This window comes from Williamsia sp. z34 (assembly GCF_059553395.1).
Genome location: NZ_JCANWW010000005.1, coordinates 403,169 through 459,813 on the forward strand (window position 1 = coordinate 403,169; position 56,645 = coordinate 459,813).

General features: G+C 65.6%; 56 protein-coding genes (2 of these 56 running past the window's edge). 37 read left to right on the top strand and 19 right to left on the bottom strand.

Translation table 11 applies throughout. The annotated features are described in order from the left end of the window. The 16 genes from hpt to AC51GT_RS15415 form a co-directional block, all read left to right on the top strand. Window positions 1-374, top strand: the 3' portion of a protein-coding gene (gene hpt, locus AC51GT_RS15340) for a hypoxanthine phosphoribosyltransferase (protein ID WP_496322872.1). Its footprint begins 205 nt before the window's first position; the window shows 374 of its 579 coding nt (coding positions 206-579); the start codon falls outside the window, past its left edge; its stop codon occupies window positions 372-374. A 10-nt stretch (window positions 375-384) separates the two neighbouring features. Further along, window positions 385-1,746 carry an amidase gene (locus tag AC51GT_RS15345; protein WP_496329317.1) on the top strand — a complete coding sequence of 454 codons (1,362 nt, stop codon included), beginning with the start codon at window positions 385-387 and terminating at the stop codon, window positions 1,744-1,746. 199 nt (window positions 1,747-1,945) lie between these two features. Continuing rightward, a complete protein-coding gene (gene ftsH / locus AC51GT_RS15350) occupies window positions 1,946-4,294 on the top strand; it encodes an ATP-dependent zinc metalloprotease FtsH (RefSeq protein WP_496329318.1) in 2,349 nt (782 codons plus the stop codon). After that, entirely contained in the window at window positions 4,291-4,893 is a 603-nt protein-coding gene (gene folE, locus AC51GT_RS15355; RefSeq protein ID WP_495514517.1) for a GTP cyclohydrolase I FolE, read from the top strand. The genes ftsH and folE overlap by 4 nt, the downstream gene beginning before the upstream one ends. 20 nt (window positions 4,894-4,913) lie before the next feature. Continuing rightward, window positions 4,914-5,798: a dihydropteroate synthase gene (gene folP, locus AC51GT_RS15360; RefSeq protein ID WP_496329319.1), complete on the top strand. Its 885-nt coding sequence runs from the start codon at window positions 4,914-4,916 to the stop codon at window positions 5,796-5,798. Beyond that, a complete protein-coding gene (gene folB / locus AC51GT_RS15365; protein ID WP_482135886.1) occupies window positions 5,791-6,165 on the top strand; it encodes a dihydroneopterin aldolase in 375 nt (124 codons plus the stop codon). The genes folP and folB overlap by 8 nt, the downstream gene beginning before the upstream one ends. Window positions 6,166-6,178: 13 nt before the next feature. Then, window positions 6,179-6,724: a 2-amino-4-hydroxy-6-hydroxymethyldihydropteridine diphosphokinase gene (folK, locus tag AC51GT_RS15370; RefSeq protein ID WP_496329320.1), complete on the top strand. Its 546-nt coding sequence runs from the start codon at window positions 6,179-6,181 to the stop codon at window positions 6,722-6,724. Continuing rightward, on the top strand, window positions 6,721-7,233 hold the full coding sequence (locus AC51GT_RS15375; RefSeq protein ID WP_496322878.1) for a DUF3180 domain-containing protein: 513 nt from the start codon (window positions 6,721-6,723) through the stop codon (window positions 7,231-7,233). The genes folK and AC51GT_RS15375 overlap by 4 nt, the downstream gene beginning before the upstream one ends. A gap of 89 nt (window positions 7,234-7,322) precedes the next feature. Continuing rightward, window positions 7,323-8,408, top strand: a complete 1,086-nt coding sequence (locus AC51GT_RS15380) for a DUF6779 domain-containing protein (RefSeq protein ID WP_496329321.1) — start codon at window positions 7,323-7,325, stop codon at window positions 8,406-8,408. A gap of 217 nt (window positions 8,409-8,625) precedes the next feature. Further along, entirely contained in the window at window positions 8,626-9,516 is an 891-nt protein-coding gene (locus AC51GT_RS15385) for a Rossmann-like and DUF2520 domain-containing protein (RefSeq protein WP_496329322.1), read from the top strand. Beyond that, on the top strand, window positions 9,516-10,433 hold the full coding sequence (gene panC / locus AC51GT_RS15390; protein ID WP_496322881.1) for a pantoate--beta-alanine ligase: 918 nt from the start codon (window positions 9,516-9,518) through the stop codon (window positions 10,431-10,433). Before AC51GT_RS15385 ends, panC begins: the two co-directional genes overlap by 1 nt. Next, a complete protein-coding gene (panD, locus tag AC51GT_RS15395; protein ID WP_496322882.1) occupies window positions 10,430-10,870 on the top strand; it encodes an aspartate 1-decarboxylase in 441 nt (146 codons plus the stop codon). Before panC ends, panD begins: the two co-directional genes overlap by 4 nt. 2 nt (window positions 10,871-10,872) lie before the next feature. Continuing rightward, on the top strand, window positions 10,873-11,688 hold the full coding sequence (locus tag AC51GT_RS15400; protein ID WP_496322883.1) for a type III pantothenate kinase: 816 nt from the start codon (window positions 10,873-10,875) through the stop codon (window positions 11,686-11,688). A gap of 174 nt (window positions 11,689-11,862) precedes the next feature. Beyond that, window positions 11,863-12,300, top strand: coding sequence for a hypothetical protein (locus AC51GT_RS15405; protein WP_496322884.1), 438 nt, complete (start codon window positions 11,863-11,865; stop codon window positions 12,298-12,300). Between the two features lie 134 nt (window positions 12,301-12,434). Further along, entirely contained in the window at window positions 12,435-13,970 is a 1,536-nt protein-coding gene (lysS, locus tag AC51GT_RS15410; RefSeq protein ID WP_496322885.1) for a lysine--tRNA ligase, read from the top strand. A gap of 152 nt (window positions 13,971-14,122) precedes the next feature. Then, on the top strand, window positions 14,123-14,461 hold the full coding sequence (locus tag AC51GT_RS15415; RefSeq protein WP_496322886.1) for a histone-like nucleoid-structuring protein Lsr2: 339 nt from the start codon (window positions 14,123-14,125) through the stop codon (window positions 14,459-14,461). Between the two features lie 267 nt (window positions 14,462-14,728). Here the strand turns inward: AC51GT_RS15415 and AC51GT_RS15420 are convergent, their stop codons facing one another. Then, window positions 14,729-16,324 (bottom strand): FadD3 family acyl-CoA ligase, encoded by a 1,596-nt coding sequence (locus AC51GT_RS15420; protein WP_496329323.1) that lies wholly within the window; start codon window positions 16,322-16,324, stop codon window positions 14,729-14,731. A gap of 137 nt (window positions 16,325-16,461) precedes the next feature. On the opposite strand from AC51GT_RS15420, the gene AC51GT_RS15425 reads away from it, so the two are divergent. From AC51GT_RS15425 to AC51GT_RS15450, 6 genes are all read left to right on the top strand, one after another. Next, window positions 16,462-17,715 carry an acyl-CoA dehydrogenase family protein gene (locus AC51GT_RS15425; protein ID WP_496322888.1) on the top strand — a complete coding sequence of 418 codons (1,254 nt, stop codon included), beginning with the start codon at window positions 16,462-16,464 and terminating at the stop codon, window positions 17,713-17,715. Further along, window positions 17,712-18,524 carry an SDR family oxidoreductase gene (locus AC51GT_RS15430; RefSeq protein WP_496322889.1) on the top strand — a complete coding sequence of 271 codons (813 nt, stop codon included), beginning with the start codon at window positions 17,712-17,714 and terminating at the stop codon, window positions 18,522-18,524. Before AC51GT_RS15425 ends, AC51GT_RS15430 begins: the two co-directional genes overlap by 4 nt. After that, window positions 18,466-19,716 (top strand): acetyl-CoA C-acetyltransferase, encoded by a 1,251-nt coding sequence (locus tag AC51GT_RS15435; RefSeq protein WP_496322890.1) that lies wholly within the window; start codon window positions 18,466-18,468, stop codon window positions 19,714-19,716. Before AC51GT_RS15430 ends, AC51GT_RS15435 begins: the two co-directional genes overlap by 59 nt. A 257-nt stretch (window positions 19,717-19,973) precedes the next feature. Beyond that, on the top strand, window positions 19,974-21,479 hold the full coding sequence (locus AC51GT_RS15440) for an aldehyde dehydrogenase family protein (protein WP_496329324.1): 1,506 nt from the start codon (window positions 19,974-19,976) through the stop codon (window positions 21,477-21,479). 96 nt (window positions 21,480-21,575) lie between these two features. Continuing rightward, window positions 21,576-22,235, top strand: coding sequence for a TetR/AcrR family transcriptional regulator (locus tag AC51GT_RS15445; protein ID WP_496329325.1), 660 nt, complete (start codon window positions 21,576-21,578; stop codon window positions 22,233-22,235). A 43-nt stretch (window positions 22,236-22,278) separates the two neighbouring features. Beyond that, window positions 22,279-23,259 carry a DUF389 domain-containing protein gene (locus tag AC51GT_RS15450; RefSeq protein ID WP_496322893.1) on the top strand — a complete coding sequence of 327 codons (981 nt, stop codon included), beginning with the start codon at window positions 22,279-22,281 and terminating at the stop codon, window positions 23,257-23,259. 15 nt (window positions 23,260-23,274) lie between these two features. Here the strand turns inward: AC51GT_RS15450 and AC51GT_RS15455 are convergent, their stop codons facing one another. The 5 genes from AC51GT_RS15455 to echA20 all read right to left on the bottom strand — a co-directional run bounded on the left by AC51GT_RS15455 (window position 23,275) and on the right by echA20 (window position 28,310). Further along, a complete protein-coding gene (locus tag AC51GT_RS15455) occupies window positions 23,275-24,591 on the bottom strand; it encodes a class I SAM-dependent methyltransferase (protein ID WP_496329326.1) in 1,317 nt (438 codons plus the stop codon). A 184-nt stretch (window positions 24,592-24,775) separates the two neighbouring features. After that, the gene (locus AC51GT_RS15460) at window positions 24,776-25,846 is read right to left on the bottom strand and encodes an NAD(P)H-dependent flavin oxidoreductase (protein WP_496322895.1); all 1,071 of its coding nucleotides are present in this window, start codon (window positions 25,844-25,846) and stop codon (window positions 24,776-24,778) included. After that, on the bottom strand, window positions 25,843-26,643 hold the full coding sequence (locus AC51GT_RS15465; RefSeq protein WP_496322896.1) for a CoA-transferase: 801 nt from the start codon (window positions 26,641-26,643) through the stop codon (window positions 25,843-25,845). The genes AC51GT_RS15460 and AC51GT_RS15465 overlap by 4 nt, the downstream gene beginning before the upstream one ends. Beyond that, window positions 26,640-27,530, bottom strand: coding sequence for a CoA transferase subunit A (locus AC51GT_RS15470; RefSeq protein WP_496322897.1), 891 nt, complete (start codon window positions 27,528-27,530; stop codon window positions 26,640-26,642). The genes AC51GT_RS15465 and AC51GT_RS15470 overlap by 4 nt, the downstream gene beginning before the upstream one ends. Before the next feature lie 6 nt (window positions 27,531-27,536). Next, window positions 27,537-28,310, bottom strand: a complete 774-nt coding sequence (echA20, locus tag AC51GT_RS15475; RefSeq protein ID WP_496322898.1) for a (7aS)-7a-methyl-1,5-dioxo-2,3,5,6,7,7a-hexahydro-1H-indene-carboxyl-CoA hydrolase — start codon at window positions 28,308-28,310, stop codon at window positions 27,537-27,539. A gap of 91 nt (window positions 28,311-28,401) precedes the next feature. On the opposite strand from echA20, the gene AC51GT_RS15480 reads away from it, so the two are divergent. The 3 genes from AC51GT_RS15480 to AC51GT_RS15490 are packed head-to-tail and all read left to right on the top strand — an operon-like array spanning window position 28,402 to window position 30,490. After that, a complete protein-coding gene (locus tag AC51GT_RS15480) occupies window positions 28,402-29,181 on the top strand; it encodes an SDR family oxidoreductase (protein WP_496322899.1) in 780 nt (259 codons plus the stop codon). Window positions 29,182-29,198: 17 nt separating this feature from the next. After that, complete coding sequence (locus AC51GT_RS15485) at window positions 29,199-30,119, top strand: SDR family oxidoreductase (protein ID WP_496322900.1); 921 nt, start codon at window positions 29,199-29,201, stop codon at window positions 30,117-30,119. Further along, the gene (locus AC51GT_RS15490) at window positions 30,116-30,490 is read left to right on the top strand and encodes a DUF8021 domain-containing protein (protein WP_496329327.1); all 375 of its coding nucleotides are present in this window, start codon (window positions 30,116-30,118) and stop codon (window positions 30,488-30,490) included. Before AC51GT_RS15485 ends, AC51GT_RS15490 begins: the two co-directional genes overlap by 4 nt. A gap of 208 nt (window positions 30,491-30,698) precedes the next feature. Here the strand turns inward: AC51GT_RS15490 and AC51GT_RS15495 are convergent, their stop codons facing one another. The 5 genes from AC51GT_RS15495 to AC51GT_RS15515 form a co-directional block, all read right to left on the bottom strand. Then, the gene (locus AC51GT_RS15495; protein WP_496322902.1) at window positions 30,699-31,352 is read right to left on the bottom strand and encodes a GNAT family N-acetyltransferase; all 654 of its coding nucleotides are present in this window, start codon (window positions 31,350-31,352) and stop codon (window positions 30,699-30,701) included. A gap of 47 nt (window positions 31,353-31,399) precedes the next feature. Next, window positions 31,400-32,479, bottom strand: coding sequence for a metallophosphoesterase (locus AC51GT_RS15500; protein ID WP_496322903.1), 1,080 nt, complete (start codon window positions 32,477-32,479; stop codon window positions 31,400-31,402). Between the two features lie 21 nt (window positions 32,480-32,500). Then, entirely contained in the window at window positions 32,501-34,201 is a 1,701-nt protein-coding gene (locus tag AC51GT_RS15505; protein WP_496329328.1) for an alkaline phosphatase D family protein, read from the bottom strand. A 125-nt stretch (window positions 34,202-34,326) separates the two neighbouring features. Then, window positions 34,327-34,806 (bottom strand): nitroreductase family deazaflavin-dependent oxidoreductase, encoded by a 480-nt coding sequence (locus AC51GT_RS15510; protein WP_496322905.1) that lies wholly within the window; start codon window positions 34,804-34,806, stop codon window positions 34,327-34,329. A gap of 6 nt (window positions 34,807-34,812) precedes the next feature. Further along, window positions 34,813-35,979: a steroid 3-ketoacyl-CoA thiolase gene (locus AC51GT_RS15515; protein ID WP_496322906.1), complete on the bottom strand. Its 1,167-nt coding sequence runs from the start codon at window positions 35,977-35,979 to the stop codon at window positions 34,813-34,815. A 160-nt stretch (window positions 35,980-36,139) separates the two neighbouring features. Between AC51GT_RS15515 and AC51GT_RS15520 the strand changes: the two genes are divergently transcribed. Further along, window positions 36,140-37,426, top strand: coding sequence for a cytochrome P450 (locus tag AC51GT_RS15520; protein ID WP_496322907.1), 1,287 nt, complete (start codon window positions 36,140-36,142; stop codon window positions 37,424-37,426). Between the two features lie 210 nt (window positions 37,427-37,636). On the opposite strand, the gene AC51GT_RS15525 is transcribed toward AC51GT_RS15520, so the two are convergent. The 4 genes from AC51GT_RS15525 to AC51GT_RS15540 are packed head-to-tail and all read right to left on the bottom strand — an operon-like array spanning window position 37,637 to window position 41,364. After that, on the bottom strand, window positions 37,637-38,080 hold the full coding sequence (locus tag AC51GT_RS15525) for a nuclear transport factor 2 family protein (RefSeq protein ID WP_496329329.1): 444 nt from the start codon (window positions 38,078-38,080) through the stop codon (window positions 37,637-37,639). A gap of 34 nt (window positions 38,081-38,114) precedes the next feature. Next, on the bottom strand, window positions 38,115-39,290 hold the full coding sequence (locus tag AC51GT_RS15530; protein WP_496329330.1) for a thiolase family protein: 1,176 nt from the start codon (window positions 39,288-39,290) through the stop codon (window positions 38,115-38,117). Beyond that, on the bottom strand, window positions 39,290-40,348 hold the full coding sequence (locus tag AC51GT_RS15535; RefSeq protein ID WP_496329331.1) for a thiolase family protein: 1,059 nt from the start codon (window positions 40,346-40,348) through the stop codon (window positions 39,290-39,292). Before AC51GT_RS15535 ends, AC51GT_RS15530 begins: the two co-directional genes overlap by 1 nt. After that, window positions 40,345-41,364, bottom strand: a complete 1,020-nt coding sequence (locus AC51GT_RS15540; RefSeq protein WP_496329332.1) for a Zn-ribbon domain-containing OB-fold protein — start codon at window positions 41,362-41,364, stop codon at window positions 40,345-40,347. Before AC51GT_RS15540 ends, AC51GT_RS15535 begins: the two co-directional genes overlap by 4 nt. A gap of 65 nt (window positions 41,365-41,429) precedes the next feature. On the opposite strand from AC51GT_RS15540, the gene AC51GT_RS15545 reads away from it, so the two are divergent. From AC51GT_RS15545 to AC51GT_RS15565, 5 genes are all read left to right on the top strand, one after another. After that, complete coding sequence (locus AC51GT_RS15545; RefSeq protein ID WP_496322912.1) at window positions 41,430-42,467, top strand: LLM class F420-dependent oxidoreductase; 1,038 nt, start codon at window positions 41,430-41,432, stop codon at window positions 42,465-42,467. A gap of 144 nt (window positions 42,468-42,611) precedes the next feature. Continuing rightward, on the top strand, window positions 42,612-43,985 hold the full coding sequence (locus AC51GT_RS15550; RefSeq protein ID WP_496329360.1) for an ABC1 kinase family protein: 1,374 nt from the start codon (window positions 42,612-42,614) through the stop codon (window positions 43,983-43,985). A gap of 72 nt (window positions 43,986-44,057) precedes the next feature. Beyond that, window positions 44,058-44,414 (top strand): DoxX-related protein, encoded by a 357-nt coding sequence (locus tag AC51GT_RS15555; protein WP_496329333.1) that lies wholly within the window; start codon window positions 44,058-44,060, stop codon window positions 44,412-44,414. Between the two features lie 10 nt (window positions 44,415-44,424). Then, window positions 44,425-45,102: a TetR/AcrR family transcriptional regulator gene (locus AC51GT_RS15560; RefSeq protein ID WP_496322914.1), complete on the top strand. Its 678-nt coding sequence runs from the start codon at window positions 44,425-44,427 to the stop codon at window positions 45,100-45,102. Beyond that, window positions 45,102-45,725, top strand: a complete 624-nt coding sequence (locus AC51GT_RS15565) for a TetR/AcrR family transcriptional regulator (protein WP_496322915.1) — start codon at window positions 45,102-45,104, stop codon at window positions 45,723-45,725. The genes AC51GT_RS15560 and AC51GT_RS15565 overlap by 1 nt, the downstream gene beginning before the upstream one ends. Window positions 45,726-45,759: 34 nt before the next feature. Here AC51GT_RS15565 and AC51GT_RS15570 read toward each other — a convergent pair whose 3' ends face one another. After that, window positions 45,760-46,554 carry a crotonase/enoyl-CoA hydratase family protein gene (locus AC51GT_RS15570; protein WP_496322916.1) on the bottom strand — a complete coding sequence of 265 codons (795 nt, stop codon included), beginning with the start codon at window positions 46,552-46,554 and terminating at the stop codon, window positions 45,760-45,762. Window positions 46,555-46,659: 105 nt separating this feature from the next. Between AC51GT_RS15570 and AC51GT_RS15575 the strand changes: the two genes are divergently transcribed. The 4 genes from AC51GT_RS15575 to AC51GT_RS15590 all read left to right on the top strand — a co-directional run bounded on the left by AC51GT_RS15575 (window position 46,660) and on the right by AC51GT_RS15590 (window position 51,193). After that, on the top strand, window positions 46,660-48,297 hold the full coding sequence (locus AC51GT_RS15575; RefSeq protein ID WP_496329334.1) for an acyl-CoA synthetase: 1,638 nt from the start codon (window positions 46,660-46,662) through the stop codon (window positions 48,295-48,297). Between the two features lie 5 nt (window positions 48,298-48,302). Next, on the top strand, window positions 48,303-49,430 hold the full coding sequence (locus AC51GT_RS15580; RefSeq protein ID WP_496322918.1) for an NAD(P)H-dependent flavin oxidoreductase: 1,128 nt from the start codon (window positions 48,303-48,305) through the stop codon (window positions 49,428-49,430). An 87-nt stretch (window positions 49,431-49,517) separates the two neighbouring features. After that, window positions 49,518-50,318, top strand: a complete 801-nt coding sequence (locus AC51GT_RS15585; RefSeq protein ID WP_496329335.1) for an enoyl-CoA hydratase — start codon at window positions 49,518-49,520, stop codon at window positions 50,316-50,318. Window positions 50,319-50,326: 8 nt separating this feature from the next. After that, window positions 50,327-51,193: an SDR family oxidoreductase gene (locus AC51GT_RS15590; protein WP_496329336.1), complete on the top strand. Its 867-nt coding sequence runs from the start codon at window positions 50,327-50,329 to the stop codon at window positions 51,191-51,193. A 68-nt stretch (window positions 51,194-51,261) separates the two neighbouring features. Here the strand turns inward: AC51GT_RS15590 and AC51GT_RS15595 are convergent, their stop codons facing one another. The 3 genes from AC51GT_RS15595 to AC51GT_RS15605 are packed head-to-tail and all read right to left on the bottom strand — an operon-like array spanning window position 51,262 to window position 55,203. Beyond that, a complete protein-coding gene (locus AC51GT_RS15595; protein ID WP_496329337.1) occupies window positions 51,262-52,851 on the bottom strand; it encodes a long-chain-fatty-acid--CoA ligase in 1,590 nt (529 codons plus the stop codon). Between the two features lie 4 nt (window positions 52,852-52,855). Further along, window positions 52,856-53,977 carry an acyl-CoA dehydrogenase family protein gene (locus AC51GT_RS15600; RefSeq protein WP_496329338.1) on the bottom strand — a complete coding sequence of 374 codons (1,122 nt, stop codon included), beginning with the start codon at window positions 53,975-53,977 and terminating at the stop codon, window positions 52,856-52,858. A 38-nt stretch (window positions 53,978-54,015) separates the two neighbouring features. Beyond that, the gene (locus AC51GT_RS15605) at window positions 54,016-55,203 is read right to left on the bottom strand and encodes an acyl-CoA dehydrogenase family protein (protein WP_496329339.1); all 1,188 of its coding nucleotides are present in this window, start codon (window positions 55,201-55,203) and stop codon (window positions 54,016-54,018) included. A gap of 146 nt (window positions 55,204-55,349) precedes the next feature. Here AC51GT_RS15605 and AC51GT_RS15610 point away from each other — a divergent pair, with 146 nt between their 5' ends. Then, window positions 55,350-55,541, top strand: coding sequence for a ferredoxin (locus AC51GT_RS15610; protein ID WP_496323338.1), 192 nt, complete (start codon window positions 55,350-55,352; stop codon window positions 55,539-55,541). 165 nt (window positions 55,542-55,706) lie between these two features. Next, window positions 55,707-56,645 carry the 5' portion of a 3-oxoacyl-ACP reductase gene (locus AC51GT_RS15615; protein WP_496329340.1) on the top strand. 33 nt of this gene lie beyond the right edge of the window, so the window shows 939 of its 972 coding nt (coding positions 1-939); its start codon is at window positions 55,707-55,709; its stop codon lies beyond the right edge, outside the window.

Below are 56,645 nucleotides of genomic sequence, written 5' to 3' on the forward strand. Positions count from 1 at the left end.
CGATCCCTTCGCAGCTCGAGTTCATGGCGGTGAGTTCGTACGGCTCGTCGACGTCCTCATCCGGCGTGGTGCGGATCCTCAAGGACCTGGACCGCGACATCAACGACCGCGACGTCGTGATCGTCGAGGACATCATCGACTCGGGTCTGACCCTGTCCTGGCTGATCAAGAACCTCCGCACCCGCCGTCCGCGGTCGCTGGAGGTGTGCACGCTTCTCCGCAAGCCGGACGCGGTCCGAGCTGATGTCCACGTTGCCGATGTGGGATTCGAGATCCCCAACGAGTTCGTCGTCGGATACGGTCTCGACTATGCCGAGCGTTACCGCGACCTGCCGTACGTCGGCCGCTTGCATCCGTCCGTCTACACAGACTAAAAGGTGATCGATGACTGCAGTCCAGACCGCCGCCGGAGTACGCGCGGGACGGCTTGACCCAGTCGAGATCACCCGCGAGGCGCTGGCCCGGATTGCGCAACGCGACCGGGAACTCGGTGCTTTTGTGGCGGTCCGCGCCGAGCGGGCTGTTTCCGAAGCCGAGGTTTTGACCGCCCATCCAAAACTCGCTGAATTACCGCTGGCCGGTGTGCCGGTGGCGATCAAGGACAATATTCCGATCGCCGGCGAAATCATGACGGTCGGATCTGCGGCCACCAGCCGCGCACCGCAGCTGAGCAATCACACCGTTGTCCGCAGATTGCGGGCGGCCGGGGCCATTGTCATCGGAACCACCGCAGTTCCGGAATTGTGTCTGTGGGGGACCACGGACAATCAGGCCACCATTACGCGTAATCCATGGAATACCGACCGGACCCCTGGCGGTTCGTCGGGTGGAGCGGCGGCTGCGGTCGCGAGCGGGCAGGTCGACATCGCACACGGCAACGACGGTCTGGGCTCGATCCGGATCCCGGCTGCTGACTGCGGGCTGTTCGGCATCAAACCGGGTCGGGGTGTGGTGCCGTCGGAGTTGGGTGGCAACGACTGGTTCGGTATGAGCGAGAACGGGCCACTGGCCACCACGGTCGCTGATGCTGCACTCATGCTCTCGGTGATGGCCGACCGGCCGGAGCTGGCGAACGCCGGCCTGTCGACGGAGCCGCGGTCGCTGGGGATCGCGGTGGCAGAGAACTTCCCGCTTGCCGTCGGCAAGACCGACAAGCATTGGGCGCAGGCGCAGGAGAGCTGTAGTGCGCTGCTGGCCGACCTCGGTCACCGGGTTCCGCATGCCGACCTGCCGTACCCCGTGAATCCCGCGCCCCTGCTGATGCGCTGGCTCGCCGGGGCGGCCGCCGACGCCGATGACATCGAGGCGGCCGGTGGGGATCTGGCAAGGCTGCAGCGGCGGAGCAAGGTCCACACCTCACTCGGTCGGACCGTGACCCGCTTCGATCTGGTGGACGACAAGCCGGTTGCCAAGCTGGAGAAGAAGGTCCTGGCGTACCTCGACCGCAACAAGGCCGACGTGCTCCTGACCCCGGCATTGGCGACCTCACCGCCGGCGGCGAAGCAATGGAGTTCGAGGAGTTGGGCCGCCAACATGTGGGCCAACGTCGGTTATGCGCCGTTCAACGGGCTCTTCAATCTCCTCGGCTGGCCGGCGATGTCGGTACCGTTCGGCGTTCATCCGGTGAGCCGGACCCCGTTGGCCGTCCATTTCGCCGGCCGACCCGGATCCGAAGCGCTCCTGCTGAGCCTGGCTGCCCAGATCGAGGCCACCCGTCCCTGGCAGAGGGTCGCACCCGGATTCTGATCGGCAAACCGGCGGAACCATGACGGCTCCGGCGTTGGCACGGTCGGGGACCTGTCTGGTTTTCAGCTCCTAGGGAACGGCTGACCATGGTGAATCGTTGACGGGTAGCCTGATGACTCAGAGATCCCGACTGGAAGGACGCGCCGAAATCACAGCGAAAGCCATGGACTTGGCTCTCGGTCTCGGCTGACACACCTCAATGAACCGTAAGACTGTCTTTCGCAATCTGGCGATCGTGGCCGTTATCGTGCTCGCGATCTGGGGTTGGACCCTGCTACGGGACAACAATCGTGACTACAAGTCTGTCGACACCTCGGTGGCGATGACGCAGCTCAACACCAAGAACGTGACCGAGGTACAGATCGACGACCGCGAGCAGACGCTGCGGATGACGATCAAGGATCCCAGTCAGACCGACGGTGAAAAGAAGATCTCGGCCAAGTACCCGGCGCAGGCGACCGAAGAGATCTTCAACCGCGTCAACGACACCGGTGCGACGTATCAGACGAACGTGAACAAAGACTCGTTCCTGATGCAGATGCTGATCTTCATCCTGCCGCTGATCCTGCTGTTCGGACTCTTCTTCTTCGTGATGAGCCGGATGCAGGGTGGCGGCAAGGGCGGGGTCATGGGCTTCGGGAAGTCGAAGGCCAAGCAGCTCAGCAAAGACATGCCGACCACCACGTTCGCGGATGTCGCCGGCGCCGATGAGGCCGTCGAAGAGCTGTTCGAGATCAAGGACTTCCTGCAGAACCCGGCCCGTTACCAGGCCCTGGGCGCAAAGATCCCCAGGGGCGTGTTGCTCTACGGCCCACCCGGAACCGGTAAGACGCTGCTCGCCCGTGCGGTTGCCGGCGAGGCCGGTGTCCCGTTCTTCACCATCTCCGGTTCCGACTTCGTCGAGATGTTCGTCGGTGTCGGTGCCTCTCGCGTGCGTGACATGTTCGAGCAGGCCAAGAACAACAGTCCCTGCATCATCTTCGTCGACGAGATCGACGCGGTCGGCCGCCAGCGTGGTGCCGGCCTCGGCGGTGGACACGACGAGCGGGAGCAGACCCTCAACCAGTTGCTGGTGGAGATGGACGGATTCGGCGAGCGTTCGGGCGTCATCCTGATCGCGGCGACCAACCGTCCCGACATCCTCGACCCGGCGCTGCTGCGTCCGGGCCGCTTCGACCGCCAGATCCCGGTCGGCAACCCGGACATGGCCGGTCGCCGGGCGATCCTGAACGTCCACGCCCAGGGCAAGCCGATCGACGCCGACGCCGACCTCGACGGTCTGGCCAAGCGCACGCCCGGTATGTCCGGCGCCGACCTGGCGAACGTCATCAACGAGGCCGCGTTGCTGGCCGCCCGGGAGAACCGCACCACGATCACTGCCGAACTCCTCGAAGAGTCCGTGGATCGGGTCATCGGCGGACCTCGCCGCAAGAGCCGGATCATCAGCGAACACGAGAAGAAGATCGTGGCGTACCACGAGGGCGGGCACACGCTCGCGGCGTGGGCGATGCCCGATCTCGACCCGATCTACAAGGTGACGATCCTGGCCCGCGGTCGTACCGGCGGACACGCGTTGGCCGTGCCAGAGCAGGACAAAGACCTGATGACGCGGTCGGAGATGATCGCACGTCTGGTGATGGCGATGGGTGGGCGCGCTGCCGAGGAATTGGTGTTCCACGAGCCGACCACCGGAGCGTCGTCCGACATCGATCAGGCGACGAAGATCGCCCGCGCGATGGTGACCGAGTACGGCATGAGTGCCCGTCTGGGAGCTGTTCGTTATGGCCAGGAACAGGGCGACCCGTTCCTGGGCCGGTCGATGGGCTCACACGCGGACTACTCGCCTGAGGTTGCCAGCGAGATCGACGATGAGGTTCGTCGCCTGATCGAGGCTGCGCACACCGAGGCCTGGGCCATTCTCACCGAGTACCGCGACACTCTCGACGAACTCGCGACACAGCTGCTCGAACGCGAGACGCTGACCCGCAAGGACCTCGAGAAGATCTTCGGCAAGGTCGTCAAGCGTCCCCGCATCACCCTGTTCAACGATTTCGGTGAGCGCACGCCCAGCGACAAGCCCCCGGTGAAGACCCCGGGTGAGCTGGCCAAGGAACGCGGTGAGCCGTGGCCGCCCGAGGCGCCGAAAACGCCGGAGCTGACCAAGACCGGTTCGCATGCGCAGCCCGCATCGGGTCAGCAGTATCCGCAGCAGCAGGCTCCGCAGCCGGGTGCAACCGCTGGGGGAACCCGTCCTGATTACGGCGCTCCGGCCGGCTGGTCGGCGCCCGGATGGCCCCCCTCGAATGCCGCCGGTGGTGGCGCCCCGTACGGCGGTCAACCGAACGGTCAACCCGGTGGCGGGTACCCCAACGGTGGTTACCCGCAGGCTCCAGGGAATCCTTATGCGCAACCGCAGAACCCGTATGGACAGCCCCCGGCAAACGGACATCAGAATGGTGACGGACATGGCGGCAGGCACAACGGTGGCGGCCAGGGCGATGATGGCCAGAACGGCCAACCGCCCTCAACCGGACAGAATGGACAATGACGTACCGCGAAGACTGCACCGCGATTGCCCCTTTTGATGCTGAGCGTGCCGAGCGCGCTGTTCGAGAACTCCTCATCGCCGTCGGCGAAGACCCGGAACGCGACGGGCTGAAGGAGACTCCGGCCCGGGTGGCCCGCGCCTACCAGGAGATGTTCGGCGGCCTGCACACCGATCCCGACGAGGTCCTCGCGACCACATTCGATGTCGGTCATGACGAACTGGTCCTGGTCAAGGACATCCCGATGTACTCGACCTGTGAACACCACCTGGTCTCGTTCCACGGTGTCGCGCATGTCGGCTACATTCCCGGTGCCAGCGGTCAGGTCACCGGCCTGTCGAAGCTCGCCCGGGTCGTCGACCTGTACGCCCGGCGGCCGCAGGTCCAGGAGCGGCTCACCACGCAGATCGCCGACGCGATCGTCCGGAAGCTCGATCCGCGCGGAGTGATCGTCGTGATCGAGGCCGAGCACCTGTGCATGGCGATGCGCGGTATTCGTAAGCCGGGTGCCACCACGACCACCTCGGCGGTCCGCGGGCAGTTCAAGACCAGTGCGATCTCGCGTGGAGAAGCACTGGATCTGATTTCCCGAAAGAGCTAGTGCTGCAAGACAGTGCCGTCATGAAGGGTTCGGGCGTCGTGAACACGGTCATCATGGGCGTGGTCAATGTGACCGCCGATTCGTTCTCGGATGGTGGCCGCTATCTCGACGTGGACGCGGCCATCGAGCACGGTGTCGCTCTGGTGGCCGACGGCGCGGACATCATCGATGTCGGTGGTGAATCCACCCGTCCGGGCGCCCAGCGAGTCGATCCAGAGGTGGAGATCGCGCGTATCCGGCCGGTCATCGAAGGCCTGTCGGCGCGTGGAATCGTCACGTCGGTCGACACGATGCGGGCCCGGGTCGCAGAAGCCGCGTTGGCGGCCGGTGTTGGCATCATCAACGATGTCTCCGGTGGGCGCGCCGATCCCGAGATGGCGAAGATCGTCGCGGAATCGGGGTCGCCCTGGATCCTGATGCACTGGCGGCCGACGGACGCCGACTGGGCGCATTCGGGTAGAGCAGCCGGATACGGCGATGTGGTGGCCGAGGTCAGGGATGAACTCCTCGAGCAGGTCGACGCCGCGGTCAAGGCCGGTGTGGATCCCGGTGCACTGATCCTGGACCCCGGACTCGGCTTTGCGAAGACCGGCGAACACAACTGGGCGCTGTTGCAGCGGTTACCCGAGCTGACGCAGTTGGGGTTCCCGGTGCTCATCGGGGCTTCCCGCAAGCGATTCCTCGGGACGCTCCTGGCCGACGCCGACGGCAACCCGAGGCCCCCGGCCGGCCGGGAGGTCGCCACTGCCGCACTCAGTGCGCTGGCCGCGGCCCACGGCGCGTGGGGCGTTCGGGTACACGACGTGGCCTCGAGCCGTGATGCAATCGCCGTTGCGAAGGCATGGAACGCCGGCGGTCATCCGTCTGTGAACAACGAAGTCGATACGAAGGAGCGCAATGGCTGACCGAATCGAGTTGCGCGGGTTGAAGGTTCGGGGCAACCATGGCGTGTTCGACCACGAGCGCACCGACGGACAAGACTTCATCGTCGACGTGATCCTGTGGGTCGACTCACGGGTCGCCGCGGCCACCGATGATCTCGCCGACACGGTCGACTACGGCGCACTGGCCCAGACCGCCCACGACATCATCGCCGGAACCCCGCGCAATCTGATCGAGACGGTGGCCGCCGAGATCGCCGACACGGTGATGCTCGAAACCGAGCAGGTCGCGGCGTGTGAGGTCACACTCCACAAACCGTCGGCGCCGATCCCGCTGACGTTCGACGATGTCGCGGTGGTGGCCAGGCGGTCTCGCAAGGGCATGCAATGAGCGGGGGAACGCGGTGAGTCGTGCGGTGCTCTCGATCGGATCCAACATCGGTGATCGGATGGCGCATCTGCAGTCCGTCTGCGATGGACTCGGCGATGCGGTGGTGGCGAGGTCGGCGGTCTACTCGACTGCCCCCTGGGGTGGTGTGGAACAACAGGACTTCCTCAATGCCGTTGTCGTGGTCGACGATCCGAACCGGGAGGCCGCCGATTGGCTGGCGATCGGGCAGGAACTCGAGCAGCAGGCCCAGCGTGTCCGGGAACAGCATTGGGGTCCACGAACTCTCGATGTCGACGTCGTCTCGGTGACCAGCGACGGCCACGATGTCATCTCCGATGATCCGGTCCTGACGCTGCCGCATCCGCGGGCGTCGCAGCGCGCATTCGTACTGATCCCGTGGCTGGACGTCGACCCGTCGGCCACCCTGTGGGAGGCCGGCCGGTCGACGCCGGTGACCGAATTGCTTGCGGCACTACCGGACGACGAGCGGTCCGGGGTGCACCGCACCGACCGGCACCTTGTCGTCGCCGGTCGCGACGGGGCGGATACGGGCAGATGAACAGGCAGAATCCGCGGCGGCAACAGCCCGATGACGGCAAGATGGGCCCGACCCAGGTCCGCGATCTGTCGGGGGTGGCCGCCGTGGTCGCCGTGGTGGTGTTCCTACTGGTCCGCGTCAGTTACGGGTCGATGCCTCCGCTGCCGCTGCTTGCCGGGGTGGTGCTGTATCTGCTTGCCGCACTTGAGGTGGTGATCGCGTTCGTGGTCCGTTCGCGCGTCCGGGACCACGAGGTCGGGGCGCACCACGGCCAGTTGCATCCGATCACCGCGGCGCGGGTCCTGGCACTGGCCAAGGCGTCGGCGATCCTCGGTGCGATCGCGACGGGGGTGTGGGCCGGGACGCTCGTCTATCTCCTGACGCGGCTCGGTGAGCTGACCGCTGCTCGCGAGGATCTTCCGAGTGCGATCGTCGGGTTGATCGGTGGCATCCTGCTGGCGGTCGCGGCGCTGTGGCTCGAATACTGCTGTCGGGCGCCTGATGATCCGTCCGAGGACCTCCCGGCCTGATCCGCGGTGACGTTCATCATGATCGTCTATAACAGGACTTGCCGGGTGAGATGGCGAATTCGACCGCCGCTGCCCGGTATGTTTGCCCCATGACCACCTCCGCTGGCCGCTCGGCTGACGCCAGAAGGACTCGTCGTGGTCCGGGCCAATGGCTGCTCGGCGCCTTGCTGCTACTCGCGCTCGGTTCGAGCGTGTTCATGATCGTCACCTCGGAGATGAGTGTGGCCGGTTCGCTGGCCGTCATCACCGCGCTGTGGGCCGCGGTCATCGGCGCCATCCTGGTGACCAAGTATCGTCGCGCCGCTGATTCGGCAGACGCCAAGGCCCGGGATCTGCGGCTGGTCTACGAGTTGCAGCTCGAGCGCGAGATCACCGCCCGCCGTCAGTACGAACTCGGTGTCGAGACCCAGGTGCGTCGCGAGGTCAGCGCCGAAGCGGGTACCGAACTCGCCGCGCTCAAGACCGAGCTGCAGGGGCTTCGGGAGAGTTTGGAGCAGCTCCTCGGGGAACTGCCGGAAGATCGCATTGCGCTGTTCCGGGAGAAACTGCCCGAGCTGGAGAACGGATCCGGCTGGCTCAATCGCCCCGACGCCGCGTACGCGGCCGGATTCGCCGAGTACCCGAGCGGCCTCGTCGATGACGGCGCGGTCGCCGAACAGGACTTCGCTTCCACGGCACCACCGGCCGATGAGTCACCGCGGGACGACATGACCGAGGTCTTTCCGGTGATCGCCGCCGAGGAGCCACTGCCCACCGATCCCGAGCCCACCGATCCCGAGCCGGCCGCGCCTGAACCGGCCGAGGTCGAGGTGGAGGTCGAAGAATCCGAACTCGTCGCCGAGGTCGTCGAAGAACCGGTCGAGGACAGCACTGCTGCACCTGCCTCCGAGTCCGATCCCCGCGGCGCCGGCCGACACAAAGGTGGTTCCCGCCGTCGTGCCGACGAGCCCACCGAGGACGCTGCGGAACCCAAAGGCTTCGTCGACGACAACCCGACCGACGAATGGGAGGTCGCCGAATCTCCCGAGGGCGGTATCCCCGATGCGCTGCTGGCCGAGCGCGAAGAGGCATCCGATCACTCGGGGGCTCATGAATCCGGCCGTTCGGTGTCGGAACTGCTGCAAGGCTTTGCGGGTTCTTCTCCCAGCGCGGGGCGCCGTCGCCGCCGTGACTGAGTCCGATCGATCGATGATCTGACGCGCTGTGCGCCGGCCGCATCCCGGTCTGCCCACCACCTGATTCGGTGAGGCCGATCACAGCGGTTGGCGGTTTGGACGCTGCGGGATCTATCCTCGCTGCGAGACGTCTGGTACCCGGATCCGACTCGTCCGACCGTGATTCACACAGGTCGAGCGGGATCGGTGGGACTGGAACGAATGATGGAGGACATCGGTGACCTCGACCGGGATTACCAACTGGCCCGCGCCTGCCCGCCTGACGGTGGGCATCGTGTCGGCGGGCCGTGTGGGCACAGCCATCGGTGAGGCGCTCGAACGCGCCGAGCACGTGGTCGGCGCGGTCGCAGCGTCGTCGCCGCAATCGCGACGTCGAGCCGCCGAGCGCCTCCCCGAATCCGAGATCCTGGCCCCGCGAGAAGTTGCCGCGCGGTGTGAACTGCTGATCCTGGCGGTACCCGACGATCAACTTCCGCTGGTGATCGCAGACCTGGCCGCCTCGGGTGCGGTTCGGCCGGGCACGATCGTCGCCCACACCGCCGGGGCGCAGGGCGTCCGCATCCTCGACCCCCTCACCGACGCCGGCGCTCTGCCGCTGGCCCTGCATCCTGCGATGACGTTCATCGGCACCGGAGAAGACACCGACCGCCTCAGTGACTGCTGCTTCGGGGTCACCGCCGCCGACGAGATCGGCCTGGCCATCGGACAGTCCCTGGTGCTCGAGATGGGCGGGGAGCCGGTCCACGTCAGCGAGGCCGACCGCACGCTCTATCACGCGGCCCTGGCGCACGGGGCCAATCATCTGGTGGCGCTGGTCTGCGACGCGGCGGCGGCACTCCGCAAGGTCCTCGACGGGCAGGATGTGCGGCCCGAAAGACTCCTCGGCCCGTTGTTGACCGCCGCCCTCGACAATGCCCTGCACATCGGACCGGCGGCACTGACCGGCCCGGTGATGCGCGGCGACACCGCGGCGGTGGCCCGGCATCTCGACGCACTGACCGCAGCGGACCCGGCCATCGCCCACGGCTATCGGGCACTGGCCCGCCGCGCCGCCGCGTACACCGATCCGCCCCCTGATCTGATCGAGCTCCTCGGAGGTGAGCGCTGATGCCGAGTACTGACTTGACGTCTGAAAAGCCCTATACGGCAGGTAAATTGACGGTCCATCGTGATCCGGCGATGCTGAACAAGATCAGCCGGGCGTTGCGCTCGACCGGAAAACGCGTGGTGCTGGTCCCGACGATGGGTGCGCTGCACGCCGGACATCTGGAACTCATCCGGGCCGCGAAGGCCAAGGGTGATGCCGTGGTGATCACGTCGATCTTCGTCAATCCGTTGCAATTCTCGGCCGACGAGGACCTCGATGCCTACCCGCGGACCTTCGAGGCGGACTGCGATCTGTTGCGTGCTGCCGGGGTCGAGCTGGTCTTCGCGCCCCGGGTGTCGGACATGTACCCGAACGGGCCCCGGACGACAGTGCACCCGGGCCCGCTCGGTGCCGAACTCGAAGGCGCGTCGCGGCCGACGCACTTCGCCGGGATGCTGACGGTGGTGCTCAAGTTGCTCAACATCGCAGCGCCGATGGAGGCGTATTTCGGTGAGAAGGACTACCAGCAGCTGACGTTGATCCGGCAGATGGTCCGCGACCTCGATCTCGACATCCGGATCGTCGGGGTACCGACGGTGCGGGAATCCGACGGGCTGGCGATGTCGTCGCGGAACCGGTACCTCGATCCGGCACAGCGGGAGCTGGCAACGACCCTGTCGGCGGCGCTGGTCGCCGGTGCCTATGCGGCCGCGGGTGGTGTGCCGGCGATCCTGGACACCGCTCGGCAGGTGCTGGCACTGCACCCGGAGATCGAGGTCGACTACCTCGAGGTGCGCGGTCCGGGTTTGGAAGCACCCCCGGACAAGGGTGACGGCAGGCTTTTGATCGCGGCCCGGATCGGCAGCACTCGGCTGATCGACAACGTGGGTGTCGCGATAGGTACGGGATTCGTCGAAAGAGGAGAGAACACACCATGATTCGTACGATGATGACGTCGAAGATCCACCGCGCCACCGTGACGCAGGCGGATCTCCATTACGTCGGTTCGGTGACTGTGGACCAGGATCTCCTCGACGCTGCGGGGTTGCTCGAAGGCGAAAAGGTCTCGATCGTCGACATCACCAACGGCGCACGCCTGGAGACCTACACGATTGCCGGTGAGCGGGGTTCGGGTGTGCTCGGTATCAACGGTGCCGCAGCCCATCTCGTGCATCCGGGCGATCTGGTCATCCTGATCGCCTACGGCGGCCTCGACGAGCGTGAACTGCTCGAGTACAGCCCGCGGGTGGTTTTCGTGGACGAGCAGAACAAGATCCTCGAGCTCGGTGCCGACCCGGCACATGCCCCGGAGGGTAGTGGCCTCCTGGATCCGCGCGAATTGTCTTCCACCCCGTTGTCTTCCGCTACAGCCTGATCATGCTGCTCGCCCTGGACGTCGGTAACACCAACATCCACCTGGGTGTCTACTCCGGGCGGGGCGACCACGCCCGGCTGATCCGGGACTGGCGGATGCGGACCGAGCCGCGGATGACGGCGGACGAACTCGCGTTGAACCTGCGGGGTCTGCTGGGGGCCGACGTTGATCAGGTCACGGCGGTGGTCGGGCTGTCCACGGTGCCGTCGTTGCTGCGTGAGATGCGAGTGATGGTCGGGAAATACTACGGCGCCGGGCCCCATGTCCTGCTCGAACCCGGTGTGCGGACCGGGGTTCCACTGTTGGTCGACAATCCCAAAGAGGTCGGTACCGACCGGGTTGCCAATGCGCTCGCGGCCTACACGGCCTACGGGCGGGCCTGCATCGTCGTAGATTTCGGGACGACGACGCTGGTGGATGTGGTCTCGGCGAAGGGTGAGTTCCTCGGTGGCGCCATCGCGCCCGGCATCGACCTGGCGGTGGAGGCGCTGGCCACCGCGACGGTGACGCTGCGCAAGGTGGAGTTGTTGCCGCCACGCAGTGTGGTCGGCAAGAACACCATCGAGGCGTTGCAGTCGGGGATCCTCTACGGATTCGCGGGCCAGGTCGACGGATTGGTGACGCGGGTGCGGCGGGAGATCCGCGGATTCGGCCCCGCCGACGATGTGGCGGTGGTCGCCACCGGATATCTCGCGCCGCTGGTGTTCGACGAGTGCGAGACCTTGCAGCATCATGAGCGGACGCTGACGTTGGACGGTTTGCGGCTGGTCTACGAGCGGCAACGGGAGAGTCGCAGCAGGTCCCGGTCAGATCGCTGACCCCCTGGACCCGTGCTGTGATCGGCCCCACTGGTGCGAGCCGAATCGATATGGCAGAATCTCGTCCGTGATGAACCGGAGCTGTCAGGAGTGTTGTCGGGGCTGACGCCTCTCGATGACCTCTACATCCGATTCCGGCGCCCTCGTCGCCGATCACTTTCGAAAGCTCCCATCATGTCTGTGCTCACCGCACCCATCTCTGCTCTCGCTGCTCCCGTGTCCGCTCCGGCGGCGGCGCCACTGTCCATCTCGGCCGATCAGTTCGGGCCCGCCCTGCAGTCCGGCGCGATCGCCGTCGACATCCGGAGCCAGCGGGTCCGCGACGCCGACGGAATCCTTCTGGGTGCGTTGGCTGTTCCCGCCGAGAACGTCCTCGACCGCCTGACCCCCGGCTCGGCTGCGTCTTTGTCGAGTGCCACGACCGATCAGCGCTGGGTCCTGGTCGGTGCGGACGGCCACGATGCGGAGATGTTGACCTGGCATCTGCAGGCACGAGGTATCGTCGGCGCCCGTTTCGTCGCCGGTGGTCAGCGGGCTCTGTCCGGCAACGCCACTCCGGGTCTGCTCGGGGAGCACACCCGCCGGGAGCTGGCTGCCTACTCGGCGCACTGACCCCGGACCGTCGTTGCGGGCCCTTCGGTCCGTTTCGGTGTTGACGTGGTTTACGACTGTGGTTTACGACTGTTTGTCTGCGCTTGGCCTTGGCGAATGGCTCGCGGTGGTGTCCGGCCGATAGGGTCGTTGGCGTGAACGAAGACCGTGGCCAGGGCCGCACCAACAAAGATGCAGACACTGTCGAAGATCAGACGCCAGAGCAGTTGCGTATCCGTCGCGAAAAACGGGATCGGTTGCTCTCGGCAGGGACTGAGCCCTACCCGGTTTCGGTGCCGAGAACGCATTCGCTCGCCGAGGTCCGCGCCAAGTATCCCGATCTCGAGACCGACACGGCCACGGGTGAGCATGTCGGTGTCGCCGGCCGGGTGATCTTCGTCCGCAACACCGGCAAGCTGTGCTTTGCCACCTTGCAAGAGGGTGACGGCACGCAGCTGCAGGCGATGATCAGCCTGAACGGTGTCGGTGAGGAATCCCTCGCGGCGTGGAAGTCCGACGTCGACCTCGGAGACTTCGTCTTTGTGCACGGTGAGGTGATCAGTTCGCGCCGCGGCGAACTCAGTGTCCTGGCCGACAGTTGGCAGATGGCGTCGAAGGCACTGCGCCCGCTCCCGGTCGCGCACAAGGAGATGAGCGAAGAGGCTCGGGTGCGTGCGCGCTACCTCGATCTCATCGTCCGGCCGGAGGCCCGGGCCATGGCGCGGACCCGGGTTGCGGTGATGCGGGAGTTGCGGGCCGCCCTCGAACGCCGGGGATTCCTCGAGGTCGAGACGCCGATGCTGCAGACACTGCACGGCGGCGCCGCGGCCCGGCCGTTCGTGACGCATTCCAATGCCATGGATATCGACCTCTACCTGCGTATTGCGCCGGAGCTCTTCCTGAAGCGGGCCGTGGTCGGCGGTATCGAGAAGGTCTTCGAGATCAACCGGAACTTCCGCAACGAGGGCGCCGACTCCACCCATTCGCCCGAGTTCGCGATGCTCGAGACGTATGAGGCGTACGGCACCTACGACGACTCGGCCACGATGATCCGCGAGATCATCCAAGAGGTCGCGCTCGGTGCCGTGGGCACGTTGCAGCCGGTGATGGCCGATGGAACGGTCAATGACCTGAGCGGTGAATGGACCTCGGTCGAGATGTATCCGTCGCTGTCGAAGGCCCTCGGTGAGGACATCACCCCGGACACCACGGTCGAACACCTGCTGGCGGTCTGCGCCCGGGTGGGGCTCGAGATCCCGGAAGGAAAAGGCTATGGCCACGGGAAACTCGTCGAAGAGTTGTGGGAACACCAGGTGGGGGACACCTTGTCGGGACCTGTTTTCGTCCGGGATTTCCCGGTGGAGACCTCTCCGCTGGTTCGGGAGCACCGGAGCAAGCCCGGTGTCAGTGAGAAATGGGACCTGTACGTTCGCGGCTTCGAATTGGCGACCGGGTATTCAGAATTGATCGACCCGATCATTCAGCGGGAGCGGTTCGTCGATCAGGCCAGACTCGCGCGCGCCGGCGACGACGAGGCAATGGTGCTCGACGAAGAGTTTCTCGCCGCGATGGAGCAGGGCATGCCCCCGACCACGGGTACCGGAATGGGGATTGATCGACTTCTCATGGCGCTTACCGGTCTTGGGATTAGGGAAACGATACTCTTTCCTCTCGTCAAGCCGCAGCATTGATAATTTTCTAAACGCGTTAGCGCGTTATTAGCGCGAACAAGATATTCGCGCTATGCTGTCGGCCAATAGGCGGCCGCATGAATATGCTCTTCCGAGTTGTGTTCAGAGAAACCGTCTTGTATGTCGGGGAGCCATTCAAGAATTGGAGAGTTATGGCTAAGAAGGTTACGGTCACGCTGGTCGACGACGTTGACGACAGCAAAACTGCGGACGAGACCGTCGAGTTCGGTGTGGACGGTGTCACCTATGAGATCGATCTCTCGACCAAGAATGCAGACAAGCTGCGTGACGATGTCGCGCGGTGGGCAGAACATGCACGTCGGGTAGGTGGACGTAAACGTCCCAAGGGACTCAGCGTCGCAGGTAAGGCCCCGGTCGACCGTGAGCAGACTGCGGCGATCCGTGACTGGGCGCGGCGTAACGGTCACCCGGTATCGGCTCGCGGACGTATCGCGGCCGGTGTCGTCGAGGCGTACAACGAAGCGCACTGACGCCAATGGTTTGACTTCGCACACTGTCTTCAAAAGGCGGGCGATCCGAGTTTCGGATCGCCCGCCTTTTTGTTTGCCAGGAGCCATCAGTGAATTGCTACAACTCGCTCCACAGTAAACATTCAGAAAAGAAATGATCTTCGCGATCACTTTTGCACTTTAGTTTATATTTTCTGACCGTCAGCAACATTTAATCGGTGCCCGCGGATTCTGTGGTTTGAAGCGAACGTTTGAAAGCTGCAAAAGGTTCGCATAGCGCACAGATTCTTAAGGGAGTTCGCGCTTGAGGATCTTCCCTGCCGCATTGCGGGGGAACTCTTCGATGAACACCACGGAGCGCGGGATCTTGAAATTCGCGAGTTTCCCTCGGGCGGCGTCCAATACCGAGGATTCGTCCACCGATGCCCCCGGGGCGACCGACACGTAGGCGCGGCCGACCTCACCGAGGCGTTCGTCCGGTACTCCGATCACTGCGGCCTCGGTCACTCCGTCGATCCGGGACAACACCTGCTCGACCTCGGCGGGGTAGACGTTGAAACCGCCGCAGATGTACATGTCCTTCAGGCGGCCGGTGATGGACAGGTTGCCGTTGGCGTCGATGGTGCCGATGTCGCCGGTGTGGAGCCAGCCGTCGGCGTCGATCGCCTCCGCGGTGGACACGGGGTCCTCGAGATAACCGGCCATCACCATCTTCCCCTTCGTCAGCACCTCGCCACTGTCGGACAACCGGATCTCCATGCCCCGGAACGGCCGTCCGCAGGTGTTGGCGACGGTTTCGTCGTCGTCGTCCGGTGTGCAGGTGGTGACGAAGCCACCCGCCTCGGTGAGGCCGTAGGCGGTGATGACGGTGTCGATGCCCAGATCGCGCTGCATGCGCTCGACGAGGACCACCGGGACGATCGCGGCGCCGGTGACGGCCAGGCGAAGGGACGAGAGGTCGAACGACTCGCGACGGGGAGCGTCCAGGATCGTCTGGAAGATGGTGGGCGCTCCGGGGAAGACGGTCGCGCGCCGCTCCTGGACCAGTTGCATCGCGGCGTCGGTCGAGTACACCGCCAGCGGCAGCATGGTCGTCCCGTTGAGGAGACAGGCCAGGATGCCGGCCTTGTAGCCGAACGTGTGGAAGTACGGGTTCGCCATCACGTAGCGGTCGTCGGGCCCGAGGCCGCCGTTGTCGGCCCAGGCACCCGATCCGGCGATGGTCTGCTGATGCTCGGCGAGGACGCCTTTGGACCGTCCGGTGGTGCCGGAGGTGAACAGCACGTCGGAGTAGTCCGTGGGGGCCACTGCGGCGGCCCGGCGATCGGCCTCGCTGTGATCCCGGGCCGCTGCGGCATCGAGGGCGTCGTCCCAGTCGGTGCTGTCGGCCGTGCGGTCGTCGTCGGGCTGCAGGCGGATGCGCACGGTGGCAACGAGGTCTGTTGCCGCCCCCAGATCGCCGCCGGCCTCGGTGGTGAGTTCACCGAGCCGGTCCGAACCCAGGAATGCTCCGGCGATCACCAGGCCCCGGGCGTGGGTGCGCTGGACGATCTCCAGGGCTTCGCTGGCGGTGTAACGGGTGTTCAACGGAACCAGTGTGGCGCCGGCGTAATGGATGCCGAGGGCGGCGACGGGCCAGTGGTGGCTGTTGGGCGCCCAGATGGCCACGCGGTCGCCGGGGGCGATGCCCTGTTCGGCGAGGGCGGTGGCAAAGGTGCGGACCGTGCTCAACAGCTCCGACCAGGTGAGTGTGACCGTCTGGCCCCACTGATCGTCGATGATGGCGGTCCGGTCCGGCCAGAGCCTTGCTGCGCGGATCAACGCCTGCGGCGTAGTTGTAACTTCTTCGGTCTCCACGGGTGCTGCTGACTGCTGTTGTCCCACTGCCACAATTCCTCTCGGTGCTCTCACCTGCTCAAAAGGCTAATACCTGTGCCGGAGGCAACAGGCGCCGTCGCAAAAACCTAGCACTTGCTTGGGTAGTAAACCGAGCAAGTGCTTGGTCGGCTAGGCTGAGTCGCATGACGGCGATCAAGCTCGCTGACCGAGGCGTGGACCTGGGACGATGGGACGGGACGGCGACCGATTTTTCGGACGCCGTGCGATCCTGGCTCGATGAGCACCTGACTGGTGAGTTCGAGCATCTGAAGTCGCGTGGTGGCCCCGGCAGTGAACACGAATTCTTTGGACCCCGGCTGGCCTGGGATCGGCTGCTGGCGCAGGCAGGATGGACCTGCCTGGGCTGGCCGACCGAGTTCGGCGGCCGCGGGGCCACCATCGAGCAGCGGATCCTGTTCCATCAGGAATACGCGCGCTCCGGAGCTCCGGCCCGGGTGAGTCACGTCGGGGAGGAGCTCCTGGGCCCCACGCTCATCGCGTTCGGCACCCCGGAACAGAAGGAACGGTTCCTCCCGCCGATCACCACGGTCGACGAACTCTGGGCGCAGGGCTATTCGGAGCCCGGGGCCGGTTCCGACCTGGCCAACATCTCGACCACGGCCCGCCTGGAGAACGGCAAGTGGGTGATCAACGGACAGAAGATCTGGACGTCGCTCGCCCATGTGGCGCAGTGGGCGTTCGTCCTGTGCCGCAGCGAACCCGGTTCGACACGGCACAGTGGGCTGAGCTTTCTGCTCGTCCCGCTCGATCAGCCCGGGGTGACGGTCCGGCCCATCCAGCAACTCACCGGCACCTCCGAGTTCAACGAGGTGTTCTTCGACAACGCCACCACCGAGGCGAGCCTCGTGGTCGGTGCGCCCGGCGACGGCTGGAAGGTCGCGATGGGTCTGCTGCAGTTCGAACGTGGTGTGTCCACGCTCGGCCAGCAGGTCGGATTCTCCCGCGAACTGAGCGAGATCGTGGAGATGGCGAAGTCGAACGGGGCGGCGAACGATCCGGTCATCCGGGAGCGGATCGCCCGCGCCTGGCTCGAACTCCGCGTGATGCGGGCCCACGTGCAGCGCACACTGGCCACCGTCGACACCGGCGGGTCCGGCGGCGAGGCCTCGGTGGCAAAACTGCTGTGGGCCAACTGGCATCGCGATCTCGGTGAACTCGCGGTCGCGGTCCAGGGCCCCTCCTCGCTGATCGCCCCCGACGCGACGAGCGAGGGCGCGCCGAACAACATCTTCGATCCCGGCCACGTCGAGCTCGACGTATGGCAGCGTCTGTACCTGTTCACCAGGTCGGACACCATCTATGGCGGATCAAATGAAGTGCAGCGCAACATCATTGCCGAGCGCGTGCTCGGATTACCTCGAGAGGCACGATCGTGACAGTTGAACATCGCCCCAGCCCGCTGGCGACGGCCCCGGAAGAGATTCCCGGCCACGGACTCCTGGCCGGCCGCAAGGTGGTCGTCACCGCGGCAGCCGGCACCGGCATCGGATTCTCCACCGCGCGCCGTGCGCTCCTCGAAGGCGCCGACGTGGTGGTCAGTGACTGGCACGAACGCCGACTGGGCGAGACCGCGGACAAACTGCGCGCCGAGTTCGGTGAGCAGACCGTCGGACAGGTCGTCTGCAATGTGCAGGAGACCTCGCAGGTCAACGCGCTGATCGAGGCTGCCGCAAGCGAATTGGGCCGGATCGACATCCTGGTCAACAATGCCGGTCTCGGTGGTGAGACCCCCGTGGTCGACATGGACGACGACGAGTGGGATCGCGTCATCGACATCACCCTGAACGGCACCTTCCGGGCCACCCGCGCAGCACTGCGCTACTTCCGGGATGCGCCCCACGGTGGCGTCATCGTCAACAACGCATCGGTCCTGGGCTGGCGGGCCCAGCACAGCCAGTCCCATTACGCGGCGGCCAAAGCCGGCGTGATGGCGCTGACCCGCTGTGCCGCGATCGAAGCCGCCGAATACGGTGTGCGGATCAACGCGGTGGCACCGTCCATCGCGCGGCACCCGTTCCTGGCCAAGGTCACCAGCGAAGAACTGCTCACCGATCTGGCCTCCCGGGAGGCGTACGGTCGGGCAGCGGAGGTCTGGGAGATCGCAGCGACGATCGCCATGCTCGCGAGTGACTACACCACGTACCTCACCGGCGAGGTCGTCTCGATCTCGAGCCAGCGCGCCTGACCCCCTGACCTTTGGATCGACAAGCAAGGAGCACAGAATGTCTCAACCCCAGGCGTACATTGTCGAGGCCCTGCGGACCCCCGTCGGCAAGCGCAACGGATCGCTGGCGAAGGTGCATCCGGCCGACATGGGTGCCCACGTCATCTCCGCCCTCGTCGAGCGCACCGGCATCGATCCGATGACCGTCGACGACGTCATCTTCGGTTGCGTCGATGCCATCGGCCCGCAGGCGGGCAACATCGCCCGCAGCGCCTGGCTGGCCGCCGGCCTGCCGCTGGAGATCCCCGGCACCACCGTCGATCGCCAGTGCGGATCGTCGCAGCAGGCCATCCACTTCGCCGCCCAGGCCGTGATGAGCGGAACCCAGGACGTCGTCGTGGCCGGTGGCGTGCAGAACATGAGTGCCATCCCGATCTCCGCCGCGATGCTCGCCGGCGCCGAATACGGATTCGACAGCCCCTTCCTCGGATCTGTGGGCTGGGACAAGCGGTTCGGTGAGGCAGAGGTCTCCCAGTTCGTCGGCGCCGACATGATGGCCAAGAAATGGGACATCAGCCGCGACGACATGGAGCGCTGGGCACTGCAGTCGCACGAGCGCGCCCGCGCCGCCATCGCAGCAGGCCGCTTCGATGCCGAGACGGTTGCACTCGGCGACTGTGTCGTCGACGAATGCCCCCGCGAGACGTCGCTGGAGAAGATGGCCTCACTGCAGGTCCTGGCCGAGGGCTCGGATCTCACAGCCGCCGTCGCCTCACAGATCTGCGACGGTGCGTCGGCCACCCTGGTGGTCTCCGAAGCCGCCCTCAAGCAGTACGGCCTCACCCCACGGGCGCGGATCCACCACATCTCGGTCCGCGGCGACGATCCGGTGATGATGCTGTCCGCACCCATCCCGGCCACCAAGTACGCGCTGTCCAAGACCGGACTGACCATCGACGACATCGACGTCATCGAGATCAACGAGGCTTTTGCACCCGTCGTGCTGGCCTGGCTCAAGGAGACCGGTGCCGACCCGGCCAAGGTCAACCCCAACGGCGGCGGCATTGCGCTGGGCCATCCGCTCGGCGCGACCGGGGCGAAACTCTTCGCCACGCTCCTGCACGAACTCGAGCGCACCGGCGGCCGCTATGGCCTGCAGACGATGTGTGAGGGCGGCGGCACTGCCAACGTCACGATCATCGAACGGCTCTGACGGGTTCAGTCAGTTCGCCGCGGTGTGAGGGCGGCGGCACTGCCAACGTCACGATCATCGAACGGCTCTGACCTCTGGGACCACCCACTCGTTCTTGTGCCGCCCACCTGCAATTGCAGGTGGGCGGCACAAATTCAGGTGGCGGGAGACCGGGCAGTGGCGCCCCCGGTGTGAGGTGGCGCATACTGGTTTGCGACAGACTTGGACTTTCGTTCCAACGTCCCGCAAATGACCAACGGCTCGTGGAGGTTCGCGCAATGACAAAACCAGCAGATGTGGCACAGCAGGTCCGTGATGAGAAGTCGGCGGACACACTGTCGCTGCAGGCGTTGCTCGAACTGCAGCGCGCGGCATTCCTGCGAGACGGGATCCCCGACGCGAAGACCCGGATCGACCGGATCAACCGACTCCAGTCCCTGCTGCTCGACAACGCCGAAGAGATTGCGCAGGCACTCAACGACGATTTCGGTACCCGTCCCCGGGAACTGTCGATGGCGGCGGATATCGCCGGTTGCATGATCGACCTGGCGCACCAGAAGAAGCACCTCGCCGGCTGGATGAAGACCTCGACGCCGGGCAAGTGGTTGGCCCGCGCCGGTCTGCGGCAAGAACTCCGGCACGACCCCAAGGGTGTTGTCGGGATCATGGGTCCGTGGAACTTCCCGCTGCAGCTCACGATCGTGCCGGCCGGTTCGGCGTTCGCCGCCGGTAACCGCGTGCTGATGCGTCCGTCCTCGGTCACAGCCAAGACCACGGCAGTACTGGCGAAGCACGCACCCAAGTACTTCGACCTCGAGGAGCTGGCCGTGTTGACCAGCGCCCATGGCGGTGGATCCGACTTCGCAAAGCTCGAGGTCGATCACATGTTCTTCACCGGCTCCCCGGAGGTGGGCGCGTCGGTCGCCTCGGAGGCGGGCAAGAACCTGGTGCCGGTGACGCTCGAGCTCGGCGGCAAGAACCCGGTGGTCGTCGACATCGACGCCGATATCGCCAAGGCCGCCAACGGTGTCGCCGATGCGCGGCTGGTCAACGGTGGTCAGGTCTGCCTGTGCCCCGACTACGTGTGGGTGCCCGAATCCAAGGTCGGGGAGTTCACCGACCGGGTGCTGGCGCGCTGGCGCACCAAGCTGCCGACGATCAAGGACAACCCGCACTACACGTCCACGATCAACGAGAAGAACTTCAACCGCATCGTCGGGCTCATCGACGACGCCGAAGCTCTCGGCGCCACCAAACATCAGGTGATCCCGGCGGGGGAGAAGCTGCCCGACGCGCAGGCGCGCAAGATCCCGCCGACACTGCTGACCGGGGTCAAGGCCGGCATGAAGATCGAAGAGGACGAGGTCTTCGGCCCGGTCCTGACCGTCTACCCCTACCGGGAACTCGATGAGGCGATCACCCACATCAGCAGCCATCCCCATCCGCTGACGATGTACTGGTACGGCGACCACAACGACCGGTTCACCAAGCTCGCCGATTCGACCCGCTCGGGTTCGATCAACGGAAATGACTTCGCGGTCAACATGTTCGGTCCGGATCTGCCCTTCGGTGGTGTGGGCCGCAGCGGTATGGGCAACTACCACGGCAAGTTCGGCTTCGACACCTTCTCGCACACGCGGGCCATCGCCTTCTCGTCGCTCAAGATGACCGTGTCGGAGATGATGTCGGCGCCGTTCACCTCGCGCGATGTCAAGACCACGAACTTCCAGCTCAAACTCTGGAACTTCTTGACGAAGCGATCGATCAAGAAGAACAGCAAGTAGCCTCGTAGTCTCGGGCGGACTCCGCCACCTGCCAGCCACACTGTCGACAGCCAGACAACCAAGCGCTTGCTAGGCTATCGATGGAGGTGGTCGCAGGTGGCGGAAAGCCGCGGAACAAAGAAGCAGGGCGTCGGCCAGGCGAGAAAGAACGGCGCGGCTGCGGCTGACCCGGTCAACGGTCGTCCGTCCCGGCGTGATGAATTGCTGGCGGTGGCCAGCGGGCTGTTCGCCGAACGTGGCTTGCGGACCACCACCGTCCGCGACATCGCGGATTCGGCGGGCATTCTCTCCGGCAGTCTGTATCACCATTTCGACTCCAAGGAGTCGATGGTCGACGAGATCCTGAGGTCGTTCCTCGACTCGCTCTTCGAGACGTATCACGAGGTGGTCGCGGCCGACATGCCGGCTCGAGAGACGCTGACCGCCTTGGTGATCGCGTCGTTCGAGAGCATCGATCGCGACCATTCGGCGGTCGCCATCTATCAGGATGAGGCCAAGCGGCTCGCCGGTCAGGAACGGTTCGCGTACATCCAGGACCGCAACGTCGAGTTCCGCGCACTGTGGAGCGATGTGCTGGCCAAAGGTGTGGCCGACGGTAGCTTCCGGCCGGATCTCGACATCGAGCTGGTGTACCGCTTCATGCGCGACACGGTCTGGGTCGCCGTCCGCTGGTATCGCCCCGGTGGTGAGCGGACCGCACGCCAGGTCGCCGACCAGTATCTGAGCGTTGTGCTCGACGGGATCGTGCCACGCTGACCGCTTCGCCGGTTCGGCGGGTGTGCCGTGGCAAGCTGTCGACATGCTGCAGATACGGGTCATCGCCCCCGGTGAACACGCAGATCGCATCGTAGAACTTCTCTGCCACGACACCGCTGTCAGCAACGTGACCGTCCATCGTGGTGTGTCGGTCAAGCCCGCAGGTGATGTGATCGAGGCCTACATCGCCCGGGAAGGTGCCAACGAGGTGGTCGACACCTTGCGGGACATGGGTATTCACCGTCTCGGCAGTATTCACCTGGCTCCGGTTCCGACGTGGATCTCGAAGAGCGGCAGGGAAGCCGATCAGCGCACCCCGGGAGCGAGCGCAGATGCGGTCGTCTGGGCCGAGGTCACCCACCAGGCGTACAACGATTCCGAGTTCAACTGGACCTACGCAAGCTTCATGGTTCTGGCGACGGTGTTGTGTGCGGTGGCCATCGTCCTCGATTCGAGCATCCTTCTCGTCGGTGCGATGGTCCTGGGCCCGGAGTTCGGGGCCGTTGCCGCACTCGGGGTCGCGCTGGTACGTCGTCGGATGACGCTGCTCGGACGTGCGGTGGCGACACTGACCGGCGGCTTCCTGCTGGCCATCGTGGCCACGACGGTGGCAGCACTCGTCGCGCGCGGACTGGGCTGGGTGACGGTCGCCGATGTGACCGAGTCCCGGCCGGATACGGACTTCATCTACACCCCGGACAGGTGGTCGTTCATCGTCGCCGTCATCGCGGGGGTCGCCGGGGTGCTGTCGCTGACCTCGGCCCGGCTCGGCGGGTTGTCCGGTGTCTTCATCTCGGTGACGACCATCCCCGCGGCCGGAAATGTGGCACTCGGATTGGCTTTCGGGGTCGGGCAGGCGATCGTCGGCAGCGGTTTCCAACTGGTCATCAACCTCTTCGGGATGGCCATCGCGGGCTGGTTGACGCTGGCGGTGCAGCACATGGTGTGGGTCAAGATCTCGGCGTACCGCGCGACCCTGCCGATCGGTCGAAAACTGAGCGATCGATGGCAGCGCGACGAATGATGAGTGCTGCCGCTTCTATTGCGGCAGTTGCCCGTTCGTCTGTGGTTGGTACCAGCCCCGTCGGGTCCGGGGTAGTCCGGCGGTGCCGTCGTCGCGGGGCCGGACCGCCAGGACCTGGTGAATGGTGAGGCGATGCGCGTCCTCGAATCCGAGTGCACTGGACGCGAGGTAGAGCAGCCATGTGCGGGCTCGCTGGGCGCCGACCAACTCGACGGCCCGATCCCACGATTGCAGGAGATTGGCGACCCAGGCGCGCAGGGTCAGCGCGTAGTGCTCGCGAAGTGCCTCGCTGTCGCGCACCTCCAGGCCGGAATGTTCCAGTGCATCAATGGTTTTGCTCAGCGGCAGGATCTCCCCGTCGGGGAACACATAACGGTCGATGAAGGTGGCCGACGGTTTCGGGTCCGCGGGCAGGGAGGTGACCCGGGCGATCGCGTGGTTGAGCACGCGTCCGCCGGGCGTGAGCAGTCCTTGCAAGACGTTCGCGTATGTGGGCAGTTGCGAGAGCCCGACATGCTCGGACATCCCGATACTCGAGATCGCATCGTAGGGACCGTCATCGACGTCGCGGTAGTCCTGCAGCCGGATCTCGACCCGGTCGGTGAGCCCGGCTTCGGCCACCCTGCCCTTCGCCAGTTCGACCTGCTGCCGGCTCAGCGAGACACCGACCACGTCGACCCCGTATGTCTTCGCGGCGTGGATGGCCATCGTGCCCCACCCGCAACCCACATCGAGTAGACGCATCCCGGGCCGCAGATCGAGCTTCCGGCAGACCAGGTCGCATTTGGCGATCTGGGCCGCATCGAGGTCGGCGACATCGTCGTCCCAGTATGCGCAGGAGTACACCATGCAGCGCTCGAGGAACAGGCGGTAGAACTCGTTGCCGACGTCATAGTGGTGCGATATCGCGGCGGAGTCACGCGACCGGCTGTGCAGCGGCCCGCGTCTGCGCCGAATCTCCACTGCCGGCGGCTTCGGCGGCGGGCCGAGGGCACCGAGCCTGATCAGGGAGACCGCAGCGCGGCGGATCGTGCCGGGCGTCATCGCGCGGTTGCGGTGTTCGCCGATCCGGGAGATGAGGTCGGGGACCTCGAGGAGGGCGAAGATGTCACCGTCGACCTCGAGGTCGCCTGCCACGAATGCGCGGACCAGGCCGAGCTCGCCGGGGGACCACAAGATGCGGCGCAGTGCGGTGCGATTGCGGAAGACGACTCGCGCGGGGCTGTTCGGCGGACCGGCTTCGGAGCCGTCCCAACATTGCACGTGGATCGGGAGCTCGGCCCCGACGAGTTCCCCGAAGGTCGAGAGCAAACGCTCTGCGGCTGAACTCATCGACGCACCTCCCTGCACGAACGGTCAGCTGCTTCGAAAAGCTAGCACTTTCGTTCGGGTGGAGTGGGCCGAAGTCGCAGAGCCGGCCACTGGCGGACGATCCCGCCCCGTGCAAGGCTTTGCGTCCGCGCACCGGCACTGCAACACCGGCGTGCGTTCGCAAAACCCTGCACGGTTGGGGGGATCAGAACTTGCGCAGATGGTCCAGGCGTTCGCGGGCCTGGGTCATGATCGACTGGATGAGTTCGTCACAACTGGGCAGGTCGTCGATCATGCCGACCACCTGACCCGAGGCCAGGACGCCGGCCTCGGTATTGCCCTCGACCAGTCCGGCGCGCAACAACATCGGGGTGTTGCCCGCCATGATGATCTGCTGCCAGGACCGTTCGCCCGATTTGCGCATGGTGCGACCGTCTTTGAGCATGGTCGACCATTTCATCCCGGTCATCCGCTTGAACTTGTTGGCGTTCTTGGCCGCGGCGCCCAGAGCTGTCACCGCACTGCCGGATTCCAGCTTGTCGACCAGATCGGTGCGCAGCACCCGGTGGGGCATGCCGTCGACCTTCGTCGAGACGACGGTGTCACCGAGTCCACGTTCGAGGTACTGCGCCTTGACCGAGTTGGGCACGGCGCTGTCGCTGGTCAACAGGAACCGGGTTCCCATCGCGACGCCCTCGGCGCCGTACGACAACGCGGCAACCAGTCCACGGCCGTCGAAGAACCCGCCGGCCGCGACCACCGGGATCCCGTCCGGTCCGAGTGCGTCGAGCACACTCGGCAGCAACAGGGTGGTGGCCACCGGACCGGTGTGCCCACCGCCCTCACCGCCCTGGACGATGACGGCGTCGGCCCCCCAGGAGGCGACCTTCACCGCGTGCTTGGCCGCCCCGATCGACGGGATGACCACGATGCCATGGTCTTTCAGCTTTGCGATCAGCTCCTTCTTGGGAGCCAGCGCAAACGAGGCGACCTTCACCTTTTCGCGGATGAGCAGGTCGATCCGCTCGGGTGCGTCGGTGGCATCGGCACGCATGTTGACACCAAAAGGCTTGGTGGTCAGCGACTTCGTCTTCTTGATGGCCGCTTCGAGCTCCGGATAGGTCATCGTCGCCGATGCCAGGATGCCCAGACCACCGGCGTTCGAGGTCGCCGCGGTCAGTGACGGCCCCGACACCCAGCCCATGCCGGTCTGCACGATCGGGTAGTCGATGCCGACCAGGTCGGTGAACCGGGTGGCCAGAGGTGCAGCGGTCATCGGGTGGCTCCCACGGGCTTGACTTCCTTCTCCCGCAGGCCCTTCGGGTCGAGGACCTCGCGGATCAGGCGCAACTCTTCGGCGGACGGCGTGCGGGTGACCCCGGCGTCGGCCAGGCCGGCGACCTCGAAGCCGGTGTTCTCGGCGACCTCCGCGGCGTCGACGCCGGGGTGCAGCGAGACCGCGCGCATGGTGTGGTCGGGACCTTCGAAGTCGAAGACGCCGAGGTTGGTGACCACCCGGGGGATGTTCAGGTACTTGAACGCCGGGTTGTCGGGGTCGATCTTGTCGTAGCCGACACCGGAGACGACGTCGACCACACCGCCGAAGACCCGCGCGGAGTGCTTGGCCACCCAGTAGCTGGTCGGGTGGTTGATGGTGTTGCCCGGAGCGCCGCGCACTCCGAACATCTGCCGGGTGGGCTGCTGCAAGGGACCGAACGACGACAGGTTCTGGTTGCCGTAACGGTCGATCTGGTTGGCGCCCATCACCACATGGCGCCGGCCCGATGCGACGACATCGAACACCTTGCGGAACGGCATCCATCCCTCGATGGCGCCGGAGCGTCCGACAGCCGGGGTGTCGGCGAAGATCAGCGCCTCACCGTCGGTGATCAGAAGGTCGGGTTCGGTGGTCAACCGGGCCAGGCGGGCACCGATCAACGGCGTGGTGGCCATCGGTGAGGCCATGGTTTCGCCTGCGCCGGTGAAGATCTCGGCGCACGCGATCACGCAGTATTCGGCGCGGGTGACATCTGCTGCGGTATCGGGGGTGGTCCCTGCGTGTCCTGTGGTCACTGTGTCGCCTCTCGCTCGGTGTTCCATTTCTCGACCTCGGACTGATAGACGTCTTCGGGCACGGTCAGGAACCGGTCGGAGAACGCTTGCCAGGCTTCGGGTGTTTTGGCCGACTCGGCGTAGAACCGCTGGAAGGCCTCGTCGCGCCCGTAGTCACCGGCAAAGGTGAAGTGCGCGCCGTTCGGGGTGTGCACCACCCGGTCGACATTGAGCCGGTTGAGCAGAAGACGCTGCACCGGAACCTTTTCCACCAGCTCTTCGGTGGTCACCAGACGGTCTGTCTCGAGGTAGCGGCGCTTGGCCGCAGCGCAGTACAGGTCGTCGAAGTACGGGTCGATGCCGGTGTATGCGGCGTTGCCGTGCTTGTCGGCGATGTCGAGGTGGACGAACGCGGCGTCGAGTTCCAGTGCCGGCATCGCGATCAGGGTCTGGTGGCGGCCGTCTTCGTCGGGGTACGGCGAGGTGACGGTACGCAGTTCGCCCTCCCAGAAGTTCGGGACGTCGGAGCCCAGTCCGGCGCGAACCGGCAGGAAGGGCAGGCGTGCCGCGGCGGCCTCGAGGCCGCACTTGACCATGCCCTCGTCCATCTCGCGGACCGTGATGGCCCCGGTGGTCCGCGCGTGGGCGAACCACGGGTCGTAGAACGGGGGTGAGTCCAGGGAGACGAAGCCGTAGTAGGCCTTGCTCACTTTGCCTGCGGCACAGAGCAAACCGAGATCCGGTCCGCCATAGGTGACCACGGTCAGGTCGGTGACGCTCGAACGGGCCAGGGCCCGTACGAGTGCCATCGGCTTACGTCGCGAACCCCAACCACCGATACCGATGGTCATGCCGCTGGAGATCTCGCCGATGATCTCGTCGAGGGTGCTGGTCTTGTCGGTTGCCATCTGGGCTCAAGCCCCCTTACTGGTTGCGGTTTTCGGCTTGCCTGTTTCGACGAATGCGTCGCGGTGCTCGTCCGCCACACCGGCAAGGTTCAGCTCGAAGGTGTAGCCCTGTTCGAGGCGGTAACTGGTCTTCACGTCGACCGGATCGATGCCGTTGATGGCTTCCTTGGCCGCCCGGATCACCCGGGTGTCCTTCGCCGCGATCTTGCGGGCGATCTCCAGTGCGGTTTCGTCGAGTTCGGCGCGCGGCACCACGGCCTGCACCGAACCGAAGTGCAGCAGCTGCTGGGCGGTGACGTTCTGTGCGGTGAAGTACAGCGTGCGCATCGTGTGCTGCGGGACGAGGCGGGCGAGGTGGGTGGCGGCGCCGAGGGCTCCGCGGTCGACCTCGGGTAGCCCGAAGACGGCGTCGTCGGAGGCAACGATCACGTCGGCGTTGCCGACCAGACCGATGCCGCCGCCCACGCAGAAGCCGTTCACCGCGACGATGACGGGCACCGCACAGTCGTAGACCGCGGCAAAGGCCGCGGCGCAACCGCGGTTGGCGGCGATCAGGGCGTCGTAACCCTCGGTGGCCTGCATTTCCTTGATGTCGACGCCCGCGTTGAATCCGCGGCCCTCGGCTCGCAGGATCACAACATGGGTGTCAGGCGCCTGACCGGCGGCGATGATCGCCTCGCCGAGTTCGAACCATGCCGCTGACGGCAAGGCGTTGACCGGTGGGTAGTCGACGGTGACCGTGACGACTCCCGGTTCAACAGTGGATGTGGTGATCGGCATCAATGCTCCTCGCGTACTGTCCTGGTGTAGACCAACCAAGCAATTGCTTGGTACCTTAACACTCAAATTGCAGACTCGGAACGGAGCGTGGATGGACCTCGGCTTGCAAGGCCAGGTGGTGCTGGTGACCGGTGGCGTCAGAGGAGTCGGTGCCGGCATCAGTGCGGTACTGGCAGACCTGGGAGCCACCGTGGTGGCGTGTGCGCGGCGTCCGGCCGACGTGGCCGACCCGCGGGTGGACTTCGTCAGCTGCGATATTCGCGATGCCGACGCGGTCACCGCGATGGTCGAAGAGATCGTCACGCGGCACGGCAGCCTCGACGGGGCGGTGAACAATGCCGGTGGGGCACCGTTTGCCCTCGCCGCGGACGCCTCGCCGCGCTACCACTCGAAGATCGTCGAGCTGAACATGCTCGCACCCCTCATCATTTCGCAGGCGGCGCAGAAGATCATGCGTGAGCAGCCGGGCGGTGGCTCGATCGTGAACGTCTCGAGCATGAGCGGGCACCGGCCGTCGCCCGGAACCGCCGCCTATGGCGCGGCCAAGGCCGGGCTCGATTCCCTGACCGGATCGCTCGCCGCCGAATGGGCGCCGACGGTGCGGATCAACTCTGTTGTCGCCGGGGCGGTGCGCACCGAGTTGGCCGAGCTGCACTACGGCGACCAGGCCGGGGTGGACGCCGTCGGCAAGACCATCCCGATGGGCCGGCTGGCCTCACCCGAAGATGTGGGCAACGCGGTGGCATTCCTGTTGTCGCCGTTGGCTTCCTACATCACCGGATCGACACTGACCGTGCACGGCGGCGGAGAGAAGCTGGCGTTCCTGGACGCCGCCACCGCCGCGAACTCGGTCACCCCTACCAACACCTGAACCTGAGGAGATAACTGATGAGTGGAATTGTTGACGGACGCGTTGTCATCGTGACCGGCGCCGGCCGGGGGATCGGCCGCGAACATGCGCTGGCCTTTGCCCGTGAAGGCGCGAAAGTGGTGGTCAACGACATCGGGGCCGGCCTCGACGGCACCGCGACGGGTGAGTCTCCCGCCGAGCAGGTCGTCGCCGAGATCATCGCCGCCGGTGGCGAAGCGGTCGTCAACGGCGACGACGTCGCCGACTGGGCCGGTGCTCAGAACGTGGTGGCGACCGCGATCAAGGAGTTCGGCGGGCTCGATGTGCTGGTCAACAACGCCGGGTTCCTGCGCGACAAGATGCTCGTGATGATGAGTGAAGAGGACTGGGACAACGTCATCCGCGTCCACCTCAAGGGGCACTTCGCGATGCTGCGTCACGCCGCCGCGTACTGGCGGACCGAGTCGAAGGCCGGCAACACCCGGGCGGCGCGGGTCATCAACACCTCGTCGGGTGCCGGCCTCTACGGCTCGGTCGGACAGGGCAACTACTCCGCGGCCAAGGCCGCGATCGCCGAACTCACCATCCAGGCCGCGGCCGAGATGAAGGGTTACGGTGTGACGGTGAATGCCATTGCGCCGTCGGCTCGTACCCGCATGACCACCGGTTCCGGTGAGGCGATGGCCGCGCAGATGGCGGCGCCCGAAGACGGCTCGTTCGATGCGATGGATCCGGCGAACGTGTCCCCGCTCGTGGTGTGGCTCGGTTCCGAGGAGTCGGCCGAGGTCAGCGGTCGGGTCTTCGAGGTCGAGGGCGGAACCATCTCGGTCAGTGACGGCTGGCAGCGAAGCGCCAAGCGCGACAAGGGCGCCAAGTGGGATCCGGCCGAACTCGGCCCGGTCGTGAAGGACATCCTCGAAGAGGCCCCGACCCCGATGCCGGTCTACGGGGCACGATGACCGCTGCACCTTCCGATGGCGAGCTGATCAGCGCGGCGAAGTCGTATGTCGACGCGCTGGTCAGCCATGACCCATCGGGGGTGCCGTTTCATCCGGATTGTGTCCGGATCGAGATGGGCCTCAAGACCGGTCGCAACGGAGATCATCTGCGTCGCAGCCTGTCCCGCGGTCCGCAGTTCCGGCTGATCCACGCGATCGGTGACTTCGAGGCCACGATCCCGACGCGGGGCGTCGTCCACGCGACGTTCTACGTGCACGTGCATCCGAAGCCACTGCGGCTGCGGGCGTTGGTGGCCGAGAGTTTCGAGTTCGACGAGACCGGTCGGATCACCAAGATCGTTGCGAAGTTCGGGGTCCCGCACCGCCACTGACCCACACCGCCCCGTTGACCGTGCCGAAATCACCGTTGACCGTGCCGAAATCACCGTTGACCGTGCCGAAGTTGCACGGGGGCAACAGATTAAGGCACGCTCGACGGTCGGTTGGGCACGCTCGACGGTAGGTCGGGCACGCTGAATTGAGAACGAAGACGCTCCACAAATATGTGGAGCGTCTTCGCATATGTGGAGCAGTTGAGGGTCAAGCGATGGGAGCGCGGACCACCATCGGGACGCCGGGGAAGTACGCGGCGAGTTCGGAGCGGCAGCGACGGAGTGCGGCGGTGCCGTAGCCCCGCTTGCGGTGCTCCGGGGCGATCCAGATCCGCACGTCGACCTCTCCGTCGGCCAATTCGCCGAAGACGATGCCGACCTTCTCCTCGCCTTCGACGGCGACGAGCCACACGGCCTCTTCGTTGTCCATCCGGCTGTTGGCCGAGGAGATCTCTTCGCTGATGTCGGCGGCGGGTGTGCCGCTGCCGTCACCGGCTGCGCCCACATCGGCGGTCCGGGCGGCGAACAGGTCGGCGTCGCTGTCTTTGAATGCCCGCAGGGTGAGCGTCTCGGCGGTCGCGGCCGGACGATCGGTCTGGGTGAATGTGAGCTTGCTGTTGAGATCCTCGAGTTCGGCGGCGTTGGCGCGTCGGGCCGATACCGTCAGGCGATCGAACGACATACCGAGAACGGCCTCGGCGCCGATGGCAGGTACCGAGAGCAGGTCGGCGATGGCGGCCACGGCTGCGGGACGGTCTTCGGCCTCGACGATGGCGTCGAGTACGGCATGGCGTTGTTCGAAGGCGGCTTCGAGTGCGGCGGTGATGTCGCGGCGGACTGCCGCGCGGTCTGGATCAGTCATGGTGTGAGTCTATTGCGAATGTGCTCGGGGGGCCGATTGACCCCGGCTCAGCCGGAGTAGACCTTCCCGAAGGCCTGAGTCGGGGTTCCGCTCGCCAGGTCGACGGTGAAGACCTTCAGGTCGACGGCCGATTCGGTGATGTCCATGGTCATGAATCCTCGGCTCGAGTAGTTCTCGTACAGCGCCGGGGTCTGTTTGGACGATCTGTCTTCGACGGACTTGGACGCCGCGCCCGACACGAGCTGGCGGGTGCCCTTCGACAGCGTTGTCGGGTCGAACACCTGCAGTGAGTGATCGTGTCCGGACAGGAAGAACTGCGCACGACCGGCGATCTCCTGTTCGAAGAAGTCCTTCACCAGGATCCCGTTGATCGGGGGGATCGGGATGCCGTCGTAGTGTCCGGCGCTGCCGTGGGGTCCGTTGTTGAGATACGGGTGGTGTGTTCCGACGATTTTCCACCGCGCCTTGGACTCGGCGAGCGCTTTGCGTAGCCACTGACGCTGCTGAGTCATGTACGTGCCCTGCGGTTCCCAATACGGTGCCAGGAACGGCGGGATGTATGCCGCGATGGGATTGAGGTCAAGAATGAAGAACTCGACCAGCGGGGTCTGTTGCGGCACCGCCACCGAGAAGTAACGCCTGGGCATGTACCAGCGCGGCGACCGCGAGTGGTAGGCCACCTCGGCATCGCCGCGCAGCAGCCAACCGCCGTCACCGGGGAACACCGCCGAATTGTCGTGGTTGCCCAGGGCCATCACCCACGGGAAATCGAGGCCGGTGTTGGGCTTTTCGAACTTCTCGGCGAACTGATGGTCGTCGGGCCCGTTGGGACCGGTCTCATAGATGTTGTCGCCCAGCCCGACTGCCATTCCGAACGGGTTCTGGGCGTGCAGTGCCCGGGCTGCCTTCGTCACGGCGTACTGCGGCGCCTCGCCGGTCCCGGCGTCGCCGGTGATCAGAATCCGTGCCGTCGAACCGGTCTGGGGAAACGGGAAACGTCCGTTGCCTGCGGGTGCGGCATGCGAGGCGCCGGCCAGGGCGATCCCGGCGCCGGCCGCAGCCGCGGTCCCGGCGAGGAACGTACGCCGGCGGATTCCGGAACGGGACGGGGTGGGTTGCTCACTCATGGTCGGTCATCTTTCTGGGGATCAACGAGCTGGTCGGGAGGCAGGATGAACTTGCTTGGCGCCGTTCGGTACCCGCCAGGATTGGGCGTATCGCTGGCCGGAGCGCGGATCGTCGCGGTTGTCGATGAAGTACCAATCCATCTGTGTGGCAGCCGGGGTCACGGTCAGGACCGCGTACCCGTGGGCGTCGGTGTCGACCCAGCGCAGGTGGTGATTGACGTTGGTGAGCGCGGCGGATGCGGCCGTACCCGCGGTGTATTCGGGGACCCCGACGATGTCGTCGACGTTGTTGGAGGTCACCGAGGTGACCACCAGTTCGGTGCCCACGGTGCCCGCGCCGGGATAGTTGGCGGCGTCGACGGGCAGCTCGCAGGCGAACGACATGTGGATGTCGCCGGTGATGAACACCGCGTTGTCGATGTCGTTGTCGCTCAGCGCCTGATAGAGCCGCCTGCGGTCGGCGGTGTAGCCGTCCCAGGCGTCGGCGTTCAGGGGGACACCGGCCTGCGGGACACCGAGCAGTTCGGTCAGCGCCTCGGTGGTGCGGGGTTCGAGCGGCGGGATCAGGATGGGACTGATCATCACGGGGTTACCGATGATCTGCCAGGTGGTCGGCGACGAGATGACGCCATTGGTCAGCCAGGACATCTGCGCCGCGCCGGTGATGGTCGCGGCCGGACTGTCGGTCTTTGCCGACGTCATCGACTGCTGTGCGCTGCGGTACGTCCGCAGATCCAGCATCGACAGTTCCAGGAGGTTGCCGAAACGCAGACGGCGATAGAGATGGCGTCCGCCGGCGTCGACTTCGGGCCGGACCGGCATCCATTCGTAGTAGGCCTGCTCGGAGGCAGCCTTGCGGGCCTGCCAATCACCTTGCGCCGCACTATGATTCTCGGCCCCCGACGCGTAGGCGTCGTTGGCCGATTCGTGGTCGTCCCAGGTGCAGATCCATGGCAGGTTCAGGTGGGCGCCCTGCAGATCGGCGTCGGACTTGTACTGGCCGTGACGAATTCGGTAATCGGCGAGGGAGACGATGTCGTGCGGTGGTTGATGTGCCCGGACCGACCCGTCGTGCCCGCCGTATTCGCCGACACCGTACTCGTAGATGTAGTCGCCGAGGTGGACGATCGCGTCGAGGTCGGGTTGGGCGGCCAGGTGCCGGTAGGCGCTGAAATAACCGGCCTCCCAATTGGAACAGGAGGCAACGCCGAATCGCGCTTCGGCCACCTCCGCGGTCGTCGAGGGCGCTGTCTTCGTCCGCCCGGTCGGGGAGACGGCACCTGCGGCGGGTCCGCCCAGAACCCGGAAACGATAGTGGTAGCGGGTATTCGGTGCCAGGTCACCGGCATCGACCTTGACGGTGAGGTCGCGGTCCGGTCCGGTGTCGGTGGTTCCGGACGAGACCACCGAGGTGAAGCCGGAATCGGTGGCGACCTCCCAGGCCACCGAGGTGGCCCCGCCGCGCCCGGACCCCGGTGTGGCGTCGGCGGTCGGAGTGATGCGGGTCCACAGGATCACGCGATCGGGCAGCGGATCACCCGAGGCGATGCCGTGCCCGAACACCGCTCCGGGTGCCGCGGGATCAGCGGCTGCGCGCCCGCCGTAGACCGACGCGAGGACCCCGGCGGTCCCCACGGCGGCGCCGCCGAGAAAGGCGCGACGTGACGGTTGAATCCAGGAGGGCACTGACTCCGCCGGCTGGGAATCTGGAGTAATTGTCATGGCGCACAAATCCTGGCATACCCAGGCACTTCAGGGATGTGAACTGATGACCTTCGCAAAGAATTCTTTCCGACCCGTCGGTGAACTCTTGGCGTTGTGCTCGGCGGTGCCCTCCGGGCGTCAACTCATTTCGGTTCGCAGATGACCACCGGGATCTTGCGGTCGGTCCATCCCTGATAGGTGTCGAAGTCGGCGTAGATCCCCACCAGCTCGGGCCAGAGCCGTTCGCGCTCTTCGTCGGTGGCCTCGCGGGCCCGCATCACGGTGGTGTGCTTGCCCTCCTGGATGGTGACGTCGGGGTTGTCTCTGAGATTGAGGTACCAGGCCGGATTCGATGCCATACCGCCCTGGGACGCGACCACCACGACGTTGGCGCCGTCGCGCAGATAGACCAGCGGCACCGTGCGCGGCTTCCCGGATTTGCGGCCGATGGTGGTCAGCAGGATGACCGGGACCGGCTTCTTGAAACCGGCCCCGACCCGCCAGCTCGCCCCGACCTTGCCGCCGCTCATCTTGTAGATCCGCGTGTTGAGGCGAGAGGCGACCTTGACGATCTTGCTGACGGCTTTGGAGTTGAGCGCCTTGGGCGTTTCTTGGGGTAACACGCGACCTCAGATCCGTTCGATGATGGTTCCGGTGGAGAGTGCTCCACCCGCGCACATCGTAATCAGGGCGGTGGACGAATCGGAACGCTCCAATTCGTGCAGCGCGGTGGTGATCAGGCGCGATCCGGTGGAGCCCACCGGATGGCCGAGCGCGATCGCACCGCCGTTGACGTTGACCTTGTCCATGTCGGGGTTGTGCACGGCGGCCCAGGACAGCAGTACGGAGGCGAATGCCTCGTTGACCTCGAAACGATCGATGTCGGAGATGGACATCCCGGCCTTGGTCAGGACCTTCTCGGTGGCCTGAACGGGTCCGTCGAGGTGATAGTACGGTTCGGCGCCGACCAATGCCTGTGCGACGAAACGCGCACGAGGCTTGAGCCCCAACGCCTTTGCCTTGTCTTCGTCCATGATCAGGACAGCCGCGGCGCCGTCGGAGACCTGCGACGACGTACCGGCGGTGTGGATGCCGCCGTCGACGACCGGCTTGAGCCTGGCCAGCGACTCGAGAGTGGTCTCGCGCAGACCCTGATCGCGCGCGACGTCGAGGATGTTGCCGGTCAGCTCGCCTTCCTTGGTCCGCTCGGGCGCCTTCAGCGAGAAGATCTCCCGGTCGAAGCGACCTTCGTCCCAGGCCGCCTTGGCGAGCTGCTGGCTGCGCAGACCGAGCGCGTCGACATCGGCGCGGGTGATCCCGCGGCGGTCCGCGATACGCTCGGCGGCCCCGAACTGATCGGGCATGTCGATATCCCATGACTCTGGGCGTCGTTTGCCCGCACCTTCGAGCATCACGTTGGCGCCGAGGGGCACCGCCGTCATCGACTCCACACCGCAGGCGATGCCGACATCGATGGTGCCGGTCGCGATCAGGCCGGCGATCAGGTGATTGGCCTGCTGGGCGGAACCGCACTGGCAATCGACGGTGGTCGCGCCGGTCTGCCAGGGAAGCCCGGCGTGCAGCCACGCCGTGCGGGTCACGTTGTTCGATTGGGCACCCACCTGCATCACGCAGCCGCCGATGACCTGCTCGACCTCGTTGGGGTCGATTCCGGCGCGTTCCACCAGAGCTTTCTGCGTCGCTCCGAGCAGTTCTGCCGGATGGAGCCCGGAGAGCCACCCCGCTCGCTTACCGATCGGGGATCGGGTCGCCTCGACGATCACCGGTGTTCCCATGTCATTTCCTTTCGTGCGGTGAAAAAGGTCGTTGTCCATACGAAACTAGAACAAGTTGCCAACTGGACACAAGTCCTATTACAGCAGGTAGTGGCCTTGCAGACCATTGTGCTCTACGATCGACTAGAACACGTTCATGCAGAGGATTGAGGGGAATGCAATGACGCAGGCCGAGCAGGTGTGCCCGTTCGTGAAGGGGTTCGACTTCACCAGTCCTGACCTGTTAGAGCAGGGTATCCCGGTCCGGGAATTCGCGGAATTGCGCAAGACCGCCCCCGTCTGGTGGAACGCTCAGGAAGAGGGCAAGGGCGGTGGCTTCCACGATGGGGGCTACTGGGTTGTCAGCAAGCACGAGCACATTCGGGCGGTGTCGAAGAACAACGACGACTGGTCCACCAACGAAAACGGTGTGATCATGCGGTTCGACGACGAGATGACCACCGAGCAACTCGACATCACCAAGGCGCTGCTGATCAACCACGATCCGCCGGAGCACACTCGTCTGCGCAAGCTCGTGGCGAAGCTCTTCACGCCCAAGGCCGTGCATGCGTTGGAGGAGTCCCTCGAAGAAGCCGCTCAGAAGATCGCCCGCGATGCCGCCGCCAAGGGGGAAGGCGACTTCGTCGAGGATGTCGCGGTCAATCTCCCGCTGATGGCCATCGCCGACCTGCTCGGCGTTCCGGCCGAAGACCGGGAGCGATTGTTCCACTGGTCGAACACGATGATGAACACCGACGATCCCGAGTTCAACGAGCCCGTCGAGGGTGCAGAGCTCAGTCCGGCGCAGATCGCCTCCGCCGAACTGCTCGGGTACGCCTACACGATGGCCGAGGAGCGTAAGAACTCCCCGAAGGAGGACATCGTGACGGCGCTCGTCAACGCCGACATCGACGGGCAGTCCCTCGAGGAGATCGAGTTCGGCTACTTCGTGCTGCTGCTCGCGGTGGCCGGCAACGAGACCACCCGGAACGCGATCAGCCATGGCATGAACGCCTTCATCGACAACCCGGATCAGTGGGAGTTGTACAAGCGGGAACGTCCGGCGACCACGGCTGATGAGATCGTCCGCTGGGCCACGCCGGTGAACTGCTTCCAGCGCACCGCCCGCCACGATCTTGTTCTCGGCGATGTCGAGATCAAGAAGGGCCAGCGTGTCGGGATGTTCTACGGATCGGCGAACTTCGATGAGGATGTCTTCGAGAATCCCTTCGAGTTCAACATCCTCCGGGACCCCAACCCGCACGTCGGATTCGGTGGTCACGGCGCGCACTACTGCGTCGGTGCAAACCTGGCCCGCATGGAGATCAACCTGATCTTCAACGCCATCGCCGACCACATGCCAGACATCACCAAGGTCGCCGAGCCGCGCCGCCTACGGTCCGGCTGGATCAACGGGGTCAAGGAGATGACGGTCAACTACGGAACCGGTTGCCCCGTCGCACACTAGTCTCGAACAGCCAATGTGGCCTCGTCCCCGGAAAGGGACGGGGCCACATTGCTGTCCGCACCCTCCGGCCCCGCCGCCAACAAAACCGCCGACCGTGCCGAAACAACCGTCGACCGTGCCGAAATTGCAGTCAGGTCAGCAACTTTGGCACGGTCGACGGTGATAAGGGCACGGTCGGCGGCGTTATCGGCACGCTCGACGGGGAGGGGATCAGGCCTTACGGACCGAGTTGATCGTCTTCTCGACTTCCCAGAAAGCGCGCAGCGCAGCGATTTTGCCGTCGGGACCGGCGCGGTAGGTGAACACGCCCCGGGCTTCGGAGACATGTCCGGCGATGTGGGTGACGATCTTACCGATGTACGCGACCTCGTTGCCGCAGATGATCTCCTCGTCGAAGAGGAACTCGATCTGTTCGGTCGCGCCGATCGACATGTCCCAGAACTGGCCGATGCGCTCGTGCCCGGTGAAGCCGATACCTTCTTCGTCGAACATCGACGGGCCGACGGGATCCTGCACGATCCCGTCGGGCGCAAACAGGTTCACCCAGGCGGCCTTGTTGCGCGACCCCACATACTCACGCGACAACCGGCCGGCAACCACCGCTGGGTTGTTGGCGCGGTCGATGTTCATGTAGGCCGGTTGTGCCTTCGTCATGATGTCTCCGTCGTGTCGGTGGTCGCGTTCGATGTCAGTGCGTGGGCTTGTCGGCTCCCACGAGCCACATCGAAAAGTACTGTGATCCACCACCGTATGCATGGCCGAGTGCCTTGCGCGCGCCGGCCACCTGGTGATCGCCGGCTTTGCCCTGGACCTGGATGGCGGCCTCGGCGAAACGGATCATCCCCGAGGCGCCGATCGGGTTCGACGACAGCACTCCGCCGGACGGATTCACCGGCAACTTCCCGCCGATCGCGGTGTCACCGGCCTCGGTCAGTTTCCAGCCCTCACCTTCGGGTGTGAAGCCGAGGTTCTCGAGCCACATCGGTTCGAACCAGGAGAAGGGGACATAGATCTCGGCGACGTCGATCTCTTCGAGCGGATTGGAGATCCCGCCGGCCTTCCACAGCGCGGCGGCGGCATCCCGGCCCGCCTGCGGACTGACGGTGTCGCGGTGGGAGTACGAGAGCGGCTCGGTGCGCATCGCCGATGCGTGGATCCAGGCCACCGGAATGCCCTGGGCCACGGCGTTGTCGGCGGATGCCTCGTCGCCGATGACCACAGCGCAGGCGCCGTCGGACGAGGGGCAGGTCTCGTCGTAACGGATGGGATCCCACAGCATCTGCGAACTCATCACCTTCTCGACGGTGATGTCGGGCTGGTGCAGATGTGCGAGGGGATTGAGGGCGCCGTTCTGCCGGTCCTTGGCCGCGACGATCGCCCCGATGTGGTCGGGGGCCCCGGAGCGGCGGATGTACGAGCGGACGTGCGGTGCGAAGAAGCCGCCGGCACCGGCGCCGACCGGCATGGTGAACGGAATCGGAATGGACAACGCCCACATGGCGTTCGACTCGGACTGCTTCTCCCAGGCGATGGCCAGCACGCGTTGGTGCACTCCCGAGGTGACCAGCGACGCCCCGACGTTGGCCGTGGATCCGCCGACGGATCCGGCCGTGTGGACGCGGATCATCCGCTTGCCTTCGGCGCCGAGCGACTGCGCCAGCGCCAGCTCGGGCATCATCGCACCCTCGAAGAAGTCGGGTGCCTTGCCGATGACGATCGCGTCGATGTCGTCCATCGACACCTGTGCGTCAGCGAGCGCCTTGTCGATCGCCTCGCGGCACAGGCCGGCCATCGACACATCATGGCGTTTGGCAACGTATTTGGTCTGCCCGGTGCCGAGCACCGCGGCGCGATAACGGCCCATCAGCTCTTGCCTTCCCTGTCGGTCGTGCCGCTCAGGGCGACGACCATGTTCTGCTGCAGTAGCGGACCGCTGGTGGCGTGCGCCAGGGCGGTGTCGGCGTTGCCGCCCAGGATCGTGGTCGCCGCGTATCCGATGCGCTCGAGTCCGGCCGAGAACAGCGGATTGGCGGCGAGTGCACCGCCGGACGGATTGATGACCACCGAATCATCCAGTCCGAGTGCGGACTTGAGGATCAATTCCTGGTGGCTGTACGGTGCGTGCAATTCGGCGACGTCGACCTTGCGATTGTTGCCGAGCGCGGTGTCGGCGGCGAGTGTCGTCGACGGCGACTTCGTCAGATCGCGGGCCCCGAAGTTAGGGGTGTCGATGCGATGGTCCCAGCCGGTGATCCAGGCCGGACGCGCAACGAGTTGCCGGGCCCGGTGTTCGCTGGCCAGGATGATGGCCGCAGCGCCGTCGGTGTAGCGACAGACGTCATGGGCGCGCAGCGGGTCGGCGACGTACTCGGACTTGAGCAGCTCGTCCACCGAGGCCCCGGAACCCCGGGCGGCCACCGCGGCCATATCGGCTTCGGTCCACGCGCCGGAGTCGAGGCCGGCGCGGGCCTGCAGTGCGGCGAGGGACCGGGCGTCGGGCCACAGCGGTGCGACGGTGTGCGGGTCGGTCTGCAGCGCGAGCACCTGATCGGTGTTGGAAGCCGACGGCTTGCCGAATCCGTAGGCGAGGGCGACGTCGACCTCGCCGGTGGCGATCTTGACCCAGGCCTCGTACAGGGCCCAGGCGGCATCCATCTCGACATGCGATTCGTTGATCGGCGGGACCGCTCCGATCGAGTCGATCGCCGAGATGAACGAAAATGCGCGACCGGCAAGGTAATCGGAGGATCCGGAGCACCAGAAGTCGATGTCGGTGCGGCTGATGCCGAGGTCGGCGTAGAGCTTCTGGAAACACGGCACCAGCATCTCGACGCCGTTGGTGGTGCCGAACGTCGCATCGACGTGGGGGCTGTGCGCAAAACCGATCACGGCGATCGGTGGTATCTCGCGGTATGTGCTCACAGGTGATCCTTGTAGGAGTCGTAGTCGGCGTCGGGCTCACCGGACGGACGGAAATGGCTGATGTTGCGCAACGTGTGATCCCACTCCTCGCGCGGGCGCCAGACGGCTTCGACCCGCATGCCCATGTGGACGTCGGCGGCCTCGGTGTCGAGGATGAGGTGCAGGAACGGGATGTCGGAACCATCGAGCAGGACGTACGCCGCGACATACGGCGGCTTGATCTGCTGCCCGAGGAACGGCACGTTGACGATGCAGAACGTGGTCACCACGCCTTTGTCGGAGAGTTCGACCTTCTCGTTGGTCGGCTTGCCGTTGGTCGGATCCGCCCCGCGCGGCGGGAAGTAGACGGGTTCGCCCGGGCCGGTCCGCCCGCCGTAGAGCTTGCCCTCCTTGAGTCCCTGTAGATACCAGGTCTCCTCGATGGAGGCGGTGTGGTCGATGGTCAGGTCGATCGGCGTCGTGATCATGACGCCATCGGATGCGGTGGGCTCGGAGGTGTTGGGGGATACCGGGTTCGGTGTCTCGCCGAGTTCGAAGTGGTCGATGTCGTCGATCCGCCCGGTGCGCGCCGGCTTCCAGACCGCGCGGACGCGGGCTCCGGTGCGCAAGTCGGCGGGTCCGTCGGCGGCGACTGCGTGCAGTAGGGCGGTGTCGGCCCCGTCGAGCCGGATCAGGGCCCACGCGAACGGGTTCGACAACGGCTGGCCTGCGATGGGCTCTGCCATCCAGGTCCAGGACGTCACCGTCCCCACGGGTGAGACCTCGACGAAGTCGTCGATCTGGCCCCGGGTGACGGGGTCGAACTCGACCGGAGGGACATACACGGTCCCATCGGCACTGCGACCGCCGACGACCTTTCCGTCCAGCAGACCCTGCGCAAAACGTCCGAGAACCGGCCCGAGCGAACGGGTGTAGTCGAACGCGTTGTGCAGCGGTGCGGACAGAACGGGGTCGTCGGGATTCTCGATCGGGGCGACTACGGCGGCAAATCCTGCGGATATCTGGCTCACGGTCACGGAATCGAGTAGAACAGGTTCTAGATTGTCACGCAAGGACTAGGCCGAACGGGAGGTCGCCAGGCATGAGGCTCGGTCTGCAATTGGGGTACTGGGGGGCTTCGCCGATCGCGGATGCGCCGGCTCTGATCGCCGCCGCGGAGGCGGCGGGCTACGAGGCCGTGTTCACCGCGGAATCCTGGGGCTCGGATGCCTACACACCGCTGGCCTGGTGGGGCTCACAGACGTCGACGATCAAGCTCGGTACCGGTATCGCTCAGCTCTCTGCGCGACCGCCGACGTCGGCGGCGATGGCGGCGCTGACACTCGATCATCTGTCCGGTGGCCGGCACATCCTGGGACTCGGGGTGTCCGGGCCCCAGGTCGTCGAGGGCTGGTACGGCCAGCCCTTTGCCAAGCCGCTGGCGCGGACCCGCGAATACGTCCGCGTGATCCGCGATGTCCTGGCCCGCGAAGAGCGGGTGACCAACGCCGGACCGCATTACCCGTTGCCCTATCCGCCGCAGGCCGCCGGGTCGACCGGGCTCGGCAAGTCGCTCAAGCCGATCACCCATCCGCTGCGCGCTGACCTGCCCATCTGGCTCGGTGCCGAGGGACCGAAGAACGTCGCGTTGACCGCGGAGATCGCCGATGGCTGGCTGGCGATCTACTACACGCCGCGACTGTCGGACATGTATGAGTCGTGGCTTGCCGAAGGCTTCGCGCGGCCCGGGGCGCGCCGCACCCGCGACACGTTCGAGGTCGCCGCGACCGTACAGGTGGAGATCACCGACGACGTCCCGGCGGTCATCGACGCCTACCGACCGTCCACCGCGCTCTACGTCGGCGGGATGGGGGCCAAGGACCAGAACTTCCACGCCCAGGTCTACACCCGGATGGGGTACGGCGAGGTGGTCCGGGAGATCGGTGAGAAGTTCCTCTCCGGGCGCAAGGACGAGGCGATCGCGGCAGTGCCCGACGAGATGGTCCTGGAGACGATGATCGTGGGTGACGAGGACGAGGTGCGGCGTCAGATCAAGCGGTGGGAACAAGCCGGGGTCACCATGCTGATGGTGACCAATCGCGACCCCGACCAGATCGCGCGACTGGGCCGGCTGGTGTAGGCGAACATGTTCTAAATCCGGTCGGCATGGCGAAGTGGTCGACGATCGAGGTCGGTGATGCGTAAAGTCCCGTCCGTGTCGGACACGTCCGCAGGTCCCGAGCCGCCCGGCGGCGCAGATGCGGCGCGGCAGGTCGGTGCCCGGATCGGGCGGGGCCAGAAGATCGGCCGGGTGGTGGCCGGGCATGCAGTCCGGACCGCGACCGGCAAGCTGACCGGGCCGGCGGCAGATGCTCAGGCCCGCGCTCGCAAGCAGGACGAGCAGGTGCTCCGGTTCGCCGACGAACTGGTCACCGTCGTCGGGAGTATGAAGGGCGCGGCGCTCAAGCTCGGACAGATGCTGGCCATGTTCGATCTGGGCCTGAGCTCGGAGGCGACGCGGGCGGAGTTCGCGGCCAGGCTGGCCCCGCTGTTCGACCGTGCCCCGGCCCTCGACAACAAGTCGATGATGGCGGTTTTGGAGTCGTCGTTGGGACCGACCCGGATGGCCCGCCTGGACATCGAGCCGACACCGATCGCGGCCGCGTCCATCGGCCAGGTCTACCGGGCCACCCTCGACGGCGACCGGGTGGCGGTCAAAGTTCAGTATCCACACGTGAAATCGGCGGTCCGGGCGGATCTGAAGAATCTTGCCCTGGTGGTCAGGATGGGTCGTGGCCGGCTGCCGGGTGCCAACCTGGACGACGTGGTGGCCGAGGTTTCACGGCAGGTGCTGGCAGAGCTGGACTACAAGGCCGAACTCGCCAATCATCAACGGGTCCATGACTTCTACCTCGATCATCCGGTCTGGACCATTCCGCGGCCGTACGCCGGGTTCAGCACCGACCAGGTCCTGGTCACCGAATACCTGGACGGGATGCCGCTGGCCGCGGCCTGCGCACTGCCGGCGGCGGATCGGGACCGGATCGGGGAGGCGGTGTACCGCTTCTACTGTGGCGGGGTCTACGAGCGCGGCGAATTCTGTGCGGACCCCCATCCCGGAAATGTGCTGGTGCTGGACGACGGTAAGGTCGGCTTTCTGGACTTCGGTCTGTACCTGACCATGGGGGAGTCGGATATAGCGCTGCAGCGCACAGTCTTTCGTGCCCTGCTCGAGAACCGGGACGAGGAGGTCTACCGGTTGGCGATCGACGCCGGATTCATCCCCGACGAAGACGCGATGTCGATGGAACAGGTCGCGGATTACACGCGCAAGGTGGCCGGATGGCATATGTCGCCGGACCGGTCGACGGTCACCCGGGAGGTGGCGCGGCGGGCCTTCGCCGGCGCGGTACTGCCCGGCTCTGGACACTATCGTCAGATCCGGCATCAGGACCTGGTGGAGACGCACGTGTTCTCGCGGCGCACCGAACTCGGTGTGTGCGAACTCCTCGGCCGACTGGAGGCGACCGCGACGTGGGGTTCGATCGTCCGGGAATGGATCTACGACGATGTCGCGCCGGCGACTCCGATGGGCGCCGCGATTGCGAACTGGCACCGGATCCGCGGCGGTGAAGGTGCGGGGGGTACGACGAGATGATCCCGGCGATGTTCAGAGAACGCCTGTCCTGGGTAAGAGGTCGATAGTGTTGTTAACAACGAAAGGCAACGAATGACAATCGTGCTCGCGCGGGTGCTGAAAAAGTCTGCTGGTGCGGGTCTGTCCGCGGCCCGCGGGTCAAAGGACTCCGAAAAAGCTACCGACACCGGCTCTCGGGACGCGGTCCTGCCGCGGGTGGCCGGGCTCGGCCTGGCCGCGACCGGGGTGGCGCACTTCATCACTCCGAAGACTTTCGAGCCGATCACCAAGCCGGCGTTTCCGGAGGACACCACGAAGTGGACCTATTCCAACGGTGCCACCGAAACCCTGGTCGGGCTGGCGATCGCGAACAAGCGGACCCGCAAGCTCGGCTACCTGGGATTGGTCGGGTACATCGGATTCCTCGCCAGCCGTGTCCTGAAGGCGTGACCGTCGGGCGATGACATCTGACGCTCCCGTGCGCCGTCGCCGCGGACGGCCCAAAGTCGAAGGGCTGGCCGATCACCGGCGTACCCAGATCGTCGAGGCGGCCTATGCCGTATTGACCGAAAAAGGCTACGACGGAACGAGTATCGCGGAGATCGCGCAGCGTGCAGGCATCGGGCAGGGGACGGTCTACCGCTACGTCAACAGCAAACGGGAACTGCTGGACATGGTTTTCGACTGGGCGGTGGAGCGGATCTTCGCAACCGTTGATCCCAACGTGCTGCTCGCGTCCGAAGCCCAGACGGCGCAGGAGATGGCCCTGCACATCCGGGTCATCGGCGAACGGCTCCACCGGATGGTCGACGACGATCCGGCGATGCTCAAGCTGATCGGGGTGCAGGCCAGCGCAATCGACAAAGAACTCAAGGCGCGGGTGGTCGGGCTCGAGTTCATGATCAACTCCCTGGTGGTCAAGACGCTGACCCGGGCGGTCGAGAACGAATGGTTCACCCTGACCGGGCCGCAGCGCCAGATCGTCGCCCGGTTGCTGATGATGCTGGCGCTGCCCGGGTTGGTTCTGTCGCTCCGGTCGGAAGACGATCCGGAGAAGCGCGAGCGGTTCGTCAGGGGCGCAGCCGATCTGGCCTTCCATGGAATGATGAAACGGCCGCCGGCGAAGGATGGGGAGTGATGGTCCAACCGACAGCTCGCCAGGACACCCGGCGGACCCGGCTTCGACGAGGTCAACTGCTCGATGCCGCACTGGGCACGTTCATCGACAGCGGTTACAGCGATGTCGGTGTCGCCGAGATCGTCGCCCGGATCGGCTGTAGCCACGGCACGTTCTACAACTATTTCGACAACAAACGCGATGCGCTGGACGCAGTCCTGGCCCGGGAACTCGCCGAGCTCACCGCGATAGCCGAGTTGCACCGCCCCCGACCGCGCGACGCGGGCGAATTCATCACGGCGATGGAGTCTTTGGTCCGCCGATTGGTCGACCATGTGAACGAGCACCCCGAAGCGCTGACGTTTGTCATGCTGGAGGCGCCCGGTATAGACGAGGCGTCGCTCGAGCTGCTGACCGGCAGCTACGTTCAGCTCGGGCAGCTGTGTGAACAATACTTCCGACACGGGGTGGCCGACGGATACCTACGCGAGGACCTCGACGTGGAGTTCGCCGGCGAAGCGATGGTGTCGTGCCTTCTCGGCGCGGTACTGCCGCGAATGCTCGACAACTCCGCCGAACTCGACGTCGAGGAGACAGTCAGGACCGTGGTCGGATTCCTCTGCTACGGCACGCCGACCGTCTGAGGAACCGACGCCGCACGAGCTCGGGCGTCGGCCGCTACTTGCCGGTGAAGTCGGGGATCGTCTTTTCCGCGAACGCCTTCGGGCCGATCTTGGCGTCGTCGCTGACGAAGACCTTGATGCCCTGATCGGCGTCGATCTTGAACGCGTCCTGTTCGTGCATGCCTTCGGTGTCGCGGATGGTCTTGAGAATTGCCTGGACCGCGAGCGGACCGTTCGCGCTGATCTGATCGGCGAGTTCGATGGCCTTGTCGAGCGCGGTGCCGTCGGGGACGACATGCCCGATGAGGCCGTAATCGCGTGCTTCGGGGGCGGTGATGTGGCGTCCGGTGAGCAGGATGTCGGCGGCAACGGTGTACGGGATCTGCCGGACCAGCCGGACCGCCGACCCGCCCAGCGGGTAGAGGCCCCATTTGGCCTCGGACACACCGAATTTGGCGCTTTGCCCGGCGACCCGGATGTCGGTGCCCTGCAGGATCTCGGTTCCACCGGCGATGGCCGGGCCCTCGACGGCTGCGATCAGGGGCTTGGTCAGGCGCCGACCTTTGAGGAGGGCGTCGAGCATCTTCGGGTCGAAGCCACCCTTTTTGAAGGAGTCACCGGGGGCCTTCTTGTTCATGCTCTTGAGATCGGCACCCGCGCAGAAGTAGCCGCCGGCGCCGGTGAGGATCGCAACCCGGATATCGGGATCGGAATCGACCTGATCCCAGGCCTCGTTCATGATCGCGAGCATCTCGCCCGAGAGTGCATTACGCGCCTCGGGCCGATTCATCGTGACGATCAAGGTGTGCCCGCGCTTGGAGACAAGACAGTGGGGGGCAGCGTCCGACATGATTTGCTCCTGTTTTCTCGCATGACAAGTCGCGCGTGGGCGCGGCGTGACCTGTATCTCCGTGGGCCTTGCCATCAAACGGTAACACGTTCTAGTTTTGTCGGTATGGCTTACAACATTGCCGACCTCGTCGAGCATGCCGTCGACACGATGGGTGACCGGGTGGCGCTGGAAACCGACGGGCGCAGCGAGACCTATACCGAACTCGACCAGCGCGCCAACGGGCTGGCGCACACCCTGCGTGAACTGGGCGTCGCTCCGGGCGATTCTGTGGGCTTGTACAGCAGAAACGGTATCGAGGCCGTCGAATCGATGGTGGCGATCTTCAAGGCCAGGGCGGTGATGGTCAACGTCAATTTCCGGTACGTCGAGAGCGAACTCGAGCACATCTTCACCGACTCCGACATGAAGGCGCTGATCGTGGAGCGTCAGTACGTCGACAAGGTGGCGAACGTGTTACCGAAGGCGCCCGAATTATGGTCGGTGATCGTGATCGAGGACGGCTCCGACCTGGATATCTCGGCGGTGAACGGAATCCCCTACGAACAGGCGGTTGCCGACGGCGGGATCGAGCGCGACTTCGAGACGCGCTCCGACGACGACCTCTACATGCTCTACACCGGTGGCACCACCGGGAACCCGAAGGGTGTGGTCTGGCGGCAGGAGGACGTGTTCCGGGTCCTCGGCGGCGGAATCGACTGGTACACCGGCGAAGCGGTCACCGATGAGTGGCATTTTGCCAAGACCGGGGCCGCGGGTGGCCAGTTGGTGAGGTTCCCGATCCCACCGTTCATCCACGGTGGATCCCAGTGGGCGGTCTTCCAGGCGTTGTTCGCCGGCGGCAAGGCCATCGTCTACCCCGAGTTCGGTGCCCATCAGACGTGGGAGATCGTGGAGCGCCACCAGGTGAACGTCATCTTCATCACCGGAGATGCCATGGGGCGCCCGATGATCGACGCGCTGGAGCAGAAGGACTACGACGTCAGCTCGGTGTTCTCGGTCGCGTCGTCGGCGGCGCTGTTCTCGGCCTCGGTCAAGGACCAGTTCGTCGAGAAGTTCCCGAACGCGGTCATCATCGACGCCATCGGCTCGTCGGAGACCGGTTTCTCGGGGATGGGTGTCATCTCGAAGGAGACGTCGCACAGTGGTGGTGGCCCGCGGGTCAAGGCGGACCTGTCGACAGTTGTGCTGCGGGAGGATGGTTCGGTGATCGAGCCCGGCAAGGGTGAGGTGGGGATCCTGGCCCGGACCGGGCACATCCCGCTGCGGTACTACAACGACCCGGTCAAGACCGAGAAGACCTTCAAGACCTACCGCGGCGTCCGGTATTCCATCCCGGGGGATCAGGCGCGCGTCGAGGACGACGGCACGGTGACCATGCTCGGGCGTGGTTCGGTGAGTATCAATTCCGGGGGCGAGAAGATCCATCCCGAGGAGGTCGAGTCGGCGCTCAAGGCCCACCCCGACATCTTCGACACCGTGGTCGTCGGGGTGCCCGACGAACGGTACGGGCAGCGGGTCGCCGCGGTCATCGCGACCCGGGACGGCGCCCGCCCCACGCTCGATGAGATCAATGCCGTTGCCCGGCAGGACATCGCCGGCTACAAGTGTCCGCGGGCGGTGTGGTTCGTCGACGAGATCAAACGTTCCCCGGCAGGCAAGCCCAACTATCGCTGGGCGGCGGACATCGCCGAATCCCGGCCTGCCGACCAAAATCTGACAACCAGTTCACGAAAGGCCTGACGCCGGTGCGTACTTCACTGTCCGACGAGTTCGGAATCCAATACCCGATTTTCGGGTTCACCCCGTCCGAGCATGTGGCCGCGGCGATCAGCCGGGCCGGTGGCCTCGGTGTGCTGGGCTGTGTGCGGTTCAACGAGGCGTCCGAACTCGACGCCACCCTCGATTGGATGCGCGAGAACACCGACGGCAAACCGTTCGGTGTCGATGTGGTGATGCCGGCCAAGATCCCCACCGAGGGTTCGCAGATCGACCTCGACGCGATGATCCCGCCGGAACATCGTGCGTTCGTCGAGCGCACGCTCGATGACCTCGGCGTGCCACCTCTGCCGGAGGGTGATCGGGTCAACGCCGGTGTCCTGGGATGGCTGCATTCGGTCGCCCGGTCCCACGTCGATGTGGCCATGACACACGCCGACAAGTACGGACAGATCAAACTCATCGCCAACGCGCTGGGTTCACCCCCGGACGATGTGATCGCCAACGTGCACGCGCACGGCGTGAAGGTCGCGGCACTGGCCGGCGCGAAAGAGCATGCGTTGCGGCATGTCGCCGCCGGGGTGGATCTGGTGATCGCGCAGGGCTATGAGGCCGGCGGTCACACCGGGGAGGTCACGTCGATGATCCTGTGGCCGGAAATTGTTGATGCCGTGGGGGATACGGCGCATGTGCTCGCGGCCGGAGGGGTCGGCAGCGGTCGTCAGATCGCTGCCGCATTGGCCATGGGCACCAGCGGGGTCTGGATGGGGACCTATTGGCTCACTGCAGCCGAATACCAGCTCGGTGTTCGCGGTGCGGGTCCGTCGGTGGTGCAGCAGGCGATCCTGAACGCCACCTCGAAGGACACTGTGCGTCGGCGGATCTACTCCGGTAAGCCCGCCCGTCTGCTCAAGACCAAGTGGACGGACGCCTGGGACGCGGCCAATGCCCCGGAGGCCTTGCCGATGCCCCTGCAGAACATCCTGGTCGCCGAGGCCCATGCGCGGATCTCGGCCGCCGACGATCCCGGCGTCGTGGCGATGCCGGCCGGACAGATCGTCGGGCGGATGAACGCGATCACCCCCACGGCCGACCTGATCGACGACCTGGTCAGCGAGTACGACGTGGCCGTCGACCGGCTGCAGAAGGCCCGTTAGACCCGCGCAGGTCTATTTTGTCGACGGCTGTGATCAGATATGGTCACAGCCGTCGAGCAAATTCTCGAAAGGGCGGGAGGTGGGGGCATGGCCGAGCAGGATACGAACGTGGTGCTCACGGCGCGGGTCGAGACCGAGTCGGGCGGAACCGTCGTGGTGGTCACGCTCAACCGTCCGGAGGCACGTAATGCCCTGACCGGAGAGGTCGTCCGGGCCCTGCGTGCCGCCCTGGCCGCTGCCGATGCGGACGACTCCGTGGGTGCGGTGGTGCTGACCGGTTCTGATCCGGCATTCTCGGCGGGTGTCGACCTCAAAGCACTGGGATCCGAGGGTGGCTGGGACGACGTGAACGTCCCCGGCGTGCCGACCGGGTACCCGTGGATTCCACTGCGCAAGCCGGTCATCGGTGCGATCAACGGCGCCGCGGTCACCGGCGGACTCGAGTTGGCACTGGCCTGTGATTTTCTGATCGCCTCCGATCTGGCTCGTTTCGCCGATACCCACGCCCGGGTCGGGATGGTCCCGGCGTGGGGTCTGACCGGACGATTGTCCGCGGCGGTGGGTTGGGGCTTCGCCCGTCGGATGAGCCTGACCGGCAACTTCATCGACGCCAGGAAGGCCCTGGAGGTAGGTCTGGTCACGCAGGTCGTCGCGCATGACGCGCTGATACCGACCGCCATGGCGCTGGCCGCGGACATCGCCGGCAACAACACCCCGGCCGTCGCGGCGCTGCTCGCCTCGTACCGCGAGGCCCAGCAACACGTCCTCGGTCCGGTACTGGACACCGAGGCAACGCATTCCGCCGCCTGGATGGCCTCGTTCGATCCGTCCTCCGTCGCACAGGCTCGGGACAACGTCATGGATCGCGGCCGCAAGCAGATGAAGTGAGGGGCAAGATGGGGAAGTCGGGAAATCTGCGGGCGGTGGTGCGGAGTCGTAAGGGTGCGGCAGTGTCGTTGCGGGACAAGGTGGTTGTGATCACCGGCGGCGCGCGCGGTATCGGGCTCGCCACCGCGGCCGAGCTGCAGGCAAAGGGCGCAAAGGTGGTACTCGGCGACATCGACGAGGAAGTTGTCGCCAAGGCGGCGGCCAACCTCGGCTGCGAGGGCTACCCCCTCGATGTCACCAGCGACGAATCGTTCGCCGCCTTCCTCGACCGGGTCGATGCCGAGTTCGGCGGGTTCGACGTGCTGATCAACAACGCCGGGATCATGCCGACCGGACCGTTCCTCGACTTCTCCGATGCGGTCATCGCCCGGAACTTCGAGATCGATCTGCTCGCGGTGGTGCGTGGCACGCGGTTGGCCGCCCGGCGGATGGTGGCGCGGGGTTCGGGCCAGATCCTGAATGTCTCCTCGGTTGCCGGGCTCGTTCCCCTTCCGGGACTGAGCATCTACAGCGCGGCCAAGGCCGGCGTGATCGCGTTCTCCGAGGCCCTGGACGGTGAATTGAGCTCCCGCGGTGTGCGGGTCCTGGCAGTGATGCCGAACTTCACCAAGACCGGACTCATCGACGGCCTGCAGACCACCAAGATGATGCCGCCCATCGAACCCGATGATGTTGCGCGCGAGATCGTCCGGAGTATCGAGACCAACCGCGACCGGGTGGTGATCCCGCGGCAGAGCATGTCCGTCCTCGGCTGGATGGTGACACCGCGGTTTCTGAAGAACCTCTACGGCAAGTACTTCGGCTTCGACATGATGTTCCTGGAGTTCGACGAGTCCGAGCGGGCCAAGTACCTCGCCCGGGTCAACCGCAGCTGACCCCGGCCCCCCGATGATGTGGCCTTTTGGCGACTAAAAGCCCAGGTGGGCACCGCAAAAAGGGCACACTATCGGGGTGGGGGGACGTATTCGAGGGTGCGGTCACGGCGGATCCAGGTGGGTGCGGTGGTGTCGGCGGCCAGCGTCCGTTTGAGGATCTTGAAGGTGTCGGTCCGGGGGAGGTCATCGACCAACCGGATACTGTGCGGCCACTGCTTGGGACCCAGATCCGGTTGTGCCGACAGGAAATCCGTGAGCTGCTCGGCGGTCAGATCAGGGGCGATGAGGGCTGCGGCGAGTTCGTCACCGACCTCCGCCCGGACCCCGTAGACCGCGGCCATCGCGATCGACGGATGCCGCAGGAGCACCCGTTCGATGGGGCCGGTACCCATGTTCTCCCCATCCACCCGGACCCAATCGCCCAGGCGCCCGGCGAAATACACGTATCCGCGTTCGTCGACGTATCCGAGGTCGCCGGTGTGGTAGATACCGCCGCGCATCCGCTGCGCGTCGGCGGCCGGATTGCGGTAGTAGCCGGTGAACAGACCACCGCCGGAGCTGTTGACTATTTCGCCGACGGCTTCGTCGGCGTTGGTGAGCCGTCCCGACTCGTCGAAGCGGGCGACGGCACAGACCTCGCCCGTCTCGGGATTGCGGACCTCGTTCGGCGGCACCAATGGGCCGAGGGCCTCTGGTGGGGTATCGGCCGTGCGGGTGATGGCGACGCCACCTTCGGTGGAACCGAAGCCGTCGACCACCCGGACATCAAAACGTGTTGTGGTGGCGGCGATGTCGGCCGCGGACGCCTCGTTTCCGTACAGGATCCGCAGGGGATTGTCGGAGTCGTCGGCTCGCGGCGGTGTGGCCAGCACATAGGACAACGGTTTGCCGACGTAGTTGGCGTAGGTGGCGCGGTACCGGCGGACGTCGTCGATGAAGGCACCTGCCGAGAACTTGCGCCGCAACGCCACCGACGAACCCCCGGCGACCGCCACCATCCATCCGGCGATGATCGCGTTGGAGTGGAACAGCGGCATCGACAGGTAGGCAACGTCGTCGGGGCCCAGTTCGAACCGCGTGGAGAGCATCACGCCGCTGGCCGCCAGCTTCCGGTGACTGCACTGGACGGCTTTGGGGTCACCGCTCGTGCCGGAGGTGAAGATCAACATCAGCAGCGCGTCGGGATCGCCGGTACCGAAGCGGGGCTCGGCGTCCCGGTGCGGGACCAGCAGCTGTTCCCACTGGGGGTCCTCGACGTTGTGTACCAGGACATTCGGTGCATCCAGGTCATCGATCAGGTGCGCCGTCGCGTTCTCGACTATCACCAGCTGGCAATCGGCGGTGTCGATGTCTGCGGCCAGGGCCGATCCGCGTCGTGTCGGGTTGAGCCCGACCAGCACGAGGTCTCCGAGGACGGCGGCTCCCAATAGATAACTGAACTCGGGAATGTTCTCCAGCAGCAGGGCCACATGTGGGGGACGGGCTGGGTCGATCAGACCGCGCAACGCTGCCGACCGGATCGCCGACAGCTTCAAATGGTCTCGCCAGCAGACGAATTCGTCTTCGAAGTACAGGCCGGAGTCGACGGAGTCGGCCAGCGGTGACAGCAGGGCGCCGACCGTACCCGGTACCGGCGTGAGGTGCTCCAGGGTGGTCATCGGCTCAGGCGGGTTCGGTGGCAAGTGCCGACCCGATCCGCCGCAACTGAACCGGTGCCGACCCCAGTTCGAACTCGTTCTGCTTGGCGCGCAGGAAATATCGGTGCACGGGATGGTCGATGTCTATACCGACACCACCGTGGATGTGGACGGCGGTGTGCGCGACCCGGTGGCCGGCATCGGCAGCCCAGAACTTGGCAGTGGCTAGTTCTTTGCCGGCCTCGAGACCCTCGGACAACAGCCAGCCGGCCTGCAGGGTGGTCAGCCGCAGACCCCGGACATCGATGTACGCATCGGCAAGTCGTTGTGCGACCGCCTGGAACGAGCCGATCTTGCGGTCGAATTGTTCACGCTCCCGGCCGTATTCGGCGGTCAACTCCAGGGCGCGCTCGAGGATTCCGGTCTGTTCGGCGCACAGGGCCAGGGTCATCCGGTCGCGGAGAAAGTCGATCACGTCGGTGCCCCCGTCGCCCAATTGATCCTCTGCGGTGACCGCGACCCCGTCGAGTTCGACGAGTGCGGCGGGCGCCTGTCCCGTCGAGAGGGCCGGGGTGATGGTGAGGCCGGCGCGGTCGGTGGGCACGATGAACACCACCGGTCCTTGTGGCGCCGCGACATTCACGATGATGGCGTCGGCGTATTGGCCATACGGCACATTGAGTTTCGCGCCGGAGAGCGCCCATCCGTCATCGGTGGGCGTGGCGCTCGCCACCGGGGCGAGTGGATCGTCGGCCAGGTCCTCGTCGAGCCCGACGGTGATGATCGAGGTGCCCTCGGACAAACCCGGGAGCCGGCGCGCCCTGAGATCCGCGGTCCCGAAGCGCGCGATGGCCGGTACCGCGGTGAAGGCGACCGGGCCGAACGGGACGAGCGCCAGGGCCCGGCCCAGCTCCTCGGCGATCGCCAGATTGTCGAGCACCGTCAGGTCGTCGTCGAGTTCGAGGGCAAGGAGTCCGGAGGCGGCGAGCTGGGCCCACAATTCGGGATCAAAGCTCCCCTGCTGGGCGCCGGGTGCGCTGCCGCGATGCTCGAGGGCCTCGAGTCGGTCGGTGGTGACCAGCTTCTTGGTGATGTCGCGGGTGAGGCCGGCGAGGTCGGCGGTCTGCTCGCTGCGGTGAAAGTCCATGGTGAAGGTTCCTTTGGTCCGTGAACAGCGGGCGGAGATCAGCGTCGGGCAGCGGGTTGGCCCAGGGCGAGCATCGCGATGATGTCCCGCTGGACTTCGTTGGTGCCGCCGCCGAAGGTCAGGATCAGGGACGACCGGTGGAAACGCTCGAGGCGACCTCGTAGATGAACGCCGGGGCTGCCCGGACGCAGGGTGGCCGCGGGGCCGAGCACCTCCATCAGCAACCGGTAGGCCTCGGTGGCGAACTCGGTACCGAAGACCTTGGTGGCGGACGCGTCGGCCGGTGACGGGGATCCACCGCCAGTTGCTTCCGACGCGATGTTCCAGTTGATCAGCTTCAGGAACTCGACCTTGGCGTGGACCCGGGCCAGGTTCACCTGGACCCACTCGGAATCGATGACCCGTGCCCCCCGGGCATTTTTGGTGTTCTGCGCCCATTCGATCGTCTCGCGCAACGCCGTCTGGATCGGCGCCGCGCTACACAGGGACACCCGTTCGTTGTTGAGCTGGTTGGTCACCAGCGGCCAGCCCCCGTTGAGCTCGCCCACCAGCGAGTCGGCGGGTACGCGGACGTCCTGGTAATAGGTGGCGCTGGTGTCGACACTCGACATCGTGTGCACCGGTGTGTACGAGAACCCCTCGACATCGGTCGGCACGATCAGCATCGAGATGCCCTTGTGCTTCTTCGCGGTGGGATCGGTGCGGCACGCGAGCCAGATGTAGTCCGCGTACTGGATCAGGCTGGTCCACATCTTCTGGCCGTTGATGACGAAATCGTCACCATCGCGGACCGCGGTCGTGCGCAACGACGCCAGATCGGTACCGGCGCCGGGCTCGGAATACCCGATGGAGAAGTGGACGTCGCCGGATGCGATGGCGGGCAGGTACTTTGCCTTCTGCTCATCGGTACCGAAGTGCATGATCGTCGGCGCGACGGAGTTGATCGTGAGGAACGGGACCGGCGCACCGGCGATGGCTGCCTCGTCGGTGAAGATCAGCTGATCCATCATCGACCGCTCTTGTCCGCCGTACTCCCTGGGCCAGCCGAGCGCGAGCCAGCCGTCGCGGCCCATCTGGCTCACGACCTCGCGATAGACGTTGCCCTCGCCGACCTCTCCACTGGTGGAAGACAGTGCCAATCGACGTTCCGGCGTGATCAAATGGGAGAAGTACGCCCGGAGTTCGCGCCGAAGCTCTTGTTGCTGGTCGGTATAAGCGATGCGCATCGGTGCTCCAGGGGGTTCGGGTGACAGGAGGGGCTGCGGCCGAGGGGTTCCGTGTCGCATTCCTTCTATAACACGTTCTAACGTGTTGGTAGGTGTCCGTCAATACTGGGGCCGCCTGTGGCGGCAAGGGAAGGGAGCTCGTGGCGATGAAGATCAAGGCTGATTTCGACCTATGTGAGTCCAATGGTGTGTGCGTGGGCATGGCACCGGACGTCTTCGATCTCGATGACGACGACTACCTGGTCATATTGCAGGAAGACGTGCCCGAAGAGCGACGCGAGGAGATGCGTCAGGTGGTCAGCAGCTGCCCCAAGTCGGCATTGTCCGTCGAGGAGTGAGGGCGGCGATCCGGTGCGTCGATGGGCGGCGCACCGGAGGTCCGAACCTGAGATTGCAGATCCGATAGTTGCCCTAAATCGAGAACACGTTCTACATTTGTCTCGACACGTCCCGCGCGGCCCTCTGGGGCTCCGCCGGGGTTGGTGACATCGAGTGGAGGATCTGTGAGCGCAATCTCGAAGACGCAGCCGAAGGCGGAGCTCGACCAGGATGCGAAGACGCAGCTCGACCGGGATGCGCGGTCGGGGCCGGAACTCGCCGGGAAAGTCGCGGTGGTGACCGGTGCCGGAGCCGGATTGGGGCGAGCCGAAGCGATCGGGCTCGGCGCCCTCGGTGCCACCGTGATCGTCAACGATCTCGCCGGTGCACTCGATTCCAGTGATGTCGTCGCGGAGATCGAGGCGGCCGGCGGCGTCGGGGTCCCGGTGGCCGGCGACATCTCGGACTCGGCCACCACCACCGAGATCATGCGCGTCGCCACCGAAACGCACGGTGGCCTGCACGTGGTGATGAACAATGCGGGCCTGGTCCGCGACAAGATGCTCTTCAACATGACCGACGATGAGTGGGATCTGGTGATCCGGGTCCATCTGCGCGGTCATTTCCTGATGTGCCGCAATGCCGCAGCGTATTGGCGGTCGCAGTCGAAATCGGTTGGGGGGCCGGTGTTCGGTCGTCTGATCAACACATCCAGCGAGGCCGGCCTGACCGGTCCGGTGGGGCAGGCGAACTATGGGGCGGCGAAGGCCGGGATCACATCGCTGACACTGACCGCCGCGCGCGGCCTGGCCGCCTATGGCGTGCGCGCGAACGCGATCTGCCCGCGGGCCCGCACGGCGATGACCGAGGGGACCTTCGGCGACGCGCCGCAGGGTTCGATCGATCCGCTCTCGACCGACCATGTCGTCACGCTGGTGCAGTTCCTGGCGAGTCCCGAATCGGACGGCGTCAACGGTCAGGTCTTCGTGGTCTACGGACCCAAGGTGACATTGATGGCGGCGCCGACGGTCGAGCAGAGCTTTGTCGCGGGCGGTGACGCCTGGGATCGCGGAGATCTCACCAAGAACCTGACCGAATACTTCGTCGACCGCGATCCGGCACAG

Bases quoted from the DNA above. Each gene is read 5' to 3' on its own strand.
- AC51GT_RS15345 (WP_496329317.1), top strand. From the start codon at position 385: ATGACTGCAGTCCAGACCGCCGCCGGAGTACGCGCGGGACGGCTTGAC.
- ftsH (WP_496329318.1), top strand. From the start codon at position 1,946: ATGAACCGTAAGACTGTCTTTCGCAATCTGGCGATCGTGGCCGTTATC.
- folE (WP_495514517.1), top strand. From the start codon at position 4,291: ATGACGTACCGCGAAGACTGCACCGCGATTGCCCCTTTTGATGCTGAG.
- folP (WP_496329319.1), top strand. From the start codon at position 4,914: ATGAAGGGTTCGGGCGTCGTGAACACGGTCATCATGGGCGTGGTCAAT.
- folB (WP_482135886.1), top strand. From the start codon at position 5,791: ATGGCTGACCGAATCGAGTTGCGCGGGTTGAAGGTTCGGGGCAACCAT.
- AC51GT_RS15375 (WP_496322878.1), top strand. From the start codon at position 6,721: ATGAACAGGCAGAATCCGCGGCGGCAACAGCCCGATGACGGCAAGATG.
- AC51GT_RS15380 (WP_496329321.1), top strand. From the start codon at position 7,323: ATGACCACCTCCGCTGGCCGCTCGGCTGACGCCAGAAGGACTCGTCGT.
- panC (WP_496322881.1), top strand. From the start codon at position 9,516: ATGCCGAGTACTGACTTGACGTCTGAAAAGCCCTATACGGCAGGTAAA.
- panD (WP_496322882.1), top strand. From the start codon at position 10,430: ATGATTCGTACGATGATGACGTCGAAGATCCACCGCGCCACCGTGACG.
- AC51GT_RS15400 (WP_496322883.1), top strand. From the start codon at position 10,873: ATGCTGCTCGCCCTGGACGTCGGTAACACCAACATCCACCTGGGTGTC.
- AC51GT_RS15405 (WP_496322884.1), top strand. From the start codon at position 11,863: ATGTCTGTGCTCACCGCACCCATCTCTGCTCTCGCTGCTCCCGTGTCC.
- AC51GT_RS15415 (WP_496322886.1), top strand. From the start codon at position 14,123: ATGGCTAAGAAGGTTACGGTCACGCTGGTCGACGACGTTGACGACAGC.
- AC51GT_RS15425 (WP_496322888.1), top strand. From the start codon at position 16,462: ATGACGGCGATCAAGCTCGCTGACCGAGGCGTGGACCTGGGACGATGG.
- AC51GT_RS15440 (WP_496329324.1), top strand. From the start codon at position 19,974: ATGACAAAACCAGCAGATGTGGCACAGCAGGTCCGTGATGAGAAGTCG.
- AC51GT_RS15450 (WP_496322893.1), top strand. From the start codon at position 22,279: ATGCTGCAGATACGGGTCATCGCCCCCGGTGAACACGCAGATCGCATC.
- AC51GT_RS15455 (WP_496329326.1), bottom strand. From the start codon at position 24,591: ATGAGTTCAGCCGCAGAGCGTTTGCTCTCGACCTTCGGGGAACTCGTC.
- AC51GT_RS15460 (WP_496322895.1), bottom strand. From the start codon at position 25,846: ATGACCGCTGCACCTCTGGCCACCCGGTTCACCGACCTGGTCGGCATC.
- AC51GT_RS15470 (WP_496322897.1), bottom strand. From the start codon at position 27,530: ATGGCAACCGACAAGACCAGCACCCTCGACGAGATCATCGGCGAGATC.
- echA20 (WP_496322898.1), bottom strand. From the start codon at position 28,310: ATGCCGATCACCACATCCACTGTTGAACCGGGAGTCGTCACGGTCACC.
- AC51GT_RS15480 (WP_496322899.1), top strand. From the start codon at position 28,402: ATGGACCTCGGCTTGCAAGGCCAGGTGGTGCTGGTGACCGGTGGCGTC.
- AC51GT_RS15485 (WP_496322900.1), top strand. From the start codon at position 29,199: ATGAGTGGAATTGTTGACGGACGCGTTGTCATCGTGACCGGCGCCGGC.
- AC51GT_RS15490 (WP_496329327.1), top strand. From the start codon at position 30,116: ATGACCGCTGCACCTTCCGATGGCGAGCTGATCAGCGCGGCGAAGTCG.
- AC51GT_RS15495 (WP_496322902.1), bottom strand. From the start codon at position 31,352: ATGACTGATCCAGACCGCGCGGCAGTCCGCCGCGACATCACCGCCGCA.
- AC51GT_RS15500 (WP_496322903.1), bottom strand. From the start codon at position 32,479: ATGAGTGAGCAACCCACCCCGTCCCGTTCCGGAATCCGCCGGCGTACG.
- AC51GT_RS15505 (WP_496329328.1), bottom strand. From the start codon at position 34,201: ATGACAATTACTCCAGATTCCCAGCCGGCGGAGTCAGTGCCCTCCTGG.
- AC51GT_RS15515 (WP_496322906.1), bottom strand. From the start codon at position 35,979: ATGGGAACACCGGTGATCGTCGAGGCGACCCGATCCCCGATCGGTAAG.
- AC51GT_RS15520 (WP_496322907.1), top strand. From the start codon at position 36,140: ATGACGCAGGCCGAGCAGGTGTGCCCGTTCGTGAAGGGGTTCGACTTC.
- AC51GT_RS15525 (WP_496329329.1), bottom strand. From the start codon at position 38,080: ATGACGAAGGCACAACCGGCCTACATGAACATCGACCGCGCCAACAAC.
- AC51GT_RS15530 (WP_496329330.1), bottom strand. From the start codon at position 39,290: ATGGGCCGTTATCGCGCCGCGGTGCTCGGCACCGGGCAGACCAAATAC.
- AC51GT_RS15545 (WP_496322912.1), top strand. From the start codon at position 41,430: ATGAGGCTCGGTCTGCAATTGGGGTACTGGGGGGCTTCGCCGATCGCG.
- AC51GT_RS15555 (WP_496329333.1), top strand. From the start codon at position 44,058: ATGACAATCGTGCTCGCGCGGGTGCTGAAAAAGTCTGCTGGTGCGGGT.
- AC51GT_RS15560 (WP_496322914.1), top strand. From the start codon at position 44,425: ATGACATCTGACGCTCCCGTGCGCCGTCGCCGCGGACGGCCCAAAGTC.
- AC51GT_RS15565 (WP_496322915.1), top strand. From the start codon at position 45,102: ATGGTCCAACCGACAGCTCGCCAGGACACCCGGCGGACCCGGCTTCGA.
- AC51GT_RS15570 (WP_496322916.1), bottom strand. From the start codon at position 46,554: ATGTCGGACGCTGCCCCCCACTGTCTTGTCTCCAAGCGCGGGCACACC.
- AC51GT_RS15575 (WP_496329334.1), top strand. From the start codon at position 46,660: ATGGCTTACAACATTGCCGACCTCGTCGAGCATGCCGTCGACACGATG.
- AC51GT_RS15585 (WP_496329335.1), top strand. From the start codon at position 49,518: ATGGCCGAGCAGGATACGAACGTGGTGCTCACGGCGCGGGTCGAGACC.
- AC51GT_RS15590 (WP_496329336.1), top strand. From the start codon at position 50,327: ATGGGGAAGTCGGGAAATCTGCGGGCGGTGGTGCGGAGTCGTAAGGGT.
- AC51GT_RS15595 (WP_496329337.1), bottom strand. From the start codon at position 52,851: ATGACCACCCTGGAGCACCTCACGCCGGTACCGGGTACGGTCGGCGCC.
- AC51GT_RS15600 (WP_496329338.1), bottom strand. From the start codon at position 53,977: ATGGACTTTCACCGCAGCGAGCAGACCGCCGACCTCGCCGGCCTCACC.
- AC51GT_RS15605 (WP_496329339.1), bottom strand. From the start codon at position 55,203: ATGCGCATCGCTTATACCGACCAGCAACAAGAGCTTCGGCGCGAACTC.
- AC51GT_RS15610 (WP_496323338.1), top strand. From the start codon at position 55,350: ATGAAGATCAAGGCTGATTTCGACCTATGTGAGTCCAATGGTGTGTGC.